62 protein-coding genes (1 of these 62 only partly in view) are annotated in these 55,716 nt (G+C 48.8%); 21 read left to right on the forward strand and 41 right to left on the reverse strand.

What is annotated here, in order from left to right:
• Positions 1-188: 188 nt before the first annotated feature.
• A complete protein-coding gene (locus tag ACNA6I_RS10635) occupies positions 189-1,055 on the reverse strand; it encodes a nucleotidyltransferase-like protein (RefSeq protein WP_048007784.1) in 867 nt (288 codons plus the stop codon).
• Between the two features lie 154 nt (positions 1,056-1,209).
• Here ACNA6I_RS10635 and ACNA6I_RS10640 point away from each other — a divergent pair, with 154 nt between their 5' ends.
• Positions 1,210-1,563, forward strand: coding sequence for a YgzB family protein (locus ACNA6I_RS10640; RefSeq protein WP_048007783.1), 354 nt, complete (start codon positions 1,210-1,212; stop codon positions 1,561-1,563).
• Positions 1,564-1,629: 66 nt separating this feature from the next.
• On the opposite strand, the gene perR is transcribed toward ACNA6I_RS10640, so the two are convergent.
• From perR to ACNA6I_RS10665, 5 genes are all read right to left on the reverse strand, one after another.
• Positions 1,630-2,082 (reverse strand): peroxide-responsive transcriptional repressor PerR, encoded by a 453-nt coding sequence (gene perR / locus ACNA6I_RS10645; RefSeq protein WP_048007782.1) that lies wholly within the window; start codon positions 2,080-2,082, stop codon positions 1,630-1,632.
• A gap of 85 nt (positions 2,083-2,167) precedes the next feature.
• Complete coding sequence (locus ACNA6I_RS10650; RefSeq protein WP_048007781.1) at positions 2,168-2,716, reverse strand: cob(I)yrinic acid a,c-diamide adenosyltransferase; 549 nt, start codon at positions 2,714-2,716, stop codon at positions 2,168-2,170.
• Between the two features lies 1 nt (position 2,717).
• Positions 2,718-3,665: a D-2-hydroxyacid dehydrogenase gene (locus ACNA6I_RS10655; RefSeq protein WP_048007780.1), complete on the reverse strand. Its 948-nt coding sequence runs from the start codon at positions 3,663-3,665 to the stop codon at positions 2,718-2,720.
• Positions 3,666-3,872: 207 nt separating this feature from the next.
• Positions 3,873-4,337, reverse strand: a complete 465-nt coding sequence (gene bcp, locus ACNA6I_RS10660) for a thioredoxin-dependent thiol peroxidase (protein ID WP_048007779.1) — start codon at positions 4,335-4,337, stop codon at positions 3,873-3,875.
• 57 nt (positions 4,338-4,394) lie between these two features.
• Complete coding sequence (locus ACNA6I_RS10665) at positions 4,395-4,787, reverse strand: ion channel (protein WP_416313280.1); 393 nt, start codon at positions 4,785-4,787, stop codon at positions 4,395-4,397.
• 169 nt (positions 4,788-4,956) lie between these two features.
• On the opposite strand from ACNA6I_RS10665, the gene ACNA6I_RS10670 reads away from it, so the two are divergent.
• Positions 4,957-6,243 carry a glutamate-1-semialdehyde 2,1-aminomutase gene (locus ACNA6I_RS10670; RefSeq protein WP_048012504.1) on the forward strand — a complete coding sequence of 429 codons (1,287 nt, stop codon included), beginning with the start codon at positions 4,957-4,959 and terminating at the stop codon, positions 6,241-6,243.
• 265 nt (positions 6,244-6,508) lie between these two features.
• On the forward strand, positions 6,509-7,594 hold the full coding sequence (locus ACNA6I_RS10675) for an FUSC family protein (RefSeq protein ID WP_048007776.1): 1,086 nt from the start codon (positions 6,509-6,511) through the stop codon (positions 7,592-7,594).
• Positions 7,595-7,633: 39 nt separating this feature from the next.
• On the opposite strand, the gene nikC is transcribed toward ACNA6I_RS10675, so the two are convergent.
• The 10 genes from nikC to fabL all read right to left on the reverse strand — a co-directional run bounded on the left by nikC (position 7,634) and on the right by fabL (position 17,808).
• Positions 7,634-8,521: a nickel transporter permease gene (nikC, locus tag ACNA6I_RS10680; protein ID WP_416313758.1), complete on the reverse strand. Its 888-nt coding sequence runs from the start codon at positions 8,519-8,521 to the stop codon at positions 7,634-7,636.
• 34 nt (positions 8,522-8,555) lie between these two features.
• Positions 8,556-9,560, reverse strand: coding sequence for an ABC transporter permease (locus tag ACNA6I_RS10685; RefSeq protein ID WP_048007774.1), 1,005 nt, complete (start codon positions 9,558-9,560; stop codon positions 8,556-8,558).
• Positions 9,561-9,997: 437 nt separating this feature from the next.
• The gene (locus ACNA6I_RS10690) at positions 9,998-11,590 is read right to left on the reverse strand and encodes an ABC transporter substrate-binding protein (RefSeq protein ID WP_048007786.1); all 1,593 of its coding nucleotides are present in this window, start codon (positions 11,588-11,590) and stop codon (positions 9,998-10,000) included.
• Between the two features lie 66 nt (positions 11,591-11,656).
• Positions 11,657-12,622, reverse strand: a complete 966-nt coding sequence (locus ACNA6I_RS10695; protein WP_048007773.1) for an ABC transporter ATP-binding protein — start codon at positions 12,620-12,622, stop codon at positions 11,657-11,659.
• Positions 12,597-13,613: an ABC transporter ATP-binding protein gene (locus ACNA6I_RS10700; protein WP_048007772.1), complete on the reverse strand. Its 1,017-nt coding sequence runs from the start codon at positions 13,611-13,613 to the stop codon at positions 12,597-12,599. The genes ACNA6I_RS10695 and ACNA6I_RS10700 overlap by 26 nt, the downstream gene beginning before the upstream one ends.
• A gap of 245 nt (positions 13,614-13,858) precedes the next feature.
• Positions 13,859-15,607: an ABC transporter ATP-binding protein gene (locus tag ACNA6I_RS10705; RefSeq protein ID WP_048007771.1), complete on the reverse strand. Its 1,749-nt coding sequence runs from the start codon at positions 15,605-15,607 to the stop codon at positions 13,859-13,861.
• Positions 15,608-15,733: 126 nt separating this feature from the next.
• Entirely contained in the window at positions 15,734-16,264 is a 531-nt protein-coding gene (locus ACNA6I_RS10710) for a DUF402 domain-containing protein (RefSeq protein ID WP_048007770.1), read from the reverse strand.
• 137 nt (positions 16,265-16,401) lie between these two features.
• Positions 16,402-16,659 carry a YgaB family protein gene (locus tag ACNA6I_RS10715; RefSeq protein ID WP_048012506.1) on the reverse strand — a complete coding sequence of 86 codons (258 nt, stop codon included), beginning with the start codon at positions 16,657-16,659 and terminating at the stop codon, positions 16,402-16,404.
• 176 nt (positions 16,660-16,835) lie between these two features.
• Positions 16,836-16,988 (reverse strand): gamma-type small acid-soluble spore protein, encoded by a 153-nt coding sequence (locus tag ACNA6I_RS10720; protein WP_048007768.1) that lies wholly within the window; start codon positions 16,986-16,988, stop codon positions 16,836-16,838.
• Positions 16,989-17,064: 76 nt separating this feature from the next.
• A complete protein-coding gene (fabL, locus tag ACNA6I_RS10725; protein WP_416313281.1) occupies positions 17,065-17,808 on the reverse strand; it encodes an enoyl-[acyl-carrier-protein] reductase FabL in 744 nt (247 codons plus the stop codon).
• Between the two features lie 72 nt (positions 17,809-17,880).
• On the opposite strand from fabL, the gene ACNA6I_RS10730 reads away from it, so the two are divergent.
• Positions 17,881-18,105: a hypothetical protein gene (locus ACNA6I_RS10730; protein ID WP_048007767.1), complete on the forward strand. Its 225-nt coding sequence runs from the start codon at positions 17,881-17,883 to the stop codon at positions 18,103-18,105.
• Here ACNA6I_RS10730 and mutY read toward each other — a convergent pair.
• Positions 18,102-19,217: an A/G-specific adenine glycosylase gene (gene mutY, locus ACNA6I_RS10735; RefSeq protein WP_048007766.1), complete on the reverse strand. Its 1,116-nt coding sequence runs from the start codon at positions 19,215-19,217 to the stop codon at positions 18,102-18,104. The two genes, ACNA6I_RS10730 and mutY, sit on opposite strands and share 4 nt — an antisense overlap.
• 194 nt (positions 19,218-19,411) lie before the next feature.
• Between mutY and ACNA6I_RS10740 the strand changes: the two genes are divergently transcribed.
• On the forward strand, positions 19,412-20,398 hold the full coding sequence (locus tag ACNA6I_RS10740; RefSeq protein WP_416313282.1) for a metal-dependent hydrolase: 987 nt from the start codon (positions 19,412-19,414) through the stop codon (positions 20,396-20,398).
• A gap of 48 nt (positions 20,399-20,446) precedes the next feature.
• On the opposite strand, the gene ACNA6I_RS10745 is transcribed toward ACNA6I_RS10740, so the two are convergent.
• On the reverse strand, positions 20,447-20,716 hold the full coding sequence (locus ACNA6I_RS10745; RefSeq protein WP_048007764.1) for a YfhJ family protein: 270 nt from the start codon (positions 20,714-20,716) through the stop codon (positions 20,447-20,449).
• Between the two features lie 109 nt (positions 20,717-20,825).
• Between ACNA6I_RS10745 and ACNA6I_RS10750 the strand changes: the two genes are divergently transcribed.
• Together ACNA6I_RS10750 and ACNA6I_RS10755 are read left to right on the forward strand one after the other, a co-directional pair.
• Positions 20,826-20,990 (forward strand): small, acid-soluble spore protein K, encoded by a 165-nt coding sequence (locus ACNA6I_RS10750; RefSeq protein WP_048007763.1) that lies wholly within the window; start codon positions 20,826-20,828, stop codon positions 20,988-20,990.
• A 17-nt stretch (positions 20,991-21,007) separates the two neighbouring features.
• A complete protein-coding gene (locus tag ACNA6I_RS10755) occupies positions 21,008-21,148 on the forward strand; it encodes a YpzG family protein (RefSeq protein ID WP_082139434.1) in 141 nt (46 codons plus the stop codon).
• 30 nt (positions 21,149-21,178) lie between these two features.
• Here ACNA6I_RS10755 and ACNA6I_RS10760 read toward each other — a convergent pair whose 3' ends face one another.
• Positions 21,179-21,508: a YfhH family protein gene (locus ACNA6I_RS10760; protein WP_048007762.1), complete on the reverse strand. Its 330-nt coding sequence runs from the start codon at positions 21,506-21,508 to the stop codon at positions 21,179-21,181.
• A gap of 64 nt (positions 21,509-21,572) precedes the next feature.
• On the opposite strand from ACNA6I_RS10760, the gene ACNA6I_RS10765 reads away from it, so the two are divergent.
• The gene (locus ACNA6I_RS10765) at positions 21,573-22,316 is read left to right on the forward strand and encodes an SDR family NAD(P)-dependent oxidoreductase (protein ID WP_416313283.1); all 744 of its coding nucleotides are present in this window, start codon (positions 21,573-21,575) and stop codon (positions 22,314-22,316) included.
• Positions 22,317-22,333: 17 nt separating this feature from the next.
• Here the strand turns inward: ACNA6I_RS10765 and recX are convergent, their stop codons facing one another.
• A complete protein-coding gene (gene recX, locus ACNA6I_RS10770; protein ID WP_048007760.1) occupies positions 22,334-23,140 on the reverse strand; it encodes a recombination regulator RecX in 807 nt (268 codons plus the stop codon).
• Positions 23,141-23,230: 90 nt separating this feature from the next.
• On the opposite strand from recX, the gene ACNA6I_RS10775 reads away from it, so the two are divergent.
• The 3 genes from ACNA6I_RS10775 (at position 23,231) to ACNA6I_RS10785 (ending at position 24,595) form a co-directional block, all read left to right on the forward strand.
• Positions 23,231-24,136 (forward strand): TIGR01777 family oxidoreductase, encoded by a 906-nt coding sequence (locus ACNA6I_RS10775; protein WP_148795800.1) that lies wholly within the window; start codon positions 23,231-23,233, stop codon positions 24,134-24,136.
• Between the two features lie 66 nt (positions 24,137-24,202).
• Positions 24,203-24,325 (forward strand): YfhE family protein, encoded by a 123-nt coding sequence (locus ACNA6I_RS10780; protein WP_079515356.1) that lies wholly within the window; start codon positions 24,203-24,205, stop codon positions 24,323-24,325.
• 96 nt (positions 24,326-24,421) lie between these two features.
• Entirely contained in the window at positions 24,422-24,595 is a 174-nt protein-coding gene (locus ACNA6I_RS10785; protein WP_082139432.1) for a YfhD family protein, read from the forward strand.
• A 52-nt stretch (positions 24,596-24,647) separates the two neighbouring features.
• Here ACNA6I_RS10785 and ACNA6I_RS10790 read toward each other — a convergent pair whose 3' ends face one another.
• Together ACNA6I_RS10790 and ACNA6I_RS10795 are read right to left on the reverse strand one after the other, a co-directional pair.
• The gene (locus tag ACNA6I_RS10790; RefSeq protein ID WP_048007758.1) at positions 24,648-24,965 is read right to left on the reverse strand and encodes an MGMT family protein; all 318 of its coding nucleotides are present in this window, start codon (positions 24,963-24,965) and stop codon (positions 24,648-24,650) included.
• Entirely contained in the window at positions 24,962-26,722 is a 1,761-nt protein-coding gene (locus ACNA6I_RS10795; protein ID WP_416313284.1) for an ABC transporter ATP-binding protein, read from the reverse strand. Before ACNA6I_RS10795 ends, ACNA6I_RS10790 begins: the two co-directional genes overlap by 4 nt.
• A gap of 403 nt (positions 26,723-27,125) precedes the next feature.
• Here ACNA6I_RS10795 and ACNA6I_RS10800 point away from each other — a divergent pair, with 403 nt between their 5' ends.
• Complete coding sequence (locus tag ACNA6I_RS10800; RefSeq protein WP_048004982.1) at positions 27,126-27,881, forward strand: Cof-type HAD-IIB family hydrolase; 756 nt, start codon at positions 27,126-27,128, stop codon at positions 27,879-27,881.
• A 49-nt stretch (positions 27,882-27,930) separates the two neighbouring features.
• On the opposite strand, the gene ACNA6I_RS10805 is transcribed toward ACNA6I_RS10800, so the two are convergent.
• From ACNA6I_RS10805 to ACNA6I_RS10870, 14 genes are all read right to left on the reverse strand, one after another.
• Positions 27,931-30,060 carry an AAA family ATPase gene (locus tag ACNA6I_RS10805; protein WP_416313285.1) on the reverse strand — a complete coding sequence of 710 codons (2,130 nt, stop codon included), beginning with the start codon at positions 30,058-30,060 and terminating at the stop codon, positions 27,931-27,933.
• 233 nt (positions 30,061-30,293) lie between these two features.
• The gene (lhgO, locus tag ACNA6I_RS10810) at positions 30,294-31,508 is read right to left on the reverse strand and encodes an L-2-hydroxyglutarate oxidase (protein WP_252266318.1); all 1,215 of its coding nucleotides are present in this window, start codon (positions 31,506-31,508) and stop codon (positions 30,294-30,296) included.
• Positions 31,509-31,524: 16 nt separating this feature from the next.
• Positions 31,525-32,817, reverse strand: a complete 1,293-nt coding sequence (locus tag ACNA6I_RS10815; RefSeq protein ID WP_416313286.1) for a (Fe-S)-binding protein — start codon at positions 32,815-32,817, stop codon at positions 31,525-31,527.
• Positions 32,810-34,213 (reverse strand): FAD-binding oxidoreductase, encoded by a 1,404-nt coding sequence (locus tag ACNA6I_RS10820; protein ID WP_048016113.1) that lies wholly within the window; start codon positions 34,211-34,213, stop codon positions 32,810-32,812. Before ACNA6I_RS10820 ends, ACNA6I_RS10815 begins: the two co-directional genes overlap by 8 nt.
• A 33-nt stretch (positions 34,214-34,246) precedes the next feature.
• Positions 34,247-34,975, reverse strand: a complete 729-nt coding sequence (locus ACNA6I_RS10825; RefSeq protein ID WP_048016092.1) for a FadR/GntR family transcriptional regulator — start codon at positions 34,973-34,975, stop codon at positions 34,247-34,249.
• A gap of 176 nt (positions 34,976-35,151) precedes the next feature.
• A complete protein-coding gene (locus tag ACNA6I_RS10830) occupies positions 35,152-37,104 on the reverse strand; it encodes a TRAP transporter permease (RefSeq protein ID WP_416313759.1) in 1,953 nt (650 codons plus the stop codon).
• 18 nt (positions 37,105-37,122) lie between these two features.
• Positions 37,123-38,133, reverse strand: a complete 1,011-nt coding sequence (locus tag ACNA6I_RS10835) for a TAXI family TRAP transporter solute-binding subunit (protein WP_048012516.1) — start codon at positions 38,131-38,133, stop codon at positions 37,123-37,125.
• 168 nt (positions 38,134-38,301) lie between these two features.
• The gene (locus ACNA6I_RS10840) at positions 38,302-38,646 is read right to left on the reverse strand and encodes a hypothetical protein (RefSeq protein ID WP_048012517.1); all 345 of its coding nucleotides are present in this window, start codon (positions 38,644-38,646) and stop codon (positions 38,302-38,304) included.
• A gap of 76 nt (positions 38,647-38,722) precedes the next feature.
• The gene (locus ACNA6I_RS10845) at positions 38,723-38,884 is read right to left on the reverse strand and encodes a hypothetical protein (RefSeq protein WP_156183417.1); all 162 of its coding nucleotides are present in this window, start codon (positions 38,882-38,884) and stop codon (positions 38,723-38,725) included.
• Positions 38,885-39,106: 222 nt separating this feature from the next.
• Entirely contained in the window at positions 39,107-41,155 is a 2,049-nt protein-coding gene (locus tag ACNA6I_RS10850) for a catalase (RefSeq protein ID WP_416313287.1), read from the reverse strand.
• Positions 41,156-41,359: 204 nt separating this feature from the next.
• Positions 41,360-42,064, reverse strand: a complete 705-nt coding sequence (locus ACNA6I_RS10855) for a hypothetical protein (RefSeq protein ID WP_048012519.1) — start codon at positions 42,062-42,064, stop codon at positions 41,360-41,362.
• Complete coding sequence (locus ACNA6I_RS10860) at positions 42,061-42,804, reverse strand: hypothetical protein (RefSeq protein ID WP_148795812.1); 744 nt, start codon at positions 42,802-42,804, stop codon at positions 42,061-42,063. The genes ACNA6I_RS10855 and ACNA6I_RS10860 overlap by 4 nt, the downstream gene beginning before the upstream one ends.
• Complete coding sequence (locus ACNA6I_RS10865) at positions 42,788-43,672, reverse strand: ABC transporter ATP-binding protein (protein ID WP_148795814.1); 885 nt, start codon at positions 43,670-43,672, stop codon at positions 42,788-42,790. The genes ACNA6I_RS10860 and ACNA6I_RS10865 overlap by 17 nt, the downstream gene beginning before the upstream one ends.
• The gene (locus tag ACNA6I_RS10870; RefSeq protein WP_416313288.1) at positions 43,669-44,049 is read right to left on the reverse strand and encodes a GntR family transcriptional regulator; all 381 of its coding nucleotides are present in this window, start codon (positions 44,047-44,049) and stop codon (positions 43,669-43,671) included. The genes ACNA6I_RS10865 and ACNA6I_RS10870 overlap by 4 nt, the downstream gene beginning before the upstream one ends.
• Before the next feature lie 180 nt (positions 44,050-44,229).
• Here ACNA6I_RS10870 and ACNA6I_RS10875 point away from each other — a divergent pair, with 180 nt between their 5' ends.
• The 4 genes from ACNA6I_RS10875 to ACNA6I_RS10890 all read left to right on the forward strand — a co-directional run bounded on the left by ACNA6I_RS10875 (position 44,230) and on the right by ACNA6I_RS10890 (position 48,359).
• Entirely contained in the window at positions 44,230-44,832 is a 603-nt protein-coding gene (locus ACNA6I_RS10875; protein WP_148795818.1) for a DUF4004 family protein, read from the forward strand.
• Positions 44,833-44,854: 22 nt separating this feature from the next.
• Positions 44,855-45,643, forward strand: a complete 789-nt coding sequence (locus ACNA6I_RS10880) for a polymer-forming cytoskeletal protein (protein ID WP_148795820.1) — start codon at positions 44,855-44,857, stop codon at positions 45,641-45,643.
• A gap of 131 nt (positions 45,644-45,774) precedes the next feature.
• Positions 45,775-47,088, forward strand: a complete 1,314-nt coding sequence (locus ACNA6I_RS10885) for an alkaline phosphatase family protein (protein ID WP_416313289.1) — start codon at positions 45,775-45,777, stop codon at positions 47,086-47,088.
• Positions 47,085-48,359: an MFS transporter gene (locus ACNA6I_RS10890; protein WP_148795824.1), complete on the forward strand. Its 1,275-nt coding sequence runs from the start codon at positions 47,085-47,087 to the stop codon at positions 48,357-48,359. Before ACNA6I_RS10885 ends, ACNA6I_RS10890 begins: the two co-directional genes overlap by 4 nt.
• 41 nt (positions 48,360-48,400) lie before the next feature.
• On the opposite strand, the gene ACNA6I_RS10895 is transcribed toward ACNA6I_RS10890, so the two are convergent.
• The 4 genes from ACNA6I_RS10895 to ACNA6I_RS10910 form a co-directional block, all read right to left on the reverse strand.
• Positions 48,401-49,027, reverse strand: coding sequence for an FMN-dependent NADH-azoreductase (locus ACNA6I_RS10895; RefSeq protein ID WP_048012527.1), 627 nt, complete (start codon positions 49,025-49,027; stop codon positions 48,401-48,403).
• Positions 49,028-49,160: 133 nt separating this feature from the next.
• Positions 49,161-49,295 carry a hypothetical protein gene (locus tag ACNA6I_RS10900; RefSeq protein WP_262370530.1) on the reverse strand — a complete coding sequence of 45 codons (135 nt, stop codon included), beginning with the start codon at positions 49,293-49,295 and terminating at the stop codon, positions 49,161-49,163.
• A gap of 68 nt (positions 49,296-49,363) precedes the next feature.
• The gene (locus ACNA6I_RS10905; RefSeq protein WP_316247149.1) at positions 49,364-49,960 is read right to left on the reverse strand and encodes a DUF3189 family protein; all 597 of its coding nucleotides are present in this window, start codon (positions 49,958-49,960) and stop codon (positions 49,364-49,366) included.
• Positions 49,944-50,465: a ferritin gene (locus tag ACNA6I_RS10910; RefSeq protein WP_048012528.1), complete on the reverse strand. Its 522-nt coding sequence runs from the start codon at positions 50,463-50,465 to the stop codon at positions 49,944-49,946. Before ACNA6I_RS10910 ends, ACNA6I_RS10905 begins: the two co-directional genes overlap by 17 nt.
• A 137-nt stretch (positions 50,466-50,602) precedes the next feature.
• Between ACNA6I_RS10910 and ACNA6I_RS10915 the strand changes: the two genes are divergently transcribed.
• Together ACNA6I_RS10915 and ACNA6I_RS10920 are read left to right on the forward strand one after the other, a co-directional pair.
• Complete coding sequence (locus tag ACNA6I_RS10915; RefSeq protein WP_082140691.1) at positions 50,603-50,914, forward strand: hypothetical protein; 312 nt, start codon at positions 50,603-50,605, stop codon at positions 50,912-50,914.
• Between the two features lie 119 nt (positions 50,915-51,033).
• Entirely contained in the window at positions 51,034-51,729 is a 696-nt protein-coding gene (locus ACNA6I_RS10920; RefSeq protein ID WP_048005002.1) for a TerC family protein, read from the forward strand.
• Positions 51,730-51,775: 46 nt separating this feature from the next.
• Here the strand turns inward: ACNA6I_RS10920 and ACNA6I_RS10925 are convergent, their stop codons facing one another.
• Positions 51,776-52,828 carry an NAD(P)/FAD-dependent oxidoreductase gene (locus tag ACNA6I_RS10925; RefSeq protein ID WP_048012530.1) on the reverse strand — a complete coding sequence of 351 codons (1,053 nt, stop codon included), beginning with the start codon at positions 52,826-52,828 and terminating at the stop codon, positions 51,776-51,778.
• Positions 52,829-52,987: 159 nt separating this feature from the next.
• On the opposite strand from ACNA6I_RS10925, the gene ACNA6I_RS10930 reads away from it, so the two are divergent.
• The 3 genes in view from ACNA6I_RS10930 to ACNA6I_RS10940 are tightly spaced (at most 58 nt apart) and all read left to right on the forward strand, a layout consistent with a single transcriptional unit that may run on beyond the window.
• A complete protein-coding gene (locus ACNA6I_RS10930; protein WP_048005004.1) occupies positions 52,988-53,833 on the forward strand; it encodes an ABC transporter ATP-binding protein in 846 nt (281 codons plus the stop codon).
• Entirely contained in the window at positions 53,784-54,707 is a 924-nt protein-coding gene (locus ACNA6I_RS10935) for an iron-hydroxamate ABC transporter substrate-binding protein (RefSeq protein WP_048012531.1), read from the forward strand. Before ACNA6I_RS10930 ends, ACNA6I_RS10935 begins: the two co-directional genes overlap by 50 nt.
• Positions 54,708-54,765: 58 nt before the next feature.
• Positions 54,766-55,716, forward strand: the 5' portion of a protein-coding gene (locus tag ACNA6I_RS10940) for a FecCD family ABC transporter permease (protein WP_187427102.1). Its footprint extends 51 nt past the window's final position; only the first 951 of its 1,002 coding nucleotides appear in the window; it begins with the start codon at positions 54,766-54,768; its stop codon lies beyond the right edge, outside the window.

Raw genomic sequence — 55,716 nt, forward strand, 5'->3', positions numbered from 1 at the left:
AGATTGTAAGCGCTTCGTTTCTCTCAGAAGCGACTTTTTAATCTTATCAAGTTGCCGTTCGTTTGTCAACAACTTTTTTTCGTTTTATCAGGTCGCCACTGACCGTTTTATGTTGTCGTTCAGCGGCGACTCATCTAATATATCAAGCCTTGAATAGGAAGTCAACACAAATTGATATTTTAATATAATTATTTTTTAACTCTGTAGTATCTATGGTAAATTCCCTGTCCTTTGGTTTCCACATCAACCACCTCGATGAAGCCTTTATCCGTTAGATACTCGATCATCATGCTCAGATCGACGGAATAATGTTTGGCCCCTTCATTATTCAAGAGTTCCTGGAACGTCCAATACTCTTTCTGCTCCAGTATGCTGATCAGGTGCTCTGATGCCACCTTCATCCTCGAATGGATAAGGAATTCACTTGCCAGGAAAAGAAGCTCCAGACGCTTGTCGATTTCTTCATCACTCGTCACCAGCTCTTCATATAGCTTGTAAATTTCCGGTTCAATCTGTTTGACCTGATTCCACACGGTCACTTCAGGATGGAATCCATGCTCGATGACGGAGAGCCGGGCAAGGTGATGAAGGGAATGAACAATATGATTATAGGCATCAAGGTAATGTCTACTCTCGAAGAATACCTTTCCATCCATATAACGTCTGATCAGTTTGGCAAACTCGAGACCCATTTTGATTTTCCTTCCATAGAAAGGGAAGTCCCTCAGTTCGATCTTCAGATTCTGGATGAACTCGTTCCGATCAAATAATACTTTTCCATTGAAAATCCAGTCGATGACTTTGCGGTTGGAACCTAGCAAGATCCATTCCCTGAGCTTTTCTTCCGTCACCACGTGCAGGGCGGCTTTTTGATCTTTATAGGAATAATGCTTGATGAAGACCGGCTCTTCCGCCTCCTTCACCACAAGAAACAGAACGATATCAAAGGTATCGGTCAAGGGGCTGAATTTGTTACTCTGTTCCACCAACAGGGCGCCCAGCGTGTTGGGATGACTTGTACGCTCCTGGTATATCGGTCTTAAAATGTCTTCCATTGCTTACTCCTCCACATCAATCATTGGTTGGTAACTATTTCGACATGAACACTGGATTTCCTTCTGTAATTATAGTCATTTTTCGACAAACGTCATTCCCGTCCCCCGTTCCATCCTGATTATGGTATAGTATTTTTTTAGGAGGGGGATGGAGATGGCAAAGAAGTATTCTAGCAAAATCAATAAAATCCGGACCTTTGCGTTAAGCTTGGTTTTCATCGGATTCATCATTATGTATGTAGGTATCTATTTTAGACAGCACCCGTGGGTCATGACAACCTTCATGCTATTGGGGTTTCTGTCAATCATCGGAAGTACGGTCGTCTATTTCTGGATCGGCATGCTTTCGACGAAGGCCGTCCAGGTGACGTGTCCCAATTGCGGGAAGGTCACGAAGGTGCTCGGGCGTGTCGATATGTGCATGTATTGCAATGAGCCGCTTACGTTGGATCCGAAGCTTGAAGGCGAAGAGTTCAACGAAGACTATAATAAAAAACGCAGCCGATAGGGACCTTAACAGGGCCCTATTTTTTTGTGGTGCGCAACAAAAAAGAATGGTCCGGTTGGGCCATTCTTAATGGGTTTCTTTGTTGATTTTACTGCATTCAGGACAGGTTCCGTAAATCTCCATTCGATGACTGTTAACCTTGAATCCCGTCACGTGAGAGGCAAGATGCTCCACTTCATCGAGTCCCGGATAGTGGAAATCGACAATCTTTCCGCAGCTGTCGCAGATGACATGATAGTGTTCCGTGGTGACAAAGTCAAAACGGCTGGACGCATCCCCGTAGGTAAGTTCCTTCACCAGTCCGACTTCCCGGAATACCCGCAGATTGTTATAGACGGTTGCCACACTCATATTAGGGAATTTTCCTTCAAGGGCTTTGTATATGTCATCAGCAGTCGGATGAGCCATTGATTCAATGAGAAACTCTAATATCGCATGACGTTGAGGAGTTATTCGTACTCCCGTTTCCTTCAATGTCGAGATCGCTTCTTTCAATTGGCTTTCGTCAGACATCGTCATGCACCTCTTTTCATAAAAATTATTAGTTTATAATCTTTATAAATAGTGTACTAATGGAGGCGCTGATTGTCAATCCATGCCACCATCAACCGTGCAAATTTTTCTCTTCCTCACCCATCTGCTGGTTGATGTATCTTCCTGCCACGAAAAGGTAATCAGATAACCGATTCAGGTACGATAAAACGAGGGGATTGACCGGTTCGTCGATCCCGACTGCTTCCCGCTCAGCCCTCCTTACAATCGTCCTCGCCGTATGGAAAGCAGCTCCGGATGGATGACCGCCGGGCAGGATGAAATTCGTCAGTGGAGTGAGCGTCCCGTCGAGGGCGTCAATCTGTTCTTCAAGCTCTCTCACATGCTCCTCCTCCAGCTTCCATTTCACTTCCTTGCCCTGCGGGGTGGCAAGCTCTGCTCCTACATGGAACAGAATCGTCTGTACTTTATGAAGGAATTCTTCGAATGAATCCTTCCCTTCGAAGAATTCGTTTTTCATATAGCTCAGTGCCAGTCCAAGCATCGAATTTGCTTCGTCGCATGTACCATATGCTTCTACACGTTGATCCTTTTTGGACACCCTGGTCCCGTATATAAGAGATGTCGATCCTTTATCTCCGGTCTTTGTATAAATTTTCAACTTAATAACCCCTTTCAGTATCAATGATATTGATAAGCTCTTCACCATTATGATATGCAAGCAGATTGGTTTTAAATATGGAGAGCGCTCTCGGCATATAGTGTTCCGTTATGCTCGACACATGAGGTGTGATGGTGATCGACTCCTCTTCCCAGAAAGGATGATCTGCAGGCAGGGGTTCATCCTTGAATACATCCAGGTAGATCTTGTCCACCAAGCGATCCCTTGCCGCCCGGAGGAGTACTTCTTCCTCCACTAGATCCCCCCTCCCGATATTGATGAAGGCGGCGCTGTCTTTCATGGCTTTGAAGTGATTGATTGTCAGCAGGGAGCGGGTCTCCTTCGTACTCGGAAGGACCGAAACGATATAGTCAGCAGATCCAAGGACCTTATCCATCCCTTCAAAGGTGTACATCTCATCGAAATGGTCTTTTGCCTCACCCGATGAATTGATGCCGATCACCTTCATCCCGAATGCTTTTGACAGCCTGGCGACCTCCCCTCCGATCGCTCCGGCACCGATAATGAGAATCACATGATCATGAAGCTCGCTGAAGCCGATCCTGCGCGACCACGTCTTCTCTTTCTCCTGCTCACCGATGACCGGGAATTTTTTCGCATGCTGCAGCATCAGGCCCAACGTGAACTCGGCCATGGGGATCTTATGGATCCCCCTCGCATTTGTCACCATGATCCCTTTTTGACGGATGGAATCGAACGGCATCTTCTCCAAGCCGGCAGACGTTACCATGATCCATTTCAACTGCTGGCAATTTTCAAGAATCTCAGGGGTCAAGTCCTCCCCCATTGTTACAGCAACTTGGGCCTCAGCCAGTATTCCCCCAGCTTCCTTCACATTTTTGCAGAAGTGAAATTGCTGATCAGGAAATTCACGCTTCAGCTCCACACGGAAATCTTCTTTCGGCTCATATGTAAATACAACATCCATCGCGACACCCACACTCCTTTTTCCCATTTTATCACACCGTCCTACAGCCCTCTAATCTCAAGCGGCAAAAAAAAGAGGGCGGTCATCGACCGGCCCTGTCTATGGGAGACTGACTTATTTGAGGAGGTTGCCCTACTCTTACTATATGTACCTGCAGTAAAAGTGAATGGACAAACGCCTCTGAAAAGAAAAATAGGCGATTTCGCTTCAGGAAAGATGCTCTTCGATGTATTGAAGGGCCTCTTCCACATGTCCCTTCACCTTCACTTTCCTCCACTCCTTGGAGAGGGTGCCTTCTTTATCAATGATAAAAGTGGAGCGTTCGATACCCATGTATTCTTTTCCGAAGTTCTTCTTGAGCTTCCACACTCCGTATGCCTCAGCCACCTTATGATCTTCATCCACAAGAAGCTGGAACGGGAGACCGTGTTTCTCGATGAACTTTTCATGGCGCTCCGCCGGATCGGGGCTTACACCGAGGATGACTGCGTCAAGTTCTTCAAAGTTCTCATGGTGATCACGGAAGTCACAAGCCTCTGTCGTACATCCCGGTGTCATATCTTTCGGATAAAAATAGAGTACGACATTCTTGCCTCTGTAATCGGATAGTTTCACTGTTTCACCATTATTCGCCGTCAGTTCGAATTCCGGTGCCTTTTGACCAACTGTCATCCTTTGATCCCTCCATATGTTTGATTACCGATAGCGTAACCAAAACAGGGATAAAACTCAACTGATTCGATCATCCTTTGGCCGCATGAAGCTTTTTACCACAAAGGCAGCCGGTACGGTATAGCCCAGCCACGATTCTATGAGAGCGACACCCCGGCCGACACCAACCGGCGTAACATCTCCGTATCCAAGAGAGAAGAGCGTCACACCGCTGAAATAGATGCTCGTGAAGAAATGCTCAATGAATGTGCCGGTGATGGGGGCACCATCCTCCACCAGGATCTGGACCCCTTCAAGGTCGAGGAGAAGGTAAATCGCCCCGAAACCGATCATGATCGTCAAGTAGCACATCCCGAGAAAGAAAAAATGGTGCAGGGAAAAAACGTGGTCCCTCTTCCCACCGGGAGTGAAAAGCGCCCACACGCTCATCATCATGCACAGAAAGATCATTGATCCGATTACATACAACATCCGCATCCCTCATCCATGAGCTTGTCTTCTAATATGTACGCATCCTCCGGCGAAAACATTCTCACATCCAGTATTCCCCTATTTGCTAAACCCTGTACCACAGTACTACAATAGAGAAGGAAGTTTCAAAGAATACTAGGAGGTTACCATGCAATTTTCTAAATCAGAATCATTACATACAGAAGCCCTGGAGCATATCGTCGGTGGTGTAAACAGCCCATCACGCTCGTATAAAGCAGTCGGGGGCGGGTCTCCCGTTGCGATGGAACGCGGAGAAGGGGCATATTTCTGGGACGTCGACGGGAATAAGTACATTGACTACCTTGCTGCGTACGGTCCGATCATCACGGGACACGCGCATCCCCACGTGACAGAAGCCATTAAAACCGCTGCGGAGAACGGGGTATTATACGGTACGCCGACGCGCCACGAAGTCAAATTTGCAAAAATGATCAAAGAAGCCATGCCCTATATGGATAAAGTGCGTTTCGTCAACTCAGGTACAGAAGCCGTCATGACGACCATCCGAGTTGCCCGTGCCTACACCGGTAAAGATAAAGTCATCAAGTTCGCGGGCTGTTACCACGGACACTCCGACCTTGTCCTTGTAGCAGCAGGTTCAGGTCCGTCCACCCTCGGGACACCCGATTCTGCAGGCGTACCGAAAAGTATCGCCCAGGAAGTGATCACCGTTCCGTTCAATGAGATCGGACCTTTCAAAGAAGCGATGGAAAAATGGGGCGACCAGATCGCAGCCGTTCTCGTCGAGCCGATTGTAGGAAACTTCGGGATCGTCGAGCCGAAGGAAGGATTCCTCGAAGCCATCAATGATATTGCCCACGAAGCCGGCTCCCTTGTGATCTATGATGAAGTCATCACAGCATTCCGATTCATGTACGGAGGGGCTCAGGATCTTCTCAAAGTGAAGCCCGACCTGACCGCACTCGGAAAGATCATCGGTGGAGGACTCCCGATCGGTGCCTACGGCGGTAAAAAAGAAATCATGGAGCAAGTGGCTCCCCTCGGCCCTGCTTATCAGGCTGGGACGATGGCCGGCAATCCCGCTTCGATCCTGTCAGGAATCGCCTGCCTTGAAGTACTGCAGGAACCGGGTGTGTACGAAAAACTTGATGCACTCGGTGCCAAGCTCGAAGAAGGGATCCTTGCAGCAGCCAAAAAGCACGGCACTCCGATCTCCATCAACCGTTTGAAAGGAGCACTGACCCTTTACTTCACAGAAGAAACGGTTGAAAACTATGAGCAGGCCGAAGCTACAGATGGTGAAATGTTCGCCAGATTCTTCAAGCTCATGCTTAATCAAGGAATCAATCTTGCTCCATCAAAATATGAAGCATGGTTCCTGACCACAGCCCATACAGAAGAAGATATCAACGCGACACTCGTTGCCGTTGATAAAGCCTTCTCACAGCTTTAATCGCACCGGCCCGCCTCACCCGAGACGGGCTTTTTTATATCATGCATCCCATGATAATCCCCTCTCCTTCTTCATATACTAAAGAGCAGATACTCCCGTTTAATCTCCTTTTCAAAGTGGTACTAACCCTAGTAAGAAAAGCCTTGTGATATCAGGCTGCAACCTTCTGAAATAAATTGAAATTGCCTATTGATATTGTACTGAAGTACCTGTATAGTACAGTATTGTTTATTGAAAAAGTCAAGAATGGAAAGGATCTATATACATGAAATTTGGTGCCCGCATCCTCAAGACGGGGATTGCGATCGTTTTGGCTCTCCTTATCTCAGAAATACTGAAACTGCCTGCACCTGTGTTCGCCGGGATTGCAGCAGTATTCGCCGTACAGCCGACGATCTACCGCTCGTACCTGACCATCATTGAGCAGGTCCAAGCAAACCTGGTCGGCGCCGGGATCGCCGTGATTTTTGTATTGATTTTCGGCAGCAGCCCTCTTGTGGTCGGCCTTGCGGTCATTATCGCCATCGCCATCATTTTGAAACTCAAACTGCAAAACACCATCGGCCTGGCCCTTGTCACACTCATCGCCATCATGGAGGTTACCGATCAGGACTTTATTACATTTGCACTCATCCGTTTTTCTACGATCTTGATTGGGGTATTCTCCTCTTTCATCATCAACCTGATCTTCCTGCCACCAAAGTATGAGACAAAGCTGTTCCACCGGGTTTCAGATTCCACAGAAGAGATCCTGAAGTGGATCAGGCTCAGCACAAGGCATGCTACCGAATTCCACCTTGTAAAGAAAGATCTTGAGCGTATTAAAGAAAAGCTCATCAAGGTCGACCAGCTTTATCTGTTGTACAAAGAAGAGCGGGAATACTTCAAGCGGAACACGATCGTCAGAAGCCGGAAGCTTGTCATCTTCAGGCAGATGATTTCCTCCACATACCGCAGTTTTGAAGTGTTAAAAAGGTTGAACCGCTATGAAAACGAAATCTACCAGCTTCCCGATGAACTCCGGGGCGTCATCAAGGCTCAACTCGATTGTCTCCTGACCTATCATGAACAATTACACCTGAAGTTCCTTGGCAAGATGCATCCCCATGCTGAATCGGAAGCCCAGCAGGATGTTTGTCTTCACCGAAAAGAACTGATGACCATCATGCTAGAGGAAGTCAAACAGCACACCAAGAATGATGATATCCATAATTTCCACCTACTTCATATCTTCTCTGCCATCTTTGAATACGATGAGAATCTTGAGCATCTGGAGCGATTGATCACCAGCTTCCAGTCGTATCACAAAGAAGATAACGAAGTGTCCATCTCGGAAGAAGAGGAAGTATAAAAAAGGAAGGAGCCGATACTGTCGGCTCCTTCCTTTTTGTCAGTTTTTCATTTTTGGATCTAGTGCATCCCTGAGACCGTCGCCCATGAGATTGAACCCGAGAACCGTCAGCATGATGGCAAGTCCCGGAAAGATCATTGTCCAAGGCGCCTGCAGCATGAACGTTCTGGCATCGGCGAGCATCTTACCCCACTCCGGTTGAGGAGCCTGCGCGCCCAGACCAAGGAATCCAAGAGCAGCCGCCTCGATGATGGCCGTCGCAATGGCAAGGGTACCCTGAACGATGATCGGGGCCATGCTGTTCGGAAGGATATGATGGAGCAGGATCCGGTTATCCTTCATGCCGATCGCCTTTGCCGCCATGACATACTCCTCCTGCTTCACACTCAGTACCCTGGAGCGGACGAGCCTACCGAAGTTCGGTATGTTGATGATGGCAATGGCAATGAGGGCATTCCTCAAGGATGGCCCAAGTGCCGCAACGACGGCAATCGCAAGGAGGATACTCGGGAACGCAAGCATGATATCGAAGATCCTCGAGATGATCGTATCAACCCAGCGCCCATAATAACCTGCAACAATCCCAAGCAGGCTACCTGCGACGGCCGAACCGATGACGGCAAAAAATCCGACCCACAGGGAAATCCTTGCACCATGGATGATCCTTGAAAGAATGTCGCGACCGAAATCGTCCGTTCCGAACCAGTGCTCCGAGGACGGTGCCTGCAGCCTTTTCGCCAGGTTTTGCTCATTGATTCCCTGCGGGGCGATCAGTGGTGCAGCAATCGCGAGGATCACAAAGAACAAGACGATGAAAAGACCGATCAGGGCTATTTTATTCTTCCGAAAGCTTTTCCACGCCTCTTTCCAAGGGGAGACATGCTCCTCCTGAAGGGCAGGATTGAGCTCCTTTTGCGGTTCTGCTATTTTTGCTATAAGAGTTCACCTCTTCCTGTAGATGCTAGTTATATTTGATACGCGGATCAACAGCCGCATAGAGAAGGTCCACAATCAGATTGATGGTGACAAAGATCATGGCAACCACCAGGATCCCTGACTGAATGACGGGGTAATCCCGATACGCTATGGCATCGTATATATAGCGGCCGATGCCAGGCCACCCAAAGATCGTTTCCGTCAGGATCGCTCCCCCGAGAAGGAGACCCATTTGAAGCCCGATGACGGTCAGGACCGGGATGATGGCATTTTTCAAAGAATGCTTGTACACGACCCAGAACATCTTCAACCCTTTGGCCCGTGCCGTCCGGATATAATCGGATCGCATGACTTCGAGCATACTGGACCTCGTCATCCGTGCAATGATGGCCATCGGGATGGTGGCGAGGGCAATCCCCGGTAGGATGAGATGCTTGAAGACATCCCCGAATTGATCGAATCTCCCTTGTATCAGGGTATCCAGCAGATAGAAATTCGTTATGGATGATACAGGGTTCCTTACATTTTCACGGCCCGATGTCGGAAGCCAGTCAAGTTGAATCCCGAAAACCCACTGTTCCATCAAGCCAAGCCAGAAGATCGGAAGCGATACCCCGATCAGAGCAAGGATCATGGCCGTGTAATCAAACCAGGAATTTTGGAACCACGCACTGATGATACCTGCATTGACACCAATGACGACGGCAATGATCATGGCCACGATGGCCAGTTCCGCAGTGGCTGCAAGATATGGCCAGATTTCTGCTGAAACCTCTGTTTTCGTCCTGAGGGAATTCCCAAGATCTCCTGTAAGGAGTCCTTTTAAATAGTCAAAATATTGAACGTACCAGGCGTTATCAAGTCCCAGCTGATTCCTCAGCTGCTCGATCGCTTCCTTCGAGGCCTGCTGCCCAAGAATGACCTGTGCCGGATCACCAGGGATGGCACGGATAATGAAGAATACAATCAATGTCATTCCCAATAGAACCGGAATCAGCTGCAATAATCTTCGGATGGTGTATTGAAACATCAGTATTCACCTCTTTTTAAAAGGAATGGTTGCTATGTTTTTCTTTCCTGACCATAAGCCTGAAACCCCAAAAGGAAAAGAACGCCTTTCTGGATTTCTGTCTTATGCTTGTCGGGCCAGATCGAGCGCCCTCCGCTTTTCTTTGTCCAGCTCCGGCGGGTTGGCCCTCGAGGTCATAAGCCTGAAATCCAAAAAGGCAAAGAGCGCCTTTCCGGATTTCCGGCTTATGCTTGTCGGGCCAGATCGACCCGCCTCCGCTTTTCTTTCCTGTCTAGCTCCGGGCGCTTGGCCCTCGAGGTCATAAGCCCGAAATCCAAAAAGGCAAAGAACGCCTTTCTGGATTTCTGTCTTATGCTTGTCGGGCCAGATCGAGCGCCCTCCGCTTTTCTATGTACAAAGGGGAGAGCTTTTGGCGTCTCCCCTTTGGTGGTAATGGATTATTCTAAGTCCACTGCTCCGAGGAAGTCGGATCCAGTTGGATGTGGCTTGAAGTTTTTGACTTTGTTGCTGCCCGCAAGAAGTGGTGTCGAGTGGGCAAGCGGTACCCAAGGAGCATCTTCATGGATGATTTCTTGGGCTTTCTTGTACATTTCATTACGTTTATCTTGATCGGTTTCCGATTGGGCATCGATCAGGAGCTTGTGGAGTTCGTCATTACTGTAGTAGGTATAGTTGTTGCTTCCGATATTGTCTTTATCGAGAAGGACATAAAGGAAGTTATCGGCATCTCCGTTATCACCGGTCCAACCAAGAAGGAAGGCATCCGCTTCACCTTTACGGGCTTTTTCAAGATACGTTGCCCACTCATAGGATACGATATTGGCTTTGACTCCGATTTTTTCAAGGTCGGCCTGTATGGCTTCTGCCACCTTTTGACCATCCGGCATATATGGACGCGGTACAGGCATCGCCCAAAGCTCCATTTCAAAACCGTCTTCAAGGCCTGCTTCTTTCAGTAGTTCCTTCGCTTTTTCAGGGTCGTATTCATACCCTTCAATTTCATCGTTATAACCAGCTACGACAGGAGGCATAGGGTTTTTGGCAATTTCGGCTTTCCCTTCGAAGAAAGCGTCGATGATCGATTGCTTATTGATGGCATAGTTGATGGCCTGGCGCACTTTCGGATTGTCGAACGGCTTGCGTGTTGAAGTCAAACCGAGGTATCCGACGTTCATGGACGGGCGCTCAAAGATCTGTAGGTCAGCATTGCTCTCGACTTGGCCTGCATCACTTGGATTGACTCCATCGGCAAGATCGATTTCCCCGGAAATCAAGGCGTTCAGACGAGCAGAGTTCTCAGGGATTGCGCGGAATACCACTTCATCCAATTTAGGTTGATCTTTTTGCCAATAATCTTCATTTTTCACGAGTACGATTTTGTCGTTACGTTTCCACTCTTTGAATTTGAATGGACCAGTTCCTGCATCCACCGGGTTTTCTCCGAGCTTATCGCCTTGTTCGTCGATTGCTTTCGGGCTGACGATCGCAAACGGGCTCATGGCAATGTTCTTAAGGAAAGGAGCCTGCGGACGTTTCAGCTTGAATTCGACGGTTTTCTCGTCAACAGCCTTCACTTCTTCAATGACGTGCCCTTCGTCTCCTTTAAACCCACCAAACATGGATTTATAGTAATAGAATGCCTCTTCGTTCCCATTCATCCAGCGATCGAAGTTCTTTACGACCGCATCCGCATTTAAGTCCGTCCCGTCCTGGAACTTCACTCCTTCACGAAGGTGGAAGGTATACGTCAATCCATCATCGGCTACGTCCCACTTCTCCGCCAGACCTGGATTCGGTTCTGTGTCCTGCTCCCCGAAGTTCACAAGGGTTTCAAAAATATTCACTGTGACTTTAAATGACTCTCCATCTGTGACGACTGCCGGGTCTAGTGCCACGGAATCTCCACCACGACCGAATATCAATTGCTTCGGTGCAGCATTATCCTTGTCTCCCCCGCCTTCACCGGATGAACCTTCGGATCCGCAGCCGTAGAGTACTGTGGATACGAGCAGGATCATCAGCATGATCATTGACCAACCTTTTCTCTTCAAACAAATCCCCTCCTGTGGTTTATATATACGTTATACCGCCTGCCCTCAATAAAGATGGCAGGCAACATAATGCCCTGGTTGCTGTTCCTTGAAATCAGGAACCTTTTGCTTGCATATCTCTGTTGCGTGCGGACACCGGGTGTGGAATGTGCATCCGCTCGGAGGATTGGAAGGGCTCGGAATATCCCCTTGTAAGAGGATGGTCTCCCTTTTAAACTCCGGATCCGGTATCGGCACTGCCGACAGAAGCGCCTGCGTATATGGATGCATCGGCTTATCGTAGAGCGCTTCACTGGTGCTGAGCTCTACCATCCTGCCGAGGTACATGACGCCTACCCGGTCACTGATATGCCTGACGACGCCAAGATCATGTGCGATGAATATATAGGTGAGTCCGAATTCTTTTTGTAGATCCTGCATGAGGTTCAGCACCTGTGATTGGATGGAAACATCAAGGGCCGACACCGGCTCGTCTGCAATGATGAGCTTCGGTCGCGTCATGAGGGCTCTTGCAATCCCGATCCGCTGCCTCTGCCCCCCACTGAATTGATGGGGATACCGCTTTGCATGATAGCTGCTCAACCCTACAATTTCGAGAAGCTCCCTGACCCTTTGGCGCCTTTCTTTCTGGGACCCGATTCCGTGGACCTTGAGGGGCTCTTCCAGGATCTGTTCCACTGTATGCCTTGGATTAAGAGAGGCATACGGGTCCTGGAAGACCATTTGGATCTCCCTTCTCATCTTCCTCATTTCGGAGTTTGATAGACTCGTAAGCTCCCGGTCCTGAAACGTCACTTTCCCATCGGTCGGATCGATCAAGCGCATGAGCATCCTTCCGGTTGTTGATTTTCCACATCCGCTTTCACCGACGATTCCAAGGGTCTCCCCCTTGTTGACGGTGAATGATACGCCGTCGACCGCTTTGACCGAGCTGATTTGTCTCCCCAACAGCCCCCCGGTGATGGGGAAATGTTTCTGGAGATTCTCAACCTTCAGCAATGGTTCCGTCATAAACTCCCTCCTCTGCTTCATCGAATAGGAAGCATCTTGTGCAATGTCCTTTGGATGTTTCATATAGTTCAGGGGTTTCGACCAGACAGCGATCGAAGGCCGATTCGCATCTGGCAGCGAATCGGCAACCCGTCTTGATCGAGCCGGGTCTGGGCACACTGCCTTTGATGGAATGGAGACGCTGCTGTTTCATCCTCATGTCGGGAACCGATTGGATCAGTCCCTTAGTATAGGGGTGCTGAGGATTTTTAAAGATTTCTTCGACCGTCCCTTCTTCAACCACTTTCCCAGAGTACATGACGACGACACGCTCACATGTTTCGGCTACTACACCGAGATCATGGGTGATCAGGAGGACGGCCGTATTCAATTCCTTATTCAGATTTTTCATCAGCTTCAGGATCTGCGCCTGGATGGTCACATCAAGGGCTGTGGTCGGCTCGTCTGCAATGAGGACATTCGGATCGCATACCATTGCCATGGCGATCATGACCCGCTGACGCATTCCTCCCGACAGTTGATGAGGATATTCCTTCACCAGCTCTTCAGATCTCGGAAGGCCGACTTTCTTCAGCATCTCAATGGCTCTCTTAAGCGCTTCCTTTTTGCTCAGTTTCATATGTATACGTATGGACTCGGTCAGTTGATCTCCTATGGTAAACACAGGATTAAGGGAAGTCATCGGTTCCTGAAAGATCATGGCAATGTCATTCCCCCGGATCTCCCTCATCCGCTTATCGGTTGCGCTAGTCAAATCTTCCCCTTTATAAAGAATACGCCCTCCAGTGATTTTACCTGGTGGTGAGGGAATTAGTCCCATGACCGATAGGGATGTGACGCTCTTCCCACATCCGCTTTCTCCAACCACCCCGAGGATTTCCCCTTCATTCACATGAAAACTTACCCCGTCGACTGCCGGAACCTCTCCATCATCAGTGAAAAAGGAGGTCCTCAAGTCTTCTACCTGCAATAAAGGACGTGCTTTCCCCATCAAACCTCTCCCTTTCCATTATCTAAAAAATCTTTATTTTCTAATTTTTATCTGTTTCTTATTATACAAGATGCTACAAATGTTGCAATCTATTTTCAGAATTTTTATTCTTAATAGACAATTACCCCTTTTCCCACTATATGCCGTTTGTCCTAGATCATACCTTTACAACTAAAGGAAAATACTCCCATGTACTTATAGAAAAAAGCCGGTGAAGAAACATTCGTTTCTTCACCGGCTTTCTGTTAATTATCTAATTGTTGAACCTGGAACAATCTGTAATAATGATCCTGCTTCTTCATTAGTTCCTCATGGGTACCCATTTCAGCAATTTCCCCGTTCTCCATATGGATGATACGGTCTGCATGGGTAATCGTGGACAAGCGGTGGGCGACGATGAAAGTCGTCCTGTCTTTGGCAAGCATCTCCAACGATTCCTGAATGAGATGTTCACTTTCAAGATCAAGGGCGGAGGTAGCTTCATCCAGGATCAAGATCGGTGGATTCTTCAAGAATACCCTGGCGATGGCCACCCTCTGCTTTTGACCTCCGGAAAGTTTCACACCGCGTTCCCCGACTTTCGTATCGTAGCCTTCAGGGAGCTTCATGATGAAGTCATGGGCATTGGCTGCTTTGGCTGCCTCGATCACTTCTTCATCCGTCGCATCAGGATTACCGAATTTGATATTCATCTTGACCGATTCACTGAAAAGGATGTTGTCCTGAAGAACCATTCCGATTTTATCCCTGAGCGTTCTCACTTGGAACCTTCTGATATCCGTCCCATCAAGAAGTATGCTCCCCTCGGAGACGTCATAGAACCTCGGGATCAAGCTGACAAGGGAGGATTTCCCCCCTCCGCTCATTCCGACAAGAGCGACCGTTTCACCAGAATGGATATCCAAGTTCAGGTTGCTCAGCACCGTTTCTTCTTCTTCCTCGTACTTAAAGGATACATGATCAAACTTGATGTCCCCTTTTACAGTTGTACAAGGAATCGCTCCGGGCTCATCGTCGATATCGTATTTTTCATCCATGAACTCAAACACCCTGTCCATTGACGCAATGGACTGCGTCAGGGTCGTAGAAGAATTCACAAGTCTCCTCAGCGGACTATAGAGGCGGTCGATATAGGCGACAAATGCCGCCATCGTCCCGATGGTCAGATCTCCCTGGATGACCTGATAACCCGCATACCCGATAATGATGAGCGGTGATATGTCTGTAATGGTATTGACGACGGCAAATGCCTTGGCGTTCCAGCTCGTCTGATCCAATGCCTTTTGCAGGAAGTTTTTATTCTGACTGCGGAAAGCGGTTTGCTCGTGATCTTCCACGGCAAAGCTTTTGATCACCGGCATTCCCTGAACCCGTTCATGAAGATGACTTTGCACTTCTGCAAGGGCCTGGGACCGGTCACGCGTAAGGCCACGAAGACGCCCGAAGAAATAGCGCACTGAAAGGGCGTAGAACGGAAAGGCAATCAATGAAACGAAGGTCAGTGAGACGTCCATGGTGAACATGATGGCCACTGCGATCAAGATCGTTGCAAGATCAAGCCAGAGATTCATAAGCCCCGTCATGACGAAGTTTTTTGTCTGCTCAACATCATTTATGACCCTGGAGATGACTTCTCCTGCCCGCGTGTTCGAGTAATACTTGAAGCTGAGCTTCTGTATGTGAGAGAAAAGTTGGTCCCTGATATCATAGAGGATTTTATTCCCTGTCCACTGAGCGAAGTATTGGCGGTAATATTCAACAGGCGGACGAATGATCAGAAAGACCACAACCATGATCCCCATCACTAGGAGGAGATGGTTCGTCTTCTCTCCGGCTGATAGGGAGGTGTTCCCCACTACATCATCGATGACATATTTGATGAGCACCGGAATGAGAAGCGGGATGGCGAATTTGATGATTCCTATAATGAGCGTACCTATTATTTGCCAGCGGTAAGGCTTGACAAACTGGAGGTATCGTTTGATACTGTCCACTTCAAAACTCCTTTCAATCTGACCATGAAAAAGGGGTGACCCCGTTGATTGAGAAGCCCTGCGCGGATCGAATTGAATCCGGCGGCTCTCAGAAAGGGTCAGCCCTTCTATCGGTTACTACTTCCTTTATCCTCTGTGCATTAAATAGCGCTCGTACCAAATATCGATGAAATCAGGGGCAAACGGTCCCTTCCGCTGCCTGATCCATCTGACGAGCTTGTCCACATTCCTTTGCAGAATGTGATCGATAACATCGGGATAACCGTACAACTTGCGATGGGTATCATACTCATCTTCATCCAAGAGCGTATAGGTCATATCCGGGTACACCTTGATATCAAGATCATAATCGATATACTTGATCGCTTCGTGATCGTATACGAACGGGGAGCTCAGATTGCAATAATAATAAATACCGTCTTCCCGGATCATGCAGATGATATTGAACCATAATTCTGAATGAAAGTAGCAAATTGCAGGCTCTCGGGTCATCCACGTCCTGCCGTCGGACTCGGTCACCATTGTCCGGTCGTTTCCGCCGATGATCATATTGCTAGTCCCTTTCAGGATGGTTGTTTCATTCCATATACGGTGGATGTTTCCATCATGCTTGAAGCTATGTATTTGTACTGAATGCCCTTCTGTGGGAACCGCCATTTTCTACCCTTCTTTCCTTCGGATTGCACGTATAAATAAAAGTCTATTCTATTATTATAACGTTTCCTCCCGAAATTTAAAACAAAAGGGCTACCCATTAGGAAAATACATTCGCTGGGCGCCCTTGTCCTCCGTTCTTAAAGGGATACTTCCTGTTCTTTTTTATACGAGCGGATGACTTCATCTGTCTGCTCCTGGAATACTTTTTGAATATCTTTCAATTCACTTTTCTTCATTTCAATTTCTCTTTTCAGCGACTCGGCAAGAGCCATCTCTTCTAGCTCGATCAATTCCTTTTCAAGATCCTGGCAGCGCTCGATTTCGGATTGAAGGAATAGCAGCTTGTCCATCGTTTCCAGCTGCTCATGAATCAGTTCATTGAATAACTCCTGCATAGCCCATCCACTCCCTGTAAAAGACTCTCTACACAGATTCTCCTTCCAGGCGGTAATCCCTTTGACTATTCCTGTCCCATTCCCACCAGTTTTGTCGAAGGAAAAATGAAAAAGCACCCGGATGGGATCCGGGTGCTTTTCAGTGGTCATGGAATAGCTCTATGCTATTTCAGACATTATTTTTGGTTCTTTTGAGCTGATTGTTGGTTTTGCTTTTTCACTTCTTGAGCGTTAGTCTCAGAAGCAAACTCAGTGCCGTACTGTTGTTGTCCGGCATTTTGTTGTTTTTGTTGTTGTTGCATGTTTGTTTTGTTGTTTTGTTTTGCCATTGTAATCACCTCCACGCTTATTAAGATAACCAAGGGTGGAGGTGACTATTCGACTTTTTTTTGAAAAATAATCGGGTCAGACGAGAAGCGACCTTCCGCCATCGACGATGATCGTCTGTCCCCTGATCATGGACGAATCAGCCGACACGAGGAACATGACGGACTTCACGAGGTCGTCGATTTCGACCATTCTTCCAGCAGGGGTATTCTGGCGGGCGTCTTCAAGAAGCTCTTCGCGATTCGGGAAATGCTTCAGTGCGTCCGTATCGATCGCACCGCCAGATACGGCATTCACGATAATATTCCTTGGCGCAAGCTCGACGGCCAGATATCGGGTCAATGCTTCCACGGCTGCCTTTGACACGCCAACGGTGGTGTAGTTATCAAGGTACCTGATCGAACCGAGGGAGCTGATGCTGACGATCCTTCCGCCATCATCCATCAACTTTGCCGCCTCCTGTGCACAGAAGAGGAGGGCTTTGCTGTTGATGTTCATCGTCCAGTCCCAGTGGGATTCTTCCAGTTCCATCACAGGGCGGAGCACACCAGAGGCAGCATTGCTGATGAGGACATCCAACCTCCCGAATTCCTCCTTGATTTGTTCGAACATCGCCTTGATTTTATCGACATCCCCGACATTCGCCCGAACGATGAACGCCTTTCGTCCAAGCTTTTCAATCTGTTCAGCTGTCTCGAGGGCCCCCTTCTTACTACGTGCGTAGTTAACGACGATATCGTATCCTTTTTCAGCAAGCTGGATAGCGATTTCCCTTCCCAATCCACGACTGCTTCCCGTTACCAATGCTACTTTTTGACTCATGTTCATCTTCCTTCCTTACCCCCTGTATATTCGTCCTTCATTCATCCAAACTAAGGACAGGAGGGATCATTAATGTATGTAGGTAGAGATATGACCGAACTTTCCATGGTACCAAAGAGTGAGTGGAAGGAATCTGAGCTTGCCTTCTTCCATCACTCACTACAACAAATAGTACCTTATTTGAACAGCGAAGGACAATCCATCCATCGTGAAATCATCAAAGAGATCGAGTCACGCGGAGGCCTGTCTCATCACGAAGCCACTTATACCAATGGAACGAAGGTCAGTTATGATTAGGGGCGCACTTGCCCCTTTTCCAGCTGTAAGCTGACTTCCTTCCATATCTTCTGATGGGAAACGGGAAACGCATATTTTTCAAGCTCTTCCGGCGTGACTGCAATGAGATCCCCATATGATTCATGATCTTCGACCACCCCAACGAATACATCGATATCCCAGATGATGTGTGAGAAGATATGTTGGAAGGTTGAAGCGATTTCCCTTTTCAACGCACTTTCCACCCCATATACTTCAATGAGGCTTTCATGGAGCTGCTCACGGATGCGACCAGTGCTTCCGACTTCGAAGTTCGGGAACTCCCACAAATTTGCAAGAAGTCCCGTGCCGGGACGCTTATGGATCAAAACCTTCCCATCTGTGTTGAAAAGCACGGCTGCTGCCATATTGAGTTTACGGGCACTTTTCTTTTTTGATTTAATGGGAAGTTCAGACTGAACGCCTTCTTCAAATGCATGACAATGCTCCCTTACAGGACAGAGCAGGCATGAAGGGGAGGTCGGGGTACAGATCAATGCCCCCAGCTCCATCAGTGCCTGATTGAAGTAAGAAGGGTTTTCTTCAGAGATGAGGGCCCGCACCGCTTCTTCGAACACCTTTCTTGAGGAAGGCTTGGCAATATCAAGCCAAATCGATAAAATGCGCGAGAAGACCCTCATGACATTGCCGTCCACGGCCGGTTCGGGTTTCCCGTAGGCGATGCTGAGGATGGCGCCAGCCGTATAGGGCCCCACTCCCTTCAGGGTGGCGATTTCTTTGGGATCGTCCGGTACGATTCCGCCGTATGAGTCCCTCACCTCCCGGACCGCTGCCTGCAGATTCCTGACGCGGGAATAATAGCCGAGGCCTTCCCAAGCTTTCAGGATTTCTTCTTCATCGGCAGACGCAAGAGCATCTAACGTAGGAAATTTTCCGATAAATCGGTTAAAATAAGGTATGACCGTATCGACACGGGTTTGCTGGAGCATGATTTCCGACACCCACACTTTATAGGGGTCCTGATCCTTCCTCCATGGAAGATCCCGCTGCTCATTGGTGAACCAGGAGATCAGATCTTCCTGGAACGCTTCCCGGTCGATGGAATGGAGATTCTTTAATGGTTCATCTGTCACTTTTGTCCCTCCAGGATGTTATTTGGTACTCGATATAGGGAATAATCCCTGTAAGCAGGGCGAGCTTTCCCTCCTGCTACAATGAATTATCACAAAACTGTAATCATTCTTACCTTGAAATTCACACCCATTAACCATATCATGTTCAGAAACGATTCGCGACACTAAACATGCGAGCCAAGGAGGACTAACTTTTGGATACAGGTACACACATCGTCATGGGATTTGCACTCGGGGGGCTAGCGACGCTGGATCCGGTCGTGGCCGAAAATGCCTCAACCGCGCACAGCGTGTTGATCGCTGCCGTCATCGGCTCCCAGATCCCCGATGTCGATACCATACTTAAACTCCGGAACAATGCCGTTTACATCAGGCATCACCGGGGCATCACCCATAGCATACCCGCTGTCATCCTGTGGCCACTCCTGATCGTCGCCTGCCTGTACCCCTTCTTCCCGGGTGCCAATCTGCTTCATCTTTGGTTATGGACCTTTTTCGCTGTCTTTCTTCACGTGTTCGTGGATATCTTCAATGCGTACGGCACCCAGGCCATCCGGCCGATTTCATCCAAATGGGTGGCCCTTGGGGTCATCAACACGTTTGACCCCATCATTTTCGGTATCCATATCATCGGACTGATCCTCTGGGCCGTAGGCTTTCCGCCAGGTCAGACGTTCCTTGTGATGTATGCGGTCATTATCGGATATTACGTCCTGCGCTTCATCGTACAGAAGACGGTCAAAAACGCAGTCAAAAGAAGAATCCCCAATGCCGAACGGATCATCGTCTCCCCGACGATCCGATTCTTCCAATGGAGGCTGGCCGTACTGACCAAACACCACTACTATGTGGCACGTGCCTACAGGAGATCCATCACGATCTACGATGAGTTCAAGCGAGTTCCGATACCGGATATCCCGGTTATGAATGCAGCGCGGAAAGATAAGAATCTGGCCGCATTCCTGTCCTTTTCACCAATTTACCGATGGGAAATGGACGAATACGATGACCATTATGAAGTGAGATTCATCGACCTCCGGTATCGCAACAACGGACACTATCCATTCGTTGCCCTCGTGCAGCTTGATAAGGATCTGAACATCGTGAGTTCTTATACGGGATGGGTGTTCAGTGAAGAGAAACTACGCCAGAAGGTGGATATCAATATCATCATCGATTGAATGACGAAAGGGACGGCCGATTGGCTGTCCCTTTTGATTTCCACCTGATCAGTGGACCGTATGATCTCCGTCATCAAGCAAATGACTGTATTTCGGATTACTCGCAGCGAAATCATGCACATTCGTCCCGTATGTCGCAATCCATTGCCTTACGACCTTCTCCGTGACTTCTTTTCCTTTATATTCATAACCAGCCTTGGCATAGGTCGTTTCAAAGTCTTCCCAAACGAGCTCAACCCAAGTCCTGGCCTTTTCATACGTCAGTTTGGAATTCTCATCCATAAGAAGCTGTGTCAACTCGTGAAAAATCGATTCCATTATCCACCCTCCTTTTCCAGTGACAGTAACGTGTTTTCTATCTGAAAAATCATCATACTATAGATGTGGCATCGTCCACAAACATTCCACCCTTCAAGGAGGCAGACACATGCGCAATAAGACAACAGGGTTTCCGAATGAACACGGCAATAAGTTTGAAGGAGAGCCCCGTGCTAAAGCGGAATTTGCATCCAAAAGGGCGGATGGGACCATCAATACCCACCCTCAAGAACGAATGAAGGCTTCAAACAATCGCAAGCAGGATTCACTCTAGAGCAGGGGGAATAGTTGATGAAATTCAATCGTGATTACAACAGTCCATTTAAAAAGGCATTCTATAACCCGAAGCATGCCCATGCACAGGCAAATGGACAAACAACCCAGACACAAAATCTGATCATCCTTGAACGCGATACAAAAAAGCGTTCATAATCTGTTGCCCGTTCCTTATCGGAATGGGCTTCACTTTTTCTTATCAGGGGCCAGCAGTGAAATAGGCAGCGCTTCCTCTTCCCCGTTGCCACCTAGGCGGTAGCCCCACGCAAACACCCCGTTTAAATAATCCACTTTAAAATACACACCGGGATCTCCTTCGATCCCATACACGCCACCCGCTTCATAATCGGCAGGATTCCTCAAATAAGCCTGAGCCATCAGTGCCTTTCGCTCCAAAACCGCGAACTCATTCACAATGCCCAGCTGTTCTGCCTTACGTGCCTTCTCCCTCAACGAAGCAATCTCCTGATTCAACTCATGCTCCGTCATCTCACTATAACGTCTCTCCTGATCCATTTCCTCACTCCTCCCTACTATTGTAGTATAAGGAAAATGGTATAATAAGAAAAGCGCAGGGCGCTTGCTCTGGGGCGACAAGCAGCGTTTCAGCATTCACTCATCCATTGTATACACCCCGAAAGGATTGATCATCATGGGTACAGCAGTCATAACCGGTGGAGGTACCGGGTTAGGAAAAGAACTTGCAAAACAATTAAGCGATAAGGGGTATGACATTCTACTTGTCGGCCGCCGGGAACAACCCTTAAAAGAAACTGTTCAAAGCATCCTCGCATCAGGTGGTCATGCTACATATGACATCATGGACGTCCGCTCCCGAACTGAGATTGAACAGACGCTATCGACATGGGGCTCGCGAGATATCGAACTGCTTGTCCACAACGCAGGCGTGGGGTATTTCGGACCACTTGAATCATCCACCGACGAAGAGATGGTCGCCACCTTTGAAACAAATGTATTCGGTCCCATCCGCCTGACCAAGGCCATGATCGAAGCTGTCCCCCATCGCGCTTTTACTGTTATCAATGTCATCTCGACGGCCGGGCTCCGTGGCAAGAAGAATGAAACCCTTTATGCCGCCAGTAAATTTGCACTGAGGGGATTCGGCGAAAGCCTTCAGAAAGAATACGAAGGGAGCCAGATCCGAATCGTGAATGCCTTTATGGGGGGAATGAATACACCCTTCTGGGATGAAAGCGATCATGTTGAAGATCCCAGCCGATTCCGTTCACCCGCAGAAGTGGCAAAGATGATTGTATCCCAGTACGCGGAAACTGAAGCAATCATCATTGAATCCAAGAAATAAGAAAAGGAACCAGGAAGTCACGCTTCCTGGTTCTTGATTTCCTCTATTGCCCTGTCGATATCCTCCATGGAAAATCCTTTACGGTACAACGCCTGCTTCATCCGCTGGTTATAGTCATATCCTTCATACTTAGTGCTCAGCTTGCGATGGGCCTTCAATGCCTGATGGTAGACTGCCTGCCACGCTTCGTCATCATCCCGCTGGTTGTCGACCGTTTCCCATGCCAGCTTCATGATGGAGCCGGTGTAGCCCTTTCTCATCAAGTTCTGCTCGATTTTTTGTTTTGCCACGGTCACCGAGTCATTTTTGTACTTCTTCAGCATCTTCTCCATAAGTGCAGCAGCCTTTTCAACCTGCTGATCCTGAGAGAAGGCTTCAAGAGCTTCCTCGATATACCGGGCATCCACGCCTTTCCTTCTCAGTTCTCCGCTTATCCACTTCGGCCCTTTATCCGATGTGTTCATATGTGTCCCCGTGAAGGCATGGGCAAACTCCGCGTCGTTTGTATATTTTAATTCCTTCAGTTTATCCATCACCTCTTGCACGATTCCATCCTCCCACTCCGACTCAAGAAGGTGGTCACGTACTTCCTTCTCCGTCCTCATCCGGTAGGAAAGATAGTGGCTTGCTTTGTTGAAAGCCTTCTTCACGTCATCCGCATATTGAAGCTCGCTGATGGCAAGCTCATCAACTTCGAGACCCTTTCTCAGGTGATGTGAGGCTAGTATGCCTTCATCTACACTGAATGCATATTTTCCATCTATGAATAAGTTGTAACGTTCTGTATTCTTGACCTGCCTTGTTATCTTTGTGATGGTTCCCATCTTTATCACCTCATTTCAATCGTAACACATCCTTTATGTTTTTAATTCCGTAAAGAGGTAAAATAATAAGTATTAACTGGAGGGATGATCATGAAAATTGCGATTACCGGCGGGACAGGATTTGTGGGGAACGTGTTATCGGATGAACTTCTCAAAGATGGACACGAGCTATTCATCTTGACCCGTAATCCTGACAAACAATCCGCACACGAAAACATGACCTTTATCGGCTGGATGACCGAAGGAGCCACACCTGAAACCCATCTTGATGGGATCGATGCTTTCATCAACCTGGCAGGTGAATCCATCAACAGCGGCAGGTGGACGGAAGAACGAAAGCGCAGGATCCTTGCAAGCAGGATCGATTCGACCCAGGAAGCACTGCGCATCATAAGGAATCTGGAAAACAAGCCGACGTCCTTCATTAATGCAAGCGCCATCGGGATCTACCCTTCATCCGTATCCAAGACCTATACAGAAGCCTCTACCGAGCACAGCGAGGAATTCCTGGGGCAGACGGTGCAGATATGGGAACGCGAAGCAGGAAAGGCCCGGGAGATGGGTATCCGTGTCGCGTTCATGCGATTCGGGATCGTATTGGGTAAAGACGGCGGGGCTCTGCCTAAGATGGCCATTCCTTACAAACTCTTCGCCGGAGGTCCAGTCGGAAGCGGGGAACAGTGGATGTCGTGGATCCATATACAGGATATTGCCAAGGGAATTTCCTATACTCTGCAACACGAAGACATTGAGGGCCCTGTCAATCTGACGGCACCCCACCCGCTTCAGATGAATGAGTTTGGAAAGGTACTTGCCGAGGTCCTCGGAAGGCCCCATTGGCTGCCGGTTCCTTCCCTGGCTCTTAAAGCGGCCATGGGGGATATGAGTACCCTCGTACTCGACGGACAGAAAGTCATTCCAGAAGTCCTTCTGAATCACGGATATGAATTTGAATACCCCCACTTGAAGGATGCACTTCAGGCCATTTATAGGTAACTTACGTATACCCCAACCTCTTCAAGGAAAAGATGGTAGTAGATTGTTTGGAAGGGGTGTACAGATATGGACAAGAAAAAGGGCGATCAAAACAAGGCCACACTGACCTCTGCTCAACAGGTCACCTATTCCCATCAGTTCAAGGCAGCTGACCGGGCTGCGGGCTATGCGCCGAAACGGAATCGCTAGGAAATTTTCCCTTATTAAAATGGGTGACAATGACCCACACTATACGTACAGGCGCCAGCGCTTGTACCGACTATGTATGATAAGGGGATGTTTCGAATGGGAAGATCGCATAAGAATCGTGATAAGAATGCCAATTCATTGCCTCAGACTCCGGCCCAGAACAAAATGGGCGTCGACGAAGAGTTCTCACGTGAACTTGCCGACCAGGCCGATCTAGAAGCCCAAGCCCGCGCCAACGCTGCCAATCAGCGTGCCCAGGCGAAGAAATAGCACCATCATACGACAGAAGCCCCCGCTCACGTTTGTGAGCGGGGGCTTTCCATTATTCCTCTTCAAAAGGCACTGGTTCAAAGCGGTAGTAATCGAGGTTCACGATCCCGTTCTGAAAGAGGATCCCTTCCTGATAAAGAGCATCCTTTTGATGCTGACCTTCTTTTCCTCCCAGACTGATCTCCCCCTTCGCATTCAAGACCCGATGCCAGGGTAAGCCGTGCTTTGCACTCATGGAATGCAGGATCCTGACCACCTGTCTTGCTCCCCGGGGACTCCCTGCGTGCGCAGCTACCTGTCCATAGGTCATGACCCTTCCGTGTGGAATCGACTTGATGATGCTGACTGCACGTTCCGTAAATGGCTTCAATGCTCCAGCCCCTCACGGTCCCCGATCCTCAGCTGCTGCCTGGCAAAATCACGGTACAGAGCGTGTGAAGCAAATAATTCTTCGTGATTGCCCTTTCCTGTCACCTTCCCTTTCTCAAGGAAGATGATCTGGTCGGAATCGACAATGGTTGACAGGCGATGAGCGATCACAATCGTCGTCCTCCCCTGCATCAGATTCTTGAGCGCTTCCTGTACAACAATCTCAGACTGACTATCGAGACTCGATGTCGCCTCATCGAGCATGAGGATATCAGGGTCCCTGAGAAGCGCCCTCGCAATGGCAATACGTTGGCGCTGACCACCTGAAAGCTTGATACCCCGCTCCCCTACTTCCGTATCGTACCCCTCCGGAAGGTCCTTGATGAAGTCATGGGCAAATGCCATCCTTGCGGCTTCGATCATTCTTTCTTCAGGTATTTCCCCTTCAAGCCCGTAAGCGATATTATCCCTGATGGATCCGGAATAGATCGGACTATCCTGGGAAACGTAACCAAGCAGGCTCCTCCATGATTTCAAGGAGAAGGTGCTGATAGGGGTATTCCCAAAACGGATGGAACCATGCTGAGGTCGGTAGAATTGTTCGATCAATGAGAACAATGTGGTCTTTCCGCTTCCGCTCGGTCCGACGATGGCTGTTACCTTTCCTTTTTCAGCTATGATATTTACTTCCTTAAGGACCATTTCGTCGGGCTCGTAGCCAAATGATACATCTTCGAGGATGAGAGCCTCATCCAGATCCTTCACCTCTTCACCTTCATCGAGGCGCTCCTCTCCAAGTTGGAGGATCGAAAGGACTTTTTCCGTCGCCCCCACTGTTTTTTGGAACTGGGTGAAAAAGACGATGATCTGTGTGATTGGCATGATGATCTGGAACAGGTAAATAAAAAATGCCACCAGTTCTCCTGCCGTCATGGCGCCGGACGTTACGCGAATACCGCCGAATCCGATGATCAGGACAAGCACGATAATGATCATGGACGAGACCACAGGCGACATGAGGGACTGGATGATTCCTTCCTTTATCCCCAACCGGTAAAGCTTCTTGATTCCGGTCTTCCCTTTATCATATTCAATGGCTTCTGCATTCGAAGATTTCACCAGTCGTATTTCCGAGAGGACACGTGTAAGGTTGGCTGAGAAGCTGGCCGTTTCACCTTGGATCCCCCTTGAGATTTCCGCCATCTTCTTGCCGACAGGAATCAGGAACAAGAGAGCAAGCGGGATGATGGAAAACATCACAAGGGTCAATGGCCAATCAAGGTAAAAGAGGACGATGATCGCCCCGACAACCGAAATGATGCCTGTAATGAATCCGGTGAGATGCTCTGTGATCAGGTTTTTGATGACTCCTGTATCGTTGGTCATCCTGCTGACAGAGTCCCCCGTTTCGTGTGTATCGTAATAAGGGACCGGCAGCGTCAGAAGTTTCCCCCATAGCTTTTCACGCAGGGAGGCAATGACGTGCTGACCTACTTTGGCAAGCAGATAGACCGAGACACCACCAGCGAGTGCCTGGATGAAAAAGGCGACAATCATCGCAATGATCACACCCCTGCTTAGCGAGTCTAAACTGAAGTCATCAATGAGCCTGCTTGTAAGCAGCGGAATCGCAAGTCCTGCCAGTGTCGTAAGGAGACTAAGTCCCAGGGAAATGCCAAATAATAATTTAGGCGGTTTTGTTTCACGAATCAAGGTGAATAGGTGCTTCCAGGAATTTTTTTCATTTGACGGATTCATTGGGTCTTCCTTTCAGGGATTTGTCATGTATTGGGTACCTATGGAGCGGGAGTCAGTTCGGAGCGCTTGGGGCTCGAGAGGTCATAAGTCAAGGAACCCAAAAAGGCACAGAACGCCTTTCCGGGTTCCTCGCCTTATGCTTGTCGGGTCATCCCAACCCACCTCCGCTTTTCTTTATTGTCCAGCTCCGGCGGGTTGACCCTCGAGGTCATAAGTCAAGGAACCCAAAAAGGCACAGAACGCCTTTCCGGGTTCCTCGCCTTATGCTTGTCGGGTCATCCCAACCCGCCTCCGCTTTTCTTTATTTTATACTGTTTTACTCTCTGACTAAAGCTTCTTTCCTAGAAGGATGGTGGTTTTTGTATTACACTAGAGAAGAATTCTAAGAAGGACGTGATTGTCAATGCCAACAGATATTAAATTGATTGCCCTCGATATGGACGGGACGCTTGTAAATGACGAGGGAATGGTCTCTCCAGAGAATGAGAAGGCTATTGAGCTCGCCAAAGAAAAAGGCATCCATGTTGTATTGAGTACGGGACGTTCCTTGCGCACATGCCGCGATATTTCGGACCAGCTTGGCAGATCTTCTTACCTTGTGACCGTAAACGGCGGGGAGATCTACGACAAGGAGTACAATCTTGTCCACGGTACTCCTTTGGATACCGAGCTTGTGAAGGAACTTTGGAAACTGAAGGAAACCCACGATAAAGATAGTGTCTACTTCTGGTCTTCCACTTCTCAAGGCCTTTTTAACAGCCATAACCCTTTTGATGGAAAGATCGAGGATTATAACTGGCTCAAATTCGGTTTTGATATCAAGGATGATGAAGTAAGGAAGGTCGTATTGGACGAGCTCATGAATAATGAAGCACTTGAAGTTTCGAACTCAAGCCCGACCAATATTGAAATCAATCCTGCCGGCGTGAACAAGGCCGCAGCACTCGTCAAGGTATGTGAATGGCTCGGGCTTTCCATGGACCAGGTCATGGCATGCGGAGACAGCCTGAATGACATAGCCATGATACGTGAAGCCGGAATCGGTGTCGCCATGGGCAATGCGCAGGAAGTCGTCAAGGAGGCGGCAGACTGGGTAACCGGCCGCAACACGGATCACGGAGTGGCGCAGGCCATCCATAAACTATTGGATGAGCAATAATTCCATACAAGAAAGGCGTATCGGTCAAAACCGATACGCCTTTTCTTCATTATGAGCCGACGATAATGGTGTCATCTTTCACAGACACGTTTACTTCCTTCACACCGTCTTCATCAAGAAGGAGATCCGCGATGCGATCTTCCAACTGTTCTTGAATGACACGACGGAGAGGACGTGCACCGAATGCAGGATGGTGACCAAGGTCCACCAGTTTTTCTTTTGCGGCCGCATCGACCGTAATCGTGATGCCCTGTTCGGATAGATCTTTCCTTAGATCATCGAGCATAAGGTCGAGAATCGTAAGAAGTTCTTCTTTTTCGAGTGATTGGAACTGGATGATGCTGTCGAAGCGATTCAAGAATTCCGGTTTGAAGTACGCTCCGAGAGAGGTCAGAATGTTGGTTTCTTTGATGGCATCCGTTCCGCCTGTATCGAAACCGACGACTTTTTCCTTCACATCCGTCACTCCGGCGTTACTTGTCATGATGATGACAGCATCCTTGAAGCTGACTGTCCTGCCCTGGCTATCAGTCAAACGGCCATCTTCCAGGATCTGCAGGAACATATGCTGTACATCTGGATGCGCTTTTTCGATTTCATCAAGAAGGATGATGGAATACGGGTTCCGTCTTACCTTTTCCGTTAGCTGGCCTGATTCCTCATGACCGACATATCCAGGTGGTGATCCGATAAGCTTCGAAACAGAGTGCTTCTCCATATACTCACTCATATCGAGTCGGAGCATCGCATCTTTGGACCCGAAGAGTTCCTCTGCAAGCGTCTTCGTGAGCTCGGTTTTCCCGACACCGGTAGGGCCGACGAAGAGGAATGTACCAATAGGACGATGTTTTGCCTTCAGTCCTGCACGGCTGCGGCGGATTGCTTTAGCCACTTTCTTCACGGCTTCCTCTTGGCCGATGACTTTACCGGCAAGATTTTCTTCAAGGGATTTCATGCGCTCGCGGTCGTCACTTTGGAGCTTGCCGACAGGAATCCCTGTCTTGGATTCCACGAGCGATTGAATAAGTTCGGTTTCGACAGTGGCATCATGGGTTTGATGTCCCTCGTTCAAGGTTTTTTCAAGAGCCGCTTCCTGGTCTCTCAGGCGGGCTGCTTCTTCATAGTTCTCTGCTTTTGTAGCCTGCTCTTTTTTCATCTTGATGTCATTTAGTTTTTGATGAAGTTCGGCTGTATCTTTCCCTTCAGAAAGCAAGTTCACTTTTGAACCGGCTTCGTCCATGAGGTCGATCGCCTTATCAGGAAGGAAACGATCTTGGATGTAGCGGTGTGAAAGCTTCACACAAGCTTCAATGGCTTCATCCGTGAATGTGACTTTATGGTAGGCTTCGTATTTATCCTTGAGGCCTTTCAGGATTTCGATTGATTCCTCAAGTGAAGGCTCATGGACCATCACGGGTTGGAAGCGACGTTCGAGAGCCGCGTCTTTTTCGATCTGGCGGTATTCTTTAAGGGTTGTCGCCCCTATGACCTGAAGCTCACCGCGGGCGAGTGCAGGTTTCAGGATGTTTCCTGCATCCATGCTTCCTTCTGCAGATCCAGCACCGACCAGCTGGTGGATCTCATCGATGAAGAGCATGACGTTTTTCCGGCTTTGAAGCTCATTGATGATGCCTTTCAGACGCTCTTCAAACGAACCTCTTACACCTGTTCCCGCTGTAAGGGAAGCAACATCCATTACATATACTTCTTTATTCAATAATTTCGAAGGTACGTCTCCAGCTACGATTTTCAAAGCAAGGCCTTCCGCGATAGCCGTCTTACCGACACCCGGTTCCCCGATGAGGACCGGATTGTTTTTGTTGCGGCGATTCAGGATTTCAATCACCCGGTCGACTTCTTTGTCGCGTCCGATGACAGGGTCGATCAGTCCTGCTCTTGCTCCGTCCGTCACATTGCGTCCGAACTGGTCGAGCATTCCCCCGCCCCTTTGTTGAGTCTGCGGTTGGCTTCCTTGCCCGGCTTTGAATCCTGACTGCTGGCTGCCTCCGATATTCATTCCTTTAAATAATTCATCGAACGGGAATCCACTGTGCATTCCAGAAGGTGCGGTCTGCTGTTGAAAGCATGTTGAACACATATGCACTTTGGATTTCGTTCCGTTCACTTGAGTAAACAATTCAATGGTTGCTTGATGTTGTTGACAAACTTCACATTTCATTGTGTATGACCTCCTGTTCAAGATTCATCAATGGGTAAGGTCGAATTTGACTTTGACTAACTTTGACCTTATGACAATAGTATACTCTGACCTTTTTTGACTTTCAAGGTTTTTGCTCATTTTTTTTAATGTCACTCCGACTGCTTTGGAGTGTGAGCAACAGTATAAGATCTAGGGGATCTTCTCTCAAGGATTTTGCTCAAAAAAAAAAACCGCCCTATGACGGTTCGTGATTATGTGAATTGTTTCGTTCGTTCGAAATGATCGGATGGAATCTTTCGCACGACTTCCTTTCCGATCTCGAGGGAAGCAGTTGCGGCTGGAGAGGGAGCGTTACAGATATGGATGCTCCTTTTGCCATTCACGATGAAGAAGTCGTCCACGAGCTCACCATCACTTGTCAAGGCTTGAGCGCGAACTCCCGCATCTGCCGGCACCAGGTCGGCTTCTTGGATTGCGGGCATGAGCACCTGTACATTTTCAACAAACTTTTTCTTGCTGAAAGAGCGCATCATCTCCCCCATCCCTTCCTTCATATATTTTGATGCAATCTTCCAGAATCCAGGGTAGGTCATCACTTCTGCAAAATCCTTCAGATGAAAGTCTGTCTTCCGGTATCCTTCCCGCTTCAGGCTAAGGACCGCATTGGGTCCGACGTCGACTGCCCCTCCGATCATTCGGGTGAAGTGGACACCGAGGAACGGGAAGTCCGGATTCGGTACAGGGTAGATCAAGTTGTTCACGAGGTCCTTTTTGTCCTCTTTCAGCTTGTAGTACTCACCACGGAAGGGAACGATCTTCATATCGACGTGATAGCCCGTCATGTTGGCAATCCTGTCGCTCTGAAGACCCGCGCAGTTGATGAGGTACCTGCCTCTGATCGTTTCCCGTTCGGTTTCAACCACTACTTCATCCTTTCCTTCCTGGATCGCTCTGACTTCTTTCGAAAGTTTGATCTCTCCATTATTATTTGAAAGGATTTCGGCCATTTTCTCTGAAACCTGCCTGTAATTCACGATGCCTGCCATGGGAACGTGAATGGCTCCTACGCCGTTGACATGGGGTTCCTTTTCGAGAAGTTCTTCTTTTGAGAGCTTCGTAATACTCAATTCATTCTGGAGGCCCCGTTGATAAAGATCTTCCAAGAGAGGAATCTCCTTCTCATTTGCGGCCACGATGACCTTTCCACAAATATCGTGCTCAATCTGATGTTGCCTGCAAAATTCGGTCATGGTGCGGCTTCCCTGTCTGGCAAAGCGGGCTTTATAACTGCCCGGCTTGTAATAAATCCCCGAGTGGATCACCCCGCTATTGTGCCCGGTCTGGTGAGAAGCCACCTCTTTTTCTTTATCAATCAGGACGATCTTGCTTCCCGGATTCTTTTCATGTATGGCAAGCCCGACGGAAAGACCGACGATTCCTGCGCCTACAATGATGAAATCATACATATGACCACTGCCCTTCTTATTGGATATTGCAGGATTCTGCTAGCAATTCGACGAGATGCATCACCCTGACCTTGCCTTCAAGACCTTCCCTTTTGACCCCAAGGAGCATCTGGAGATGGCAGCCTGGATTAGAGGTGAGGATCACATCCGGGTGGACCGATGAGATATTTTTCATTTTCATATCCAGGATTTCCATGGATTCTTCATAATGCACCAGATTATAGATGCCGGCTGATCCGCAGCACATCTTCATATCGGGATACGGGAGGAACTTAACCCCCGGGATCTTCGAGATGAGCTCCTGTGGTTCGTCTACGACACGCTGGACATTCGTTAAGTGGCAGGAAGGCTGGTACGCAACGTTCAAAGGAGCCCCTTCCTTGAAAGGAAGGTCCACTTGGTGAAGGATCGCACTGATATCCTTCGATTTCGAAGCGAATTGCTTTGCCCGGTCATACCATGCGTCCTCCGGCTCGAAAAGATGATGATATTCGACCATGGCTGCCCCGCAGCCTCCTATGCTGTTGACGACGAAATCAACATCCAGTTGTTCGAATGCCTCAATATTGGCCATTGCGAGTTCCTTCGCTTTGTCCCTTTCACCACTATGCTGATGAAGCGCGCCGCAGCATGTTTGCTCTTCAATGAAGTGAACCTCACAGCCCGATGCCGTAAGAAGCTTCATACTGAGATCATTGACTTTCCTGAAGAAGGTGTCCATGACACATCCTGTGAAAAAGGCGACTTTGAAGCGGGTCTCCCCTTCTTTGACCGCCGTGGTTTCTTCTTTTCGTTTACCGGAGAGGACCTCAGGCATGATAGCCTCCATTTCCCTCATTGATTCAGGGAGGACCCTTGTCAGATTCAGCTTTTTGACCAGGTCATCGAGATGCCATGACTGATACCAGTGCAGACCCGACCCGATGAAGCCCAGAACATTTCGCTTCGGAAAAACATGGTGGAATAACACCTTTTTTATCGTCTTTTGCTTCACCGTTTCATATTCTTTTCGATAAGCAGAAACCGTGCTGAGGGCAGATTCCAGGATCTTTCCGTACTGGACATTGGTGGGACATGCCGGTTCGCACGCCCTGCATCCCAGGCAGAGCTCCATGGGGCCAGCCAGATCGTCAATCGAGATCTTCCCTTCAGCAGCCATCTTCACCAAATTGATCCTACCCCGCGGGGAATGGGTTTCTTTCTTCATTGTGATATATGTAGGACAGGAAGGAAGGCAGTACCCGCACTGGACGCAGGCAAAGGTTTCATCGTAGGCAAGGGATGTGGTGTAATCCATTGTGCTACTCATTGGACAGCACCAGCCTTTGACCTGGCTCCGGGAAGATCTTCCCTGGATTGAGGACGTTATTCGGATCCCATGCGCGTTTAATCCGGTGCATCATATCAAGGCCTTCCTTGCCGACTTCCATTTCCATGAAGGGGGATTTCATGACACCGATCCCATGTTCACCTGACAATGTTCCCCCTAGTTCCACCGCCGCTTTGAAAATCTCACCGACCGCTTCTTCCACGCGGCGCATTTCCTCGGCATCCCTTTGATCTGCGATGATATTCGGGTGAAGGTTTCCATCACCCGCATGTCCGAAGACCACCAGATGAACCCCATAGGTATCCCTGATGATCTTTAAACGTCTGAACATCTCCGGGATTTTGCTGCGGGGAACCGTCGCATCTTCTGAGATCTTTGTTGGCTTGATTTTGACAATTGCAGGGGATACAAGTTTCCTCGCCTTCCACAGTTCCCTTTCTTCTATGGCATCCCGGGCGACTTTCACCTCTTCAGCTCCCGCGTCGAGACATACCTTTTCCACGACCTCCATCTCTTGAGCAATGGCTTCTGGATGGCCATCGAGTTCCAGAAGGAGGACGGCTTCAGCATGGATTGGAAGTCCCAGGGGCTCATATTCCTCTACCGCAAGGAGGGATGCCTGGTCCATGATCTCCATTTTTGAAGGAAGGATCCCGGATGTGAGGATTTTTGAGATTGCCTTGCCCGAATCGACCAGATCCTTGAAAGGAACAAGGGCCGTCTTCGTCGCCACGGGTTTCGGAATGAGCTTCAAGATGGCCTCGGTCACAATTCCAAGGGTCCCTTCCGACCCGACAATGAGCTTGGTTAAATCGTAACCGGTTACATTTTTCACCGTCTTCCCACCGGTCCTGATCACTTCCCCCTCTGGAGTGACCACCTCAAGACCGATGACATAGTCCTTCGTCACCCCATACTTCAACCCCCTCGGTCCACCGGAGTTCTCAGCAAGATTTCCTCCAATAGTGGAAACATGAGCCGAGCTCGGATCAGGCGGATACATCAGCCCGTGCTTACCGGCTGCGGTGTCAATGGACCCGGTCAACACTCCTGGGGAGACGATGGCGATCATATCATCAGGGTGGATCTCAAGCTTTTGATCCCAAAGGGAAAAATCGAGTACGACACCCCCATGGACGGCAAGGGGCCCACCACTCAAAGATGTTCCCCTTCCTCTCGGGTACAGCGGCACACGGTGAATGTTGGCGATTTTCACGATCGCAGCCGTTTCTTCCGTCGACATAGGCTGAAGAACGAGATCCGGCTGGAAGATCCCGAATGATGCATCATAGGCATAGCTATAAAGATCGGCCGCATCCTCGAGGCATCTTTTGGGATCCTTCATGGTTGCTTTCAGTTCATGACGGCATTCCATTGTCAGTTCCATTTTCCGAGCCTCCTTTCCGAATCAATCCATGCTCTCTTTCATGGGATTGATCCGCTTATCTCCGAGTTTGATTCTGGCGTTGATCAGATGCCTCTTCATATAGTAAGCTGCTGCCTTCTCATCCTGACGTTCAATGGCTTCATAAATCTTCACGTGCTCTTCATAAATCTGCTGCCTCTTCCTGGCGAGGCCGACATTCTGCTTCAATGAAAATGTAAGAGCCCTCTCGTAGAGTCCCCTAAGCCCCTCCACTGATTGCAGGAGGAAGCGATTCCCTGAAGCTTTCACGATTTCATGGTGGAAAGCAAAGTCTGCTTCGGATCCGACAGACGTTTCGTCTTCCATCTTTTCGGCGAACAGATCAAGCGCCTTCCGGATGGCCTCCAGTTCATCTTCAGTCCTTCTCATGGCTGCAAAAGAGGCGGCCTCTGTCTCTACGACGGTACGCATCTCCAGAAGGTCATAGACCTGATCGATATGGATGAAATCGAAGGTGACCGGATCCAGCATATTCGCAAGGTTGACCTCTCTCACGTAGCTTCCTCCACCTTGCCTCGACTCTACCATCCCCCCTGCCTGCAGTACTCTCAGCGCCTCCCGGATCGGAGAACGACTGACCCCGAACATGCCTGCCAGTTCATTTTCAGATGGCAGCTTTGAGTTTGGCGGGAATTCTTTATCTTTGATCATCCTTTTCAATTCATCAAGGACTTGTTCAGATACTTTTTTTCTTTCAATCGGTGATATCATATGAAAGCTCCTTTAGTGAATAACTTGTATTACAAGTATACAACAATCACCTTTGGATAGATAGAGTATTCAGAAAAATTTCACTCTCATAGAAAAAGATCCGGACACCCTGCTTCATCAATAATGAATAAGGTCCGGATCCTTTTCTTTAAACTACTACTTCTCGTTCATGAACATCATGCAGCTACTTCGTAGGAACTGCGCTTTTTATGGGTAAGCACGTGGTACAGGATTGTCAAAGCGCATATCACCAGCCCGGCAGCGTCTGTCAGAAGTCCGGGCTTGATCAAAAGCAAAGCCCCGATGAAGAGCAGGCCCCGTTCAAGAAGGGCAAGCCTGGTGATCAGGAAGTTCCCCAATGAACTCGCAAGGGCGTACACCCCGATGGTACTTGTGATGACAACGATGGCAATGGAAAAGACACTCAGCGCTTCTCCATCTTGAGCCGGCTGTAAAAGAAGAATCGGATTATAGGCAATCATGAACGGAATGATGAACCCTGGAAGGGAGATTCTCAGCGCCTCCCAGGATGTCTGCATGGCGTTGGCTCTGGCAAGTCCTGCGGCCGTGTAAGAAGCGAGGGCTACAGGCGGCGTGATATTGGACAGGGCACCGAACCAAAACACGAAGAAATGGGCTGCAATCGGAGTCACGCCTGCCGCTACAAGGGCTGGCGCAGCGGTAACAGCTACTACTATATAGAGGGCTGTCGATGGAAGCCCCATGCTCAACACGATGCAGGTAAGCATGACGACAATCAGGACGAGCCAAAGCTTCCCACCGGTCAACTCGACAATATTAAAGGCGAGCGTAGAACCGATGCCCGTCATCGTAACCACACAGATGATGATCCCAATGGCTGCACAGGCGATTCCCACCTGTATGGTCCCCCTCCCTCCGTCAATGAAGGCCTGGATCGTTTTCCTGAATGTGATCCTGGAGGTTTTGTCCTTCGCGATCCAACTTGCAAGAATAACAGCTCCGATTCCGGAGAAACCGGCGAATAATGCCGTCTTTCCTGCCAAGAGTGTCCCGATGACCACAAGGATCGGAATGAGAAGAACTCCTCTCTCCTTCAGGATTTTCACGACATCCGGTATATTTTCTTTTGCAATACCTTTCAGCCCTAGCTTCTTCGCTTCAAAATCAATGGCGAAGATCAAGGCGATATAGTACAGGAAGCTCGGAATGATGGCAGCCAGAATGACCGTCGTGTAGGAGATCCCGAGGAACCCGGCCATGATGAACGCTGCGGCCCCCATGATAGGAGGCATGATCATTCCTCCAGTGGAGGCCGCTGCTTCCACAGCTCCTGCGAATTTCGGTTTCAATCCGATGGATTTCATCAAGGGAATGGTGAATGTGCCCGTTGTGGCCACATTGGCAACCGCCGAACCACTCAATGACCCCGTCAATGCACTCGATAACACCGCTACCTGTGCGGGTCCTCCCCGTCTTCTTCCGGCAATGGCCAGTGCGAGATCATTGAACAGCTGTGTGGCCCCGCTGACAGAAAGGAATGCACCGAAGAGGATGAACATGACGATAAAGGTGGAAGCAGTCGAGAGCGTCAGTCCAAGGATCCCTTCCGTTGTCATATAGAGCCGGTACAAAAGGCGTTCCAACGAGAATCCTGCGTGACCGAAGATCCACGGAAAGTAGGTGCCAAACAGGGCATATACGATGGTGATGAGGCAGAGAATCGGAATGAATGCACCGACTGCCCTGCGCGCTGCCTCCAACAGGACGATGATCGTGATTCCTGCAAAGACATAATCGATGGTAATCGCCTGTGAAGCACGATCCACGTGGATAACGGAATAATTGAAAAGAAGATACACGATCCCCGCCAAAGAAAGGCCGATAAAAACATAGTCCAGAAGAGTGAACCGGGTATTGCTTGACTTCTTTCCTGAGGGGTAGAAAAAGAACGTTAGAAGTAAAAGTAGACCGAGAAAAATCAGATTCCGATAGATTTCCTGTATGTTGGATAAACCATTTGTATAGATGGCAAAGACCGAGAACAACACGGCAACCGATCCGGCGATGGTCTTATATATGCCAGTCAGTTCCCTTGCCCCGCCCCCTGCTTCCTTATCAAGATTCGCTGCTTCCGTATTCGTTGACATCGTCTTCACTTCCTTCCTTTATTGTGCTTCCGGCGGAATCAATTCTTCCGGAATATCCAATCCAGCTTCTTTGAAATATTTATACGCCCCTGCATGAAGAGGGACCGTGACTCCGTCGAGAGCTGTTTCTAACGTCATGTCCTTCGCTGAACTATGAACCTCATACATTTCATCCAGATTTTCATAAAGGGTCTTCGTCAACAGATAGATGGTGTCTTCGTCGATTTCTTTTGTAGTAGAGAGAAGATTTGGCTGTGCGATGGTTTGGATGTCTTCATCGATTCTAGGATACGTTCCGCCAGGGATCGTGTAACGATACCAGCTGTTCGAAATTTCATTGATGGCATCCAATTCTTCATCCGTCACTTCGAGTACAGTCGCTTTGACATTGCTTGCGTACATATCCGTAACAGCGGAAATCGGTATGCCGGCAGGCAGTGACCCTCCGTCCAGACGTCCATCCCTCATGGCGGATACCGTATCGCTGTAGCCGAGATACTCAGGGGAGATATCCTTTTTGGAGAGCTCAAGTCCTTCCATCATTACCAGCGTTGATTGTTCTGTACCGCTTGCCTGCGGTCCCACAGAAAACCTTGTACCATCGATATCCTCGATCGTTCCCGACTTCACTTTGTTATTCATGAGCACAAAATGCTCGACATTCGGCCACAACATGGCGACTGATCGCAGATCTTTATAGGGCTTGCCCGAGAACGTACTCTCCCCCTCATAAGCCTGGGTGGAAATCAACCCTTGCAAAATGGCGAGCTGCGCTTCCCCTTCCCGGAGCAATTCAATATTCTCAATGGATCCCGCAGAAGATTGCCCGCTTGCTTGAACTTTTTCCCCCTTTAAATGGCTGCTCCAAATATTCGCCATTCCGACCCCTATCGGGTAATAGGTTCCACCTGTAGAGGCAGTTGCAACAGAGACGAACTTTTTCCCCTTATTGCCTTCAGCGGTTCTGACCCCCACAACGGCGGCAATGAAGATAAACACGATACTGAGGATGATCTTCCATTTCTTCATAAATAACGTTCCCACCTTCCTTTATGTAAGCGCTTCAAAACTTGTAATACAAGTATACAATAAGACAAGGTTAAGCGAAAGAAAATTCTGACATTGTGTCCAAAATAAAAATGACCCCTGATTTTTCAGAGATCATTCATCTATGTGAATCCTTATTAAAGGAGAATTTTAGTACCATTGCTCCCAGTTGTTTGATTTGATATACTTCTTGATCATTTGAATATCGGACTTCATCTTCTCGATATCCGCGTTTACATTGCCCGCACCACGGTTCATCCGTTTGCTCATGACATTGTTCAGCATCGATGAGATATCGAAGTTCTTTGCCATTCCCAGGAGATTTTCCGTTGATCCCAGTCCTGTCCCCTTCATCAGGTTTTTCAGACTGTCTTCATTCATGATGGAATTCATCTGTTCCTTCAATGTATCCATATCGATGGATTGTCCTTGATCCTTCGATACTTTGTTGATCATTTCGAATAATCCTTCAAGTGGATTTCCTTTTTCACTCATTCTCCGTTCCTCCCTTCAGGGTCTTCTTATTATCTCCTGAAGAAGGGAGCCTGTCCCATCTTCAGGAGCGTCATTCTTACAACTCGCCTACCACTAACAATACAAGTAGCGCAATTCCGATTACTAGTGCCGCAAGAGGGGCAATAGCAAGCGTGATAAGGAACGCAGCCACAAGAATCACCAACAAAAGGCTGTAGAAATCAAATTCATAGCTTGGTTGAGATTTTGAGTAACCCATATCCAGTCACCTCCTTGTTCTTTTCTAGTAAATCACCTTACACCCTTATTCTATGTAGAACTGGTAGTTTCGCATCTGATAGAAGCCTATTTCTATTAAAACGGGCGAAAATAGACGTCAGCATAGATTGAATAGTCCCCTTGACGCCAGCCCCTCCCATCCTCATGGGAGCACAAAAAAAACGCTGGACCCTTAGTGGGCCCAGCACGGTGTATCTTATATTTAAATCACTTCACGATCCCAGTGGCGGTGCTCGGAAATGGCTTTGACGAAGCGTTTGGAGAAATCATCTCCTTCATTCGTCACGACACCTGACCCTTCTTTGATACCGGCAGAAGCAAGCCATTCAGCTCCTTCATGGACGGCACCGATCGGCTTGAAGTGTGAGAAGGCTTCCTTCACGAAATACTGTGTTTCACTTGTAAACTTCTTATTTGTTTCGGTTCCACCCGCGAGGAAGATGCTGTCGAACAGAACCGATTCGCCTGTCAGGAATGTATGATCCACCTCAAGCTCAGCCCCGTCAGCTCCTTTGACAACACCGAGCTTGCCGGATATGATCTCTGGCTGCACCCCTTCTTCTTTAAGTGAGTTAAGGATGGAAGATACTGCACTGTTGAATCCTCCTGTCACGATGACACCGACTTTTCGGGTCTGAGGCTTCTTCTTCGTGTTTTCCTGGCTGAGTGCAGGAGATGATTTCGTTATATTGGAACCGGCATCCTCAGGAGCTTCAAGCCCGATTTGTTCCGCAAAACCTGCGGCCAGTTCCTTACTGACATTGGCAAACATGGCCACAATCTGCTTCCTCACGTCCACACTCTCCACTTTCCCGAGCTCAAAGCTGAATGCCTGGATGATGTGATCCTTTTCCGGGCGGCTCATACTGTTCCAGAACATCGTCGCCTGGGAGAAGTGGTCTTTGAAGCTCTCACTCCTGGCCCTGACCTTGTGGCCCTCTACTTTCTCCTGATAGTGGACATAGCCGCCCTCCTCAGGACTTGCCGGCGCCGGAGTATTGTTGGCGAGTGAGTTTTTGTGATAGCTCACCTGACCACGATTGATCGTCTGGCGGCCGTAACCGTCCCGCTGATTATTATGGAACGGGCAGACCGGACGGTTGATCGGGAGTTCATGGAAGTTCGGTCCGCCTAGACGGATGAGCTGCGTATCCGTGTAGGAGAAGAGCCTTCCCTGAAGCAGCGGGTCATTGGAAAAGTCGATGCCCGGAACGACAGATCCCGGATGGAATGCCACCTGCTCCGTTTCGGCGAATACGTTATCCACATTCCGATTGAGGGTCATCTTCCCAATAATCTTGACCGGTACATCTTCTTCCGGCCATAGCTTGGTCGGATCCAATACGTCGAAGTCGAAGTTGAATTCGTCTTCCTGCTTGATGAGCTGAACGCCAAGCTCGAATTCCGGATAGTCTCCGTTCTCGATGGATTCATAAAGATCGCGGCGATGGAAGTCAGGGTCCTTCCCGTTGATCTTCTGTGCTTCATCCCACACAAGGGAATGTGTCCCGAGGACCGGCTTCCAGTGGAATTTCACAAAGTGCGCCTTCCCTTCATCGTTGACAAAGCGGAACGTATGGACGCCAAAGCCCTCCATCATGCGGAGACTTCTAGGGATGGCACGATCCGACATGGCCCACATGACCATATGGGCCGATTCCTGGTTGTTGGCGACGAAATCCCAGAATGTATCATGGGCTGAAGCCGCCTGTGGCATTTCATTATGAGGCTCCGGCTTTACTGCATGGACGAAATCAGGGAATTTGATGGCATCCTGGATGAAGAAGACAGGGATGTTGTTCCCAACAAGATCATAATTCCCTTCTTCTGTATAGAACTTCGTGGCGAATCCGCGGGCATCCCGCACGGTTTCAGCAGATCCCTTCGATCCTGCCACCGTGGAAAAGCGCACGAATACCGGCGTCTTCACGGACGGATCCTGAAGGAATTTCGCCATTGTATAGTCTTTCATCGATTCATACACTTCAAACTCACCGTGTGCGGCATAGCCCCTGGCATGGACGATGCGCTCCGGGATCCGCTCGTGGTCAAAGTGTGTCATCTTTTCACGGAAGTGGAAATCCTCGATCAGGGTCGGACCGCGTTCCCCCGCCTTGAGGGAAAATTCATCTTCCGATACCTTCAGTCCCTGATTCGTGGTGAGATGCTTATCCTTATCATCCACACGGTACTGTTCCAGCTGTTCATCCTTGCTATTCCCGTTCACCTTGCCATGACGTTCATTACTCATTCTCTCAACCCTCTCCACCTGTTTTTTAATGCTGTTTACTATGTAAACAAATCCACTTACAAACTACCCTTCTATTGGTAGAATAAACATGATTTTCTGGAGAGGTATTCCTCCTAACCTATTATTTCCATAGAAAAAAAGGCATCTTCCAAAGATGCCTCCTTCCGTTCATCCTCTATTCATTCTTCATCGATTCTTCATCGATCATTCATGATCCCTTATCCATTCTACAGGGCCGGATACAAGGGTTCCCTTTGGCACCGTGATGTAAACGGCGTCGGTGCCGATGGAGGATTCAAACGATTCACCTCCAAAAGCGGTCACACCTTTAAACTGATTGGTCACAAAAGAGCCTGTGTACTGATTGATGACGATCTTCTTCTCGGGCTGACTTTTCACTGTCAGGACCCCATCTTTAAATGCTATCTTTGGAGAAGGTACTTCGCTCGTGATATCCAGATTCTGAAGAACGCTCCGGGATACAATATGCTTTACCGTAATTTCATCTGATTTCCCCCGGTCGTCTACAATGATGAAAGGGTCGCCGTCTTGCCATCCCATCGTTTTGACATCGAACGATTTTTCCTTACCGGGGAAGTTCCATTCTTTTTGCAAAACAGCTGTTGGCACCTGTTCAATGGTGCCGTCCATCAGGCCGGTCATAAATCGGTTGTAGTCTTTTTCATTTGTATAATCAGCTGCTGCATACCTTGTGTCCTTCATATGGTCAGGCAAGAATACGAATACGAGGATGGAAGCAACCAGTATGATCCCATATACCAGCAAGATTTTTTCCGGTAAGATCCGTTTGCCTAACCCTGCAACCTTCGTCTTTTTGAGAGAAAAACCAATAAGCACTGCAAGTAGGGCGATGATGAAGATGGGGAGTATAAGGCCAAGGACCATCATGATTTCACCTCCAAGCGATTTCCTGTTATCAGGTTCACCGCGAAAAGCGGGAGGCTGACGAGCAGGAACTTTCCAACGAATAGACTGAATGAGGTCTCATCCAAAAAGAAGAGGAAAAGATCTTCTGTTAAGAATCGGACGCCCAACATAAATGAAGTGGTCATGGGGACGCCGATGACTATGGCAGGAATGATGAAGAGGAACAGCTTATTCATCTGAACCAGCATACCGCACGTATACCCTGAAAGGGCGAACAATATCAGGTACATACAAGTTCCAAGGATTCCTTGAATCGTCGGTGCAGCCCCCTCAAAAATAAACGCTGCATCCCGGAACAAAATCAACAGATCACGGAGTAAATAATCTGCACCGATCGCTGTGAGTGCCCCGATGATGGATATGATCAATAGACACAGCAGTGATGAAACCTGACTGGTCAGCCTGTTACTAACCATTAAAAAGTCACTGTATCGATACGCCTTCGTCGTGATGACGATGGCCGTCATGAATGACCAGATCATCGTGAAGACCAGGATCAGGTTCCCGGAATACCCGTTCACCTCGAAGGAATAGCCCATGGAAGAGGATCCGACCGACCCACCGGTGCTCCCGAGGGATAGTAAAAGCGCGACAACTTGAACAATGATCATCGATGTATAAACCCCTCTATAAGCTTTCAGCTTGTATCGAAGCTGTTTCATGACGATGCTCCAAAAGTCTGCCTTAGCGATAGACATCATCGATTCCCCCTTTTCCCCTTCCTGTGATGTACACACATGCGTCTTCTGCCGCTACTTCCCTGACCGCAAACGTTTCAGGGATGCGCCCTTCAAGCCGGTCCCCTCTTACAGCAGCAAGTGCCAGGTGAGGGGTGGTGGATTTCATGTGCAGCACGTCCTGCGCGGAAGCCCACTTTTCCAGTTCTTCTTTCGGTCCGCTCACTTCGATGACAAGCTGCCTGATTTCATCAACACTCTTATGAAGGCACAGCCCGCCGTCCTTCATGAGGAGGATGTTCTCAATGAGATCCTCCATCTCGGTCAGGAGATGACTGGAGAGGATCATGGTTCTCGGATGGGCGAGATAATCCTTCAGCATCATGCGATAGAAGTCTTTCCTGACGGCTGCGTCCATCCCCGTGACGGGCTCATCCATGATAGTCAAGGGGCAGCGTGCAGCAAGGCCGACAATGACGTTGAAGGTGCTTTTCATGCCTTTGGACAGCTGGCTATGATACGCTTTTCCGTCAAGGGAGAAATGGGCCATCAGCTTCCGGGCGATCTCCATATCCCAATTGGGATAGAAGGTCTTCATGGCATGGAGGATTTCCTTCAGGTTCAGATAAGGGGAAAAGGTCATTTGGTCATCCACATAGATACTGTTGGCGGATACCTTCAAGGAATTGAAGGGAGTTTCTTCAAAAATGCGGATTTCTCCATCCGTCGGCTGTATGAATCCGGCCAGGAGCTTCAATAAAGTCGTCTTCCCTGCGCCATTCCTTCCGATCAAACCCGTGATCACATTCTCCTCGATCGTAAATGTCATCTGGTTCACGGCCTTCTTCCCACCATACAACTTTGAGACACGATTGCACTCGATGACACTCACTCTTCATCCCCCCTTATCATTTCTTCCCTGATCAACCGGATCAGTTCGTCTTCCGATACATTCAGATACTCAGCTTCCCTCACCAGATTCCCGACGAGTTCCGCAAGAGTCTCATTTTTTCTCTTCATCAAGATGATGTTCTTTGCCTTTTCTGATACAAACATACCCAGCCCCCTTTTTTTGTACAGCACTTCTTCATCTACTAATAGCGATAGTCCCTTTCCTGCCGTGGCCGGATTAATATTGAGCATGTCGGAAAGCTGATATTGTGAGTAAACTTTCTGATCTGCTTGTAGGGCATCAGAAAGGATCTCCGTTTCGACCCATTCGGCAATCTGGACGTAAATCGGCTTCGAACTGTTTGAATTTAAGATCAAGAGTGCATTCACCTCTCCCTGCCATAGTGCATTACTGATGTAATGTACTATATACCGATTTACGTTGTTTTGCAATAGGTACAGAGGAATTTTTTTCAAACTCACTTGCCAACGTAACATTGTTCTGCTATTCTGAATACAGATACAGCGTAACAATGTTTTGTTACAAGGAGGTTGAGTATGAGTGAAGAACTGATTTCCAAACGTGAAGTCCTCGATATGACCGGCATTTCCTACGGACAGCTCTACCGGTGGAAAAGAAAGAACATCCTCCCTGAAAGCTGGTTTATCAAAAAGTCCAGCTTCACGGGACAAGAAACCTACTTTCCAAAGGAGAAAGTGCTCGAACGCATACAAAAGATCAAAGAGCTGAAGGATGACCACTCCCTCGATGAGCTTTCAGCGATCTTCTCTCCTGATTCGTCCACCATCCAACTGAGTGGACAGCAGGTAAGGGAACTGAACCTGATACCGGAAGATCTCTGGAACTTGTTCCAAGCAAGGGAAACCTTTACCGGTCAGGATCTGCTGCACGGCAAGATTTTGCACATTGCCAAAGAGGAGGGCGTGGAGAAAGAAGCATTGAAGGAGCTGGTCTCCTTTCTGGAATCTTCCCCTCCTCCCCTCGACTACAGGCTCATCGGCATGAGCAAAGGCTCGGGATGGATGTGGATGCAGCTTCCCGGTGACAGTAAGTGGGTCATGGAAGAATCCGTGAAAGCCGTGGAGATGGACATCGGTTCGTTGATGGAACAAGTGAACGGCAGCATTGCAACAAAGTGAAGATATTCTAAGGAGGATAACGATGAGTGCAGCTCAAACGAAATTATATGACTTGAAGATCAGTGGAAGCGGGACATCGGGAGGCGGGACATTCAAAGATGTGAAAATTAGCGGAAGCGGAAAGATTCATGGCGACTTATCCTGCAAGGATTTCCATATGTCTGGTTCGGGTAAGGTGGATGGAAAAGTGGATGCGGAACATATGAAAACGAGCGGCTCTTCCGTGTTTTCAGGCGACATCCAAACAGGGACCTTCATCGTAAGCGGTTCTTCCAAATGTAACGGGAATCTTACAGCACAAGAAGTTGACATCAGTGGTTCGGTGAAGATCGCCGGTGATTTATTCGCACAGACGCTCGAGAGCAGCGGAGCATGTAAAGTGGACGGAAGGATCCAGGGGCAGTCCCTTGAGACAAGCGGTTCCCTCAAGGTCGGCAAGGACTGCGAAGTGGAAAGCTTCACTTCTTCAGGCTCCGTCCATATTGACGGATTGCTGAATGCGGATAAGATTGATATCAAGCTGCATCATCACTCCTCCATCAAGGAAATCGGCGGCGAAACAGTGGTGGTCAAACAGAGCCGCACGGGGAAATTCTTCAAGCAGGTGGTCAATTTCTTCACACAAAAAGATGAGTTCCTCCACTGTGACCTCATTGAGGGGGATCTCATCACCCTGGAAAATACTAAAGCAAAGCTCGTTCGCGGGAAGCACATCATCATCGGAGAGAATTGTGAAATTGAAAACGTGGAATATTCCCATGAACTAGACACGAAAGAAAATGCAAAGGTCATGCGTTCGACCAAGATTTAACAACCAAGGCTCCGGGCTCTCCGGAGCTTTTCTTGTTCCCTTTACCTGTTTTTAACAAAAGTCCTTATGTACATTCTGAATCTTCTGCTATATTAATAGATATATAGTATATTTCCCTGTTGGAGGTACACATGACCCGCCTGACTGAGCATCTTATCGTCGTATCATTTGACTGCCTGTCTTCACTGGATTATCCCCTTTTGCAAGAGCTCCCACACTTCAGCCGCCTGCTCGATGAAGGGGCATTATGCCGGAATGTGCGCACCATTTATCCATCGGTCACCTACCCTTGTCATGCATCGATCGTGACGGGTAACTATCCGAAGCGTCATGGGATCATCAATAATACGCTCATCCAGCCGGGACGCCCTTCGCCCGACTGGTACTGGCACCGCTCTCACATCCAGGGAACCACCCTCTACGATGAAGCAAAGGCAGCCGGGCTTACAACGGCCGCCCTTCTATGGCCCGTCACTGCGAAAGCAAACATCGATTACAATCTTCCCGAGATATTCGCCAACCGTCCGTGGCACCACCAGATCATGGTTTCACTCATGAATGGGACCCCGCTCTACCAAATGGATCTTCAACGGCGATTCGGTTCAATAAGGAACGGTCTTGAACAACCCGCTTTGGATGATTTTGTACTGGAATCCGCTATCCATACGATCCGTACGAAGAAGCCAGGCCTGACACTCATCCATTTCACCGACCTTGATACGATGAGGCACTATCACGGATTCTCTTCCAAGGAAGCCCTTGATGCCATCCACCGTCATGATGATCGCCTGGGAAGGATCATGCATGCACTGGATGAAAGCGGATGTGAGTATACGTTGATTGCATTGGGAGATCACAGTGCACTCGACGAAGATACGGCCATCCAACTGAACGTTTGCTTCAAGGAGCAAGGGTGGATCACATGTAATCAAAAGGGGAAAGTGACCGATTGGCAGGTTTATGCTAAGGGGTGCGACGGCTCATCGTATGTTTATGTGAGAGACGAAGGGCTTATGGATAGGGTACACCGATTGTTGCGAGCGCTTCAAAAAGAAGGTGGAATCGAAGAGATCTTCACGGGATATGAAGCGGGACTCATGGGTGCAGATGGGAGTGCCGCATTCATGCTCGAGGCAGAGAAGGGCTATTACTTCAAGGACTTTACCGAGGGCGACTTCCTTCATCGCATCACCCCTCAAGATGTCCAGGATCGCAACTATACATGGGGTTCTCATGGTTACTCCCCTTCCAAGGAACAGTACGGGACGATGTTCATGGCCATGGGCAACGGAATCAGAAAGACGGAAATCCCATTGATGAATCTTGTGGATGAGGGTCCTACCATGGCACGCCTCCTCGGCCTTGACCTCGGGGATACAGATGGGGTATGCCGACATGAATTACTGGATGCAGTGAACATTGAACAGGAGGACGGAAAAGGATGAAAAAGTTCACAAAAGAAGAGAATAGTTGGATCCTTTATGATTGGGCGAACTCAGCCTATTCCATCATCATCTCCACGGCCGTTTTCCCGCTTTTCTTCAAGGCAGCCGCTACAAGTGCAGGAGTGAGCTCCGTGGACTCCACGGCGTATCTCGGCTACACCATTGCCATCGCGACGTTCATTTTGGCCATGCTCGGTCCGATATTGGGCACGATTGCTGATTACGAAGGCTACAAGAAAAAATTCTTCACCTTCTTCTTCACCCTGGGTATCATCTTTACAGCTTCCCTCGCCTTCATTCCAGGGGAGCAGTGGATCCTCCTCCTCATCTTTTACACGGTTTCCACCGTGGGATTTGCGGGAGCCAACGTATTTTATGATGCCTTCCTCACCGATGTAACAAGCGAAGACCGGATGGACCGTGTTTCTGCCAGGGGCTATGGGCTCGGTTACATCGGAAGCACGATCCCGTTCATCATCGCCATCGCCATCATTGTGCTCGCCCAGAGCCAGGTCATTCCCATCGCCGTCGACACGGCCAGTGGCATCGCCTTTGTGATAACAGCGATATGGTGGGGAATCTTCACCATCCCTCTCCTCAAGCATGTCAAACAGCACTATTTCATCAAACGCGAAAAAAACCCCGTTGCGAAGAGCTTTAAACGCCTCGGTAAGACCTTTAAAGAAATCCGGAAATACAGAGCCCTTTTTCTATTCCTGTTGGCTTATTTCTTTTATATCGATGGAGTCGGTACGATCATCACCATGTCCACAGCCTATGGAAGTGATCTAGGCATCACTTCTACCAACCTGTTGATCATCCTGTTTGTCACCCAGGTGGTGGCAGGGCCATTTTCCATCCTTTACGGAAGACTTTCAGAGAAGTTCACGGGGAAGAAAATGTTGTACGCAGGAATCATCGTCTATATCGGCGTCTGCATCTACGCCTACTTCCTCGAAACGACCCTTGATTTTTGGATTCTCGCCATGCTTGTCGCCTCCTCTCAGGGGGGTATCCAGGCACTGAGCAGATCTTATTTTGCCAAGATGGTCCCTAAAAAGAACGCCAATGAGTTCTTCGGTTTCTATAATATCTTCGGGAAATTCGCTTCGATCATGGGGCCATTGCTCGTGGCCGTGACGTCCCAGGTGACAGGGCAGTCTAACAGCGGGGTGTTCTCCCTGGTGATCCTCTTTGTGATCGGGATTGTCATCCTCGCCTTCGTACCTGAGCCTAAGGAAGAATCCGTCGATCGCTCCGCCATCATCTGATAGAAAAATCCGGCCGAAATCACTTCGGCCGGATTTTCTTATTAGAACTTCGGAGCAGCAGCTTTGGCTTTTTCAATGGCATCCGCTTTAATTTCCTCGGCTTTATCCGGCATGGCCGCATGCCCTTCGACAAAAATCCCTTCAAAAGACGGGACGCCGAAAAATTGCATGATAATCCCAAGATATCGGTGACCCATCTCAAGCTCGGCCTGGGGCCCATGGGAATAGATGCCTCCCCTTGCCTGGATGTGGATCGCTTTCTTGTCCGTCAAGAGACCGACAGGACCATTCTCGGTATATTTGAATGATTTCCCTGCGACGGCAACCGAGTCTATATATGCCTTCATGACCGGTGGAAATGAGAAATTCCAGAGTGGCGTGACGAACACATATTTATCGGCTTCCACGAACTGCTTGGAAAGCTCATTCAGGCGGCTTACCTTTGTCTGCTCATCCGGGGACAGATCTCCTCCGGACTGGAGTTTCCCCCATCCACTGAAGACATCGGCATCAATGGCCGGGATATGTTCCTTATAGAGATCTAGATGGGTGATCTGGTCATCCTGATGGCTTTGCTGGTAGGACGTGATGAACGCTGAAGCAACCGCCATGCTGTAAGATTGGGTTTCATCATGCGGGTGTGCGGTGATATATAGAACTTTTGCCATTTTTGGGACCTCCTCCTTATTGCTCTCTTCTCTAAGGGAGAAAGAACCTCCATAGTTTTCGCCTTTTACACTCGTTTATCCCGTTTTTTGAAAAAGAGCGACCCCGGGATTTTGTACCCGGGGTCGCTCTTTTTCATTCTTCCGATCCGTATGGATTACCTGAAATGCTTTTCCGCATCTCTTCTGTCAAGACGAAGGGTTCCTGTACCCCTTCGCCTTCCTTGCTTACCGGGTGACTCCCATCAAAATGCAATGGTTTTCCTTCCATCTGATTGCACCTCCGTTATCATCGCTCTCATCCCCGGGTGACTGATTCTTAATACCTACTTCTCCCTTTTACAACTTTTTCCCTTTTTTATACTGATAATATTTATTTTCAAGGTCAATGATCCGTCCGGCATGTGATTCATGTGCGCTGCGTTTTGTTTCATCCACAAGCTTTTCAAGATATACCCTGCACTGCTTCGCTCCCCTTACTAACAGAGGGACGCCGACTGCATCAAGCCCGAGTCCCCGGGCTAAAAAACCGCCCGCGGTCATGACCGGGGGCACAACGGGGGAAGTGTTGGAAAAGATGATCTTTCCGTCACGATCATAGCGGGAAAGAAGCATCTTGCTTACATCTTTCATGGCGGGGAGCACATACTTAGAAGACCTTTTCCCTATCGTATATACATCATGACCGTCATGATCCGTTCCCTTGAAAAAAAGATGACCGGCATCTTTTTTCTTCAGCTGATTGAAGTCAGGGATGGAAAGGATTTCTTCATCGGTCCACTCTCTATCAGGCAGCAATCTCAGGTGGATCGCTGCAGCCATGGAGGTCGTGTGGGTCCCTCCGAAATCATGGTAAATAAAAATCATCTCATCACCCTTACCGATCGTCTTTTTATCAGTATGGGCCTTTTCCTTCTTTTTATCCCCCGGCTGCACCCGCTCCTCCTGCGGCTCCGGCCGGTGTCCTTTGACCGAGCTCCTGATCGAGGACCAGCAGGGCGGCTGAGTTGTTACCGGCAAGCGTCAACCGGTCTACAATCGTTTTGGACTGAGCTTCTTCATCGACCTGCTCACGGAGGAATTCCTGAATGATGATGGCAGACTGTTGATCATTCTGGGCGGCGTACTCATAGGCTTTCCGGTATGCATCCGTGACGAAACGTTCGTGCTCCAATACCTTCTGGAAGGTTTCGAGCGGTGTCCCGAATGTCTTCGGCTGTGCAGGAAGAGCCGCCAGTTCCACCACACCTCCACGATCGGTCAGGTAATCGATCAGCTTCAATAAGTGCGTCCTTTCTTCTTCCGATTGGACACGGAGCCAATTGGCCATCCCTGTGTAATTTTGATTGGCAAGGTAAGCAGACATAGCAAGGTACAGGGTGGTAGAGACATGTTCAATCTGAATCAGGTTATTGATAAGTTTTTGCATCTGTTCGTTCATGATTTTATTCCTCCTTTGTTCATTCCGGACTCATGCCCATTACATTAATATATATAGGGGATGGAAGCAGGATATGAACAAATAACCTTGAAGATTCGTTGGGCATATACTGTACAGAATGAGAAAGGGTGGATGATATGAACATCTATGCAATCAGGAATCAAAGACCTGTCCACGGCGGAGGCGGTCACGTCAACTGGGGCAATGGCTCGGCCAGCTGGCATCACGGCGGCGGATGGAATACAGGAGGTTGGAACCACGGTGGAAATTGGGGACCGGGTTGGAATCATGGTTGGGGATATCCCGGTGCAGGTTTTGCCGCCGGAACGGTCACCGGTCTTGCCGTCGGGACAGCTGCATCACCAGGACCCTACCCAGTCCCCGTGCCCGCTTACCCATATCCCTATCCCTATCCTTACCCGTATCCATACCCTTATACAGTGCAGTAGGCTGTCGGCCGGTCATTTGCCGGCCTTTTTTCAATTCGGGAAAATGGGATGGGGATGGTTTTAGTGCTATAATAAGTGGGCAACATACTGCTTGAGAGAAGAATACAGGAGGAACCATTATGGATTTATCATTTTCATCCGAAGCCATCATTGCGCTGTTGAAGATCATCGCCATTGACATCATCTTATCTGGCGATAATGCCGTAGTCATCGCGATGGCAACGAGAAGACTTCCAAAAGATCTGCAGAATAAAGCTATCTTCTGGGGCACAGGCGGCGCAGTCATACTAAGGATATTATTTGCAGCTATCATTGTTTATCTTTTAAAGATCCCTTATGTCCATCTACTCGGAGGAATCCTTTTACTGTGGATCGCCTATAATGTCCTCGTCGAGGATGAAGGCGATGCCGATATCAAATCGCATTCCAAACTGGGACAGGCCATCGGGACCATCATCCTTGCCGATGCAGTCATGAGCCTCGATAATGTCGTGGCAGTGGCAGGAGCCGCACATGGTCATATCGGCATGATCGCCCTCGGGGTTTTCATCAGCATCCCGATCATGATCTTTGGCTCGAAACTCATCGTCAAGGTCCTTGAAAAGTATCGTTGGATCGCCTATCTCGGTTCTGGGATCCTAGCCTATACGGCTGGGGAAATGATCGTCGGGGATGAAAAGTTCCTGAAGTTCCTGAATCTTCATGAAGGTGCTACGACCATGACGATCACCATCGCCCTCACCATTGCCATCCTTTTGATCGGCTTCCTCGTAAATAAGCGCAGATCTTCTAAACGTGAGAATCAATATGGGTAACTAAAAAAAATCCAGACACCTGTCTGGATTTTTTTATGACTTCCGGTCATTTCCCTACCATCTTTTTAATCAACTCACGATTCCGCTTTTTGAATACTTCATTGTGGGATGACACCATTCCGGACTTGTCTGCATCGGGGGAAATGAAGCTCTTTGCACGGTTGACGGCATTCGCTGCGTCCTGAAATGCTCCTGCAATCAAATGGACCTTCCCTTCATGCTTCAAGATATCGCCTGCCGCGTATAATCCTTGCACGGATGTTTCGCTCACGGCATTTCCTTTCAAATAAAAGTCATCCAGCATTTCGATTCCAAGGGAACTATCTTTCAAGAGGGATGAGTCGATTTCGAACCCGTGATTGACGATGACGTCATCGACCGACACGATGGTTGTATTTTCCGTCTCTACATTCATCAGCTCCACCTTCTCGATCTTCTCCCCATCTTCAGAACCGATCAAGCGCGTGATGGTTGTGTTGAATAGGCAATCGGCCGAGCTGTTCATGAGCTGGGAGCATTGGGCTTCATGTCCTGTGAAGGAGGCCTTCCTGTAAGTGACCATGACCTTCCCTGCCACAGGCTCTAACTCATTCGCCCAATCAACAGCCGAATTCCCGCCTCCCGAGATCAAGACGGTCCTGCCCTTGAATTGTTTGAGGGATTTCACTGTGTAATGAAGGTTGGACACCTCGAACCGCTCTGCGCCTTCAATCTTCAATTTTTGAGGATTGATGATTCCGCTCCCCACCGCCACGATCACCGTCTTGGACAAATGGACATCACCCGAGTCTCCTTCGAGGATAAAGATCCCCTCCGGATCCTTCCTGATGGAAGAAACCTTTTCATTGAGTACGACGGTCGGATCAAATGTAAGACCCTGCTTCACGAGTTGCTTGATCAGGTCGGCTCCGGACAAAGGAGTAAGGCCCCCGACATCCCATATCATTTTCTCAGGATACACATGGATCTTTCCTCCCAATCGCGGCTGGGACTCAATCAACTTCGTTTTCATTTCCCTCAATCCACTATAGAAAGCGGAATATAGACCGGCTGGTCCTCCGCCGATTATCGTGACATCATAGATCTCCTTCTCACTCATCCTAATCCCCCGCTATCTAAATGATTATCATTCTCAATTACATCCTACCTCTTTTCAACCGCTTTGACAACCAATTTTCTATTGACAATGGGCAAAAAGGAATATACGATGAGTATTAGTTGACACTGAGAATCATTATCACCAATTAGGAGGGATAGGATGAATCGTCTCTTTTCTACCGAGCTTTCCGTTGGGTATGACGATCGACTCATCGTGAAGAATCTGAGCGTAAGCATCCCGGATAAACAGATCACCACCATCATCGGTCCGAACGGCTGTGGAAAGTCGACCTTGCTGAAAGCGATTACCCGGATCATCCCCCATCAGACGGGGAATATCCTTCTTGATGGACAAAACATCCATAAACAGAGTACGAAGGAATTGGCCAAGAAAATGGCCATACTCCCCCAGACCCCTGAAAGCGCAAGCGGATTGACCGTCGGTGAACTTGTATCCTACGGACGATTCCCGCATCAGAAAGGCTTGGGCCGCTTAACGAAGAAGGATCAGGATATGATCCACTGGGCAATGGAGGAGACCGGCACGCTTCCTTTTAAACACAGGGAAGTAGATGCTTTATCAGGTGGGCAACGTCAGCGCGTGTGGATCGCCATGGCCCTCGCCCAGGAAACGGACATCATCTTCCTGGATGAACCGACAACGTATCTCGATATGGCCCACCAGCTCGAGGTCCTTGAGCTCCTGGAAAGGCTCAATCGGGAGCAAGGACGCACGATCGTCATGGTCCTCCACGATCTGAATCAGGCAGCCCGGTTCGCCGATCACATCATCGCCCTGAAGGACGGTGATCTGGTGAGTTCCGGTACAGGGGAGCAGGTCATTACCCGCGAGACCTTGAGGAAGGTGTTCAACATCGACGCCGAAATCGGCCGCGATCCCCGGACCCTCAAACCAATGTGCATCACATACAACTTAATTAAAGGAGAAGAACAACATGAAGAAATGGCTGGCACCTATCATTCTGCTATTCGTGCTACTAGTTAGTGCATGCGGCAATCAAACATCAACGGATCAAAAGGAAGAGAAAAAGAAAGAAGACAAGGGAACCATTACCTATCAATCTGAAAACGGGCCCGTAGAAGTTCCAGCCGACCCTAAACGCGTCGTCGTCCTGTCGTCCTTCGCCGGTAATGTCATGGCCCTCGACGTCCCTCTTGTCGGGGTGGATTCATGGTCCAAAATGAACCCCCGCTGGGATGATTCCCTTAAAGATGTCAAGGAAGTCAGCGATGAAGACCTTGAGAAAATCATCGAGCTGGACCCGGATCTCATCATCGGACTATCCAATATCAAGAATGTCGATAAGCTCAAAAAAATCGCCCCTACCGTTACATATACGTATGGAAAAGTCGATTACCTCACGCAGCATCTTGAGATCGGAAAGCTCCTGAACAAAGAGGATGAAGCAAAAGCCTGGGTGGATGATTTCAAAAAACGGGCAGCTGATGCCGGTGAAGATATCAAAGCGAAAATCGGTGATGATGCCACTGTTTCCGTCATCGAAAGCTTCAATAAACAACTCTATGTATACGGAAACAACTGGGGACGCGGAACCGAGATCCTCTATCAGGAAATGGGACTTAACATGCCTGACAAAGTAAAAGAAGAAGCGCTTGAGCCAGGTTACTTCGCCCTCTCCACGGAAGTACTCCCTGACTTCGCTGGTGACTACCTGATCGTCAGCAGGGATCCGAATGCAGAGAATTCTTTCACCAAGACGGATACGTATCGTTCGATACCTGCTGTGAAGAATAACCGCGTATATGAAGTAAACATGATGGAATTCTACTTCAATGATCCTCTGACGCTGGATTATCAGCTCGAGTTCTTCAAAGAGAAATTCCTAGGAAACCAGTAATCTCCCGAAAGGAATTCTTACTATAAGAATTCCTTTCTCTTATACTACGACAGAAAAGATGATGGCTATGAGTCGAAAACTACCATACATACCTACACTATCCATTCTCATTATCGTATTATGCGGATCATTCCTTGTATCCGTCACCTTTGGTGCGGCTGACACGACCCTTTCCGACGTCTGGGGGGCGCTGACCAATACCGGGAGCGGGGACAAGATCTCGATTCTCCAGGAACTCCGTTTCCCCCGTGAAGTGGCTGCCATCCTCGTCGGAGCCGCTCTCAGCGTTTCCGGTGCCATCATGCAGGGGATGACCCGCAACCCCCTGGCTGACCCGGGACTGCTCGGCCTCACGGCAGGAGCCAATGCAGCCCTGGCTGCCGCCCTTGCCTTCCTGCCTTCCATCGGTCCATTCGGCATCATGCTTGCGTGTTTCATAGGAGCGGCTGTCGGCGCAGGGCTCGTCTTTGGTATCGGAGCGGTGAAAAGGGGCGGGTTCTCGCCATTTCGCATCGTCCTTGCTGGAGCGGCTGTATCTGCTTTTTTATTTGCTGTGTCAGAAGGCATCGGTCTTTACTTCAAACTATCAAAAGACATCTCCATGTGGACCGCAGGTGGACTGATCGGAACGACTTGGAATCAAATCTATATCATCGGTCCATGTATCCTTTTATGCGTGATCTTCTCCATGGGGTTTTCAAGGCAATTGACCATCCTGAGCCTGAATGAGGAGGTCGCAGTCGGATTGGGTCAGCGGACGGTCCTCGTCAAATCGGCCCTCTTCTTATTGACGGTCATCCTGGCAGGGTCTGCTGTCGCCCTAGTAGGGAATATGGCCTTTCTCGGATTGATGGTCCCCCACATCGCTCGGGCACTGACAGGGACCGATTACCGTACCATCATACCGGTCTCGGTCGTCCTGGGAAGCACGTTCATGCTTCTGGCCGATACGATCGGCCGGACCGTGAATGCACCCTACGAGACTCCCGTTGCGGCCATCGTTTCCTTG

Origin of the sequence: Rossellomorea sp. FS2, from assembly GCF_047915635.1 — a bacterium.
GTDB lineage: Bacteria > Bacillota > Bacilli > Bacillales > Bacillaceae_B > Rossellomorea > Rossellomorea marisflavi_A.

Coding starts and splice junctions, on each gene's coding strand:
- ACNA6I_RS10685 (WP_048007774.1), bottom strand. CDS start 9,560: ATGTTTCAATACACCATCCGAAGATTATTGCAGCTGATTCCGGTTCTA.
- ACNA6I_RS10835 (WP_048012516.1), bottom strand. CDS start 38,133: ATGAAGAAATGGAAGATCATCCTCAGTATCGTGTTTATCTTCATTGCC.
- ACNA6I_RS10700 (WP_048007772.1), bottom strand. CDS start 13,613: ATGGGGAAAGCACGTCCTTTATTGCAGGTAGAAGACTTGAGGACCTCC.
- ACNA6I_RS10800 (WP_048004982.1), top strand. CDS start 27,126: ATGCCAACAGATATTAAATTGATTGCCCTCGATATGGACGGGACGCTT.
- ACNA6I_RS10730 (WP_048007767.1), top strand. CDS start 17,881: ATGTATGTAGGTAGAGATATGACCGAACTTTCCATGGTACCAAAGAGT.
- ACNA6I_RS10915 (WP_082140691.1), top strand. CDS start 50,603: ATGAACATCTATGCAATCAGGAATCAAAGACCTGTCCACGGCGGAGGC.
- ACNA6I_RS10820 (WP_048016113.1), bottom strand. CDS start 34,213: ATGGAATGCCGTCATGAACTGAAAGCAACCATGAAGGATCCCAAAAGA.
- ACNA6I_RS10890 (WP_148795824.1), top strand. CDS start 47,085: ATGAAAAAGTTCACAAAAGAAGAGAATAGTTGGATCCTTTATGATTGG.
- ACNA6I_RS10760 (WP_048007762.1), bottom strand. CDS start 21,508: ATGGATCAGGAGAGACGTTATAGTGAGATGACGGAGCATGAGTTGAAT.
- bcp (WP_048007779.1), bottom strand. CDS start 4,337: ATGACAGTTGGTCAAAAGGCACCGGAATTCGAACTGACGGCGAATAAT.
- ACNA6I_RS10775 (WP_148795800.1), top strand. CDS start 23,231: ATGAAAATTGCGATTACCGGCGGGACAGGATTTGTGGGGAACGTGTTA.
- ACNA6I_RS10780 (WP_079515356.1), top strand. CDS start 24,203: ATGGACAAGAAAAAGGGCGATCAAAACAAGGCCACACTGACCTCTGCT.
- ACNA6I_RS10710 (WP_048007770.1), bottom strand. CDS start 16,264: ATGGCGGTTCCCACAGAAGGGCATTCAGTACAAATACATAGCTTCAAG.
- ACNA6I_RS10635 (WP_048007784.1), bottom strand. CDS start 1,055: ATGGAAGACATTTTAAGACCGATATACCAGGAGCGTACAAGTCATCCC.
- ACNA6I_RS10785 (WP_082139432.1), top strand. CDS start 24,422: ATGGGAAGATCGCATAAGAATCGTGATAAGAATGCCAATTCATTGCCT.
- ACNA6I_RS10670 (WP_048012504.1), top strand. CDS start 4,957: ATGCAATTTTCTAAATCAGAATCATTACATACAGAAGCCCTGGAGCAT.
- ACNA6I_RS10815 (WP_416313286.1), bottom strand. CDS start 32,817: ATGAGTAGCACAATGGATTACACCACATCCCTTGCCTACGATGAAACC.
- ACNA6I_RS10665 (WP_416313280.1), bottom strand. CDS start 4,787: ATGATCTTTCTGTGCATGATGATGAGCGTGTGGGCGCTTTTCACTCCC.
- ACNA6I_RS10825 (WP_048016092.1), bottom strand. CDS start 34,975: ATGATATCACCGATTGAAAGAAAAAAAGTATCTGAACAAGTCCTTGAT.
- ACNA6I_RS10855 (WP_048012519.1), bottom strand. CDS start 42,064: ATGATGGTCCTTGGCCTTATACTCCCCATCTTCATCATCGCCCTACTT.
- ACNA6I_RS10885 (WP_416313289.1), top strand. CDS start 45,775: ATGACCCGCCTGACTGAGCATCTTATCGTCGTATCATTTGACTGCCTG.
- ACNA6I_RS10830 (WP_416313759.1), bottom strand. CDS start 37,104: ATGTCAACGAATACGGAAGCAGCGAATCTTGATAAGGAAGCAGGGGGC.
- perR (WP_048007782.1), bottom strand. CDS start 2,082: ATGACGATGTCTGACGAAAGCCAATTGAAAGAAGCGATCTCGACATTG.
- ACNA6I_RS10840 (WP_048012517.1), bottom strand. CDS start 38,646: ATGAGTGAAAAAGGAAATCCACTTGAAGGATTATTCGAAATGATCAAC.
- ACNA6I_RS10845 (WP_156183417.1), bottom strand. CDS start 38,884: ATGGGTTACTCAAAATCTCAACCAAGCTATGAATTTGATTTCTACAGC.
- ACNA6I_RS10925 (WP_048012530.1), bottom strand. CDS start 52,828: ATGAGTGAGAAGGAGATCTATGATGTCACGATAATCGGCGGAGGACCA.
- ACNA6I_RS10640 (WP_048007783.1), top strand. CDS start 1,210: ATGGCAAAGAAGTATTCTAGCAAAATCAATAAAATCCGGACCTTTGCG.
- ACNA6I_RS10895 (WP_048012527.1), bottom strand. CDS start 49,027: ATGGCAAAAGTTCTATATATCACCGCACACCCGCATGATGAAACCCAA.
- ACNA6I_RS10910 (WP_048012528.1), bottom strand. CDS start 50,465: ATGAACGAACAGATGCAAAAACTTATCAATAACCTGATTCAGATTGAA.
- ACNA6I_RS10930 (WP_048005004.1), top strand. CDS start 52,988: ATGAATCGTCTCTTTTCTACCGAGCTTTCCGTTGGGTATGACGATCGA.
- ACNA6I_RS10690 (WP_048007786.1), bottom strand. CDS start 11,590: ATGATCATGCTGATGATCCTGCTCGTATCCACAGTACTCTACGGCTGC.
- ACNA6I_RS10875 (WP_148795818.1), top strand. CDS start 44,230: ATGAGTGAAGAACTGATTTCCAAACGTGAAGTCCTCGATATGACCGGC.
- ACNA6I_RS10920 (WP_048005002.1), top strand. CDS start 51,034: ATGGATTTATCATTTTCATCCGAAGCCATCATTGCGCTGTTGAAGATC.
- ACNA6I_RS10805 (WP_416313285.1), bottom strand. CDS start 30,060: ATGAAATGTGAAGTTTGTCAACAACATCAAGCAACCATTGAATTGTTT.
- fabL (WP_416313281.1), bottom strand. CDS start 17,808: ATGAGTCAAAAAGTAGCATTGGTAACGGGAAGCAGTCGTGGATTGGGA.
- recX (WP_048007760.1), bottom strand. CDS start 23,140: ATGGGAACCATCACAAAGATAACAAGGCAGGTCAAGAATACAGAACGT.
- ACNA6I_RS10675 (WP_048007776.1), top strand. CDS start 6,509: ATGAAATTTGGTGCCCGCATCCTCAAGACGGGGATTGCGATCGTTTTG.
- ACNA6I_RS10655 (WP_048007780.1), bottom strand. CDS start 3,665: ATGGATGTTGTATTTACATATGAGCCGAAAGAAGATTTCCGTGTGGAG.
- ACNA6I_RS10755 (WP_082139434.1), top strand. CDS start 21,008: ATGAAATTCAATCGTGATTACAACAGTCCATTTAAAAAGGCATTCTAT.
- ACNA6I_RS10750 (WP_048007763.1), top strand. CDS start 20,826: ATGCGCAATAAGACAACAGGGTTTCCGAATGAACACGGCAATAAGTTT.
- ACNA6I_RS10935 (WP_048012531.1), top strand. CDS start 53,784: ATGAAGAAATGGCTGGCACCTATCATTCTGCTATTCGTGCTACTAGTT.
- ACNA6I_RS10720 (WP_048007768.1), bottom strand. CDS start 16,988: ATGGCAAAACAAAACAACAAAACAAACATGCAACAACAACAAAAACAA.
- ACNA6I_RS10900 (WP_262370530.1), bottom strand. CDS start 49,295: ATGGAAGGAAAACCATTGCATTTTGATGGGAGTCACCCGGTAAGCAAG.
- ACNA6I_RS10745 (WP_048007764.1), bottom strand. CDS start 20,716: ATGGAATCGATTTTTCACGAGTTGACACAGCTTCTTATGGATGAGAAT.
- ACNA6I_RS10795 (WP_416313284.1), bottom strand. CDS start 26,722: ATGAATCCGTCAAATGAAAAAAATTCCTGGAAGCACCTATTCACCTTG.
- lhgO (WP_252266318.1), bottom strand. CDS start 31,508: ATGTATGATTTCATCATTGTAGGCGCAGGAATCGTCGGTCTTTCCGTC.
- ACNA6I_RS10850 (WP_416313287.1), bottom strand. CDS start 41,155: ATGAGTAATGAACGTCATGGCAAGGTGAACGGGAATAGCAAGGATGAA.
- ACNA6I_RS10860 (WP_148795812.1), bottom strand. CDS start 42,804: ATGATGTCTATCGCTAAGGCAGACTTTTGGAGCATCGTCATGAAACAG.
- ACNA6I_RS10880 (WP_148795820.1), top strand. CDS start 44,855: ATGAGTGCAGCTCAAACGAAATTATATGACTTGAAGATCAGTGGAAGC.
- ACNA6I_RS10715 (WP_048012506.1), bottom strand. CDS start 16,659: ATGCAGGAGTTATTCAATGAACTGATTCATGAGCAGCTGGAAACGATG.
- ACNA6I_RS10695 (WP_048007773.1), bottom strand. CDS start 12,622: ATGACGGAACCATTGCTGAAGGTTGAGAATCTCCAGAAACATTTCCCC.